The sequence below is a fragment of the Pseudomonas sp. FW305-3-2-15-C-LB1 genome (assembly GCF_058787615.1).
Window position 1 is genome coordinate 111,280 of sequence record NZ_JBYSZX010000010.1, and the last position, 55,020, is coordinate 166,299.

The 55,020-nt window shown below is 59.9% G+C and carries 52 protein-coding genes and 2 pseudogenes (1 of these 54 only partly in view); 25 read left to right on the forward strand and 29 right to left on the reverse strand.

The window, feature by feature from the left end; genetic code table 11:
- From topA to AC3WP7_RS19875, 3 genes are all read left to right on the forward strand, one after another.
- Window positions 1-2,399, forward strand: partial view of a type I DNA topoisomerase gene (gene topA, locus AC3WP7_RS19865; RefSeq protein ID WP_092247375.1) — the 3' portion only. 223 nt of this gene lie to the left of the window's left edge; only the last 2,399 of its 2,622 coding nucleotides appear in the window; the start codon falls outside the window, past its left edge; it ends in the stop codon at window positions 2,397-2,399.
- Window positions 2,400-2,586: 187 nt separating this feature from the next.
- Entirely contained in the window at window positions 2,587-3,108 is a 522-nt protein-coding gene (locus AC3WP7_RS19870) for a DUF6586 family protein (protein WP_092247378.1), read from the forward strand.
- Window positions 3,109-3,228: 120 nt separating this feature from the next.
- Window positions 3,229-3,462, forward strand: coding sequence for a hypothetical protein (locus tag AC3WP7_RS19875; RefSeq protein ID WP_010212068.1), 234 nt, complete (start codon window positions 3,229-3,231; stop codon window positions 3,460-3,462).
- Between the two features lie 277 nt (window positions 3,463-3,739).
- Here AC3WP7_RS19875 and sulA read toward each other — a convergent pair whose 3' ends face one another.
- Together sulA and lexA are read right to left on the reverse strand one after the other, a co-directional pair.
- The gene (gene sulA, locus AC3WP7_RS19880) at window positions 3,740-4,213 is read right to left on the reverse strand and encodes an SOS-induced cell division inhibitor SulA (RefSeq protein ID WP_102593049.1); all 474 of its coding nucleotides are present in this window, start codon (window positions 4,211-4,213) and stop codon (window positions 3,740-3,742) included.
- Window positions 4,214-4,223: 10 nt separating this feature from the next.
- A complete protein-coding gene (lexA, locus tag AC3WP7_RS19885) occupies window positions 4,224-4,832 on the reverse strand; it encodes a transcriptional repressor LexA (protein ID WP_003172575.1) in 609 nt (202 codons plus the stop codon).
- 263 nt (window positions 4,833-5,095) lie between these two features.
- Here lexA and AC3WP7_RS19890 point away from each other — a divergent pair, with 263 nt between their 5' ends.
- Window positions 5,096-5,803, forward strand: a complete 708-nt coding sequence (locus tag AC3WP7_RS19890; RefSeq protein ID WP_071489011.1) for a TetR/AcrR family transcriptional regulator — start codon at window positions 5,096-5,098, stop codon at window positions 5,801-5,803.
- A 136-nt stretch (window positions 5,804-5,939) separates the two neighbouring features.
- Window positions 5,940-6,950 (forward strand): beta-N-acetylhexosaminidase, encoded by a 1,011-nt coding sequence (gene nagZ / locus AC3WP7_RS19895; protein ID WP_093527524.1) that lies wholly within the window; start codon window positions 5,940-5,942, stop codon window positions 6,948-6,950.
- Between the two features lie 94 nt (window positions 6,951-7,044).
- On the opposite strand, the gene AC3WP7_RS19900 is transcribed toward nagZ, so the two are convergent.
- Genes AC3WP7_RS19900 through mfd form a run of 3 tightly spaced genes read right to left on the reverse strand, consistent with a single transcriptional unit; the run spans window position 7,045 to window position 13,772 of the window.
- Entirely contained in the window at window positions 7,045-9,735 is a 2,691-nt protein-coding gene (locus AC3WP7_RS19900; protein WP_102593048.1) for a DEAD/DEAH box helicase, read from the reverse strand.
- Window positions 9,736-9,744: 9 nt separating this feature from the next.
- Window positions 9,745-10,311 (reverse strand): CsiV family protein, encoded by a 567-nt coding sequence (locus AC3WP7_RS19905; protein WP_102593047.1) that lies wholly within the window; start codon window positions 10,309-10,311, stop codon window positions 9,745-9,747.
- Between the two features lie 11 nt (window positions 10,312-10,322).
- A complete protein-coding gene (gene mfd / locus AC3WP7_RS19910) occupies window positions 10,323-13,772 on the reverse strand; it encodes a transcription-repair coupling factor (protein WP_102593046.1) in 3,450 nt (1,149 codons plus the stop codon).
- 340 nt (window positions 13,773-14,112) lie between these two features.
- Between mfd and AC3WP7_RS19915 the strand changes: the two genes are divergently transcribed.
- A complete protein-coding gene (locus AC3WP7_RS19915; RefSeq protein ID WP_071489016.1) occupies window positions 14,113-15,576 on the forward strand; it encodes a glyceraldehyde-3-phosphate dehydrogenase in 1,464 nt (487 codons plus the stop codon).
- 171 nt (window positions 15,577-15,747) lie between these two features.
- Here AC3WP7_RS19915 and AC3WP7_RS19920 read toward each other — a convergent pair whose 3' ends face one another.
- Window positions 15,748-16,269, reverse strand: a complete 522-nt coding sequence (locus AC3WP7_RS19920) for a chalcone isomerase family protein (protein ID WP_093126203.1) — start codon at window positions 16,267-16,269, stop codon at window positions 15,748-15,750.
- Window positions 16,270-16,529: 260 nt separating this feature from the next.
- On the opposite strand from AC3WP7_RS19920, the gene sthA reads away from it, so the two are divergent.
- Window positions 16,530-17,924 carry a Si-specific NAD(P)(+) transhydrogenase gene (sthA, locus tag AC3WP7_RS19925; protein ID WP_016975273.1) on the forward strand — a complete coding sequence of 465 codons (1,395 nt, stop codon included), beginning with the start codon at window positions 16,530-16,532 and terminating at the stop codon, window positions 17,922-17,924.
- 42 nt (window positions 17,925-17,966) lie between these two features.
- Here the strand turns inward: sthA and AC3WP7_RS19930 are convergent, their stop codons facing one another.
- Complete coding sequence (locus AC3WP7_RS19930) at window positions 17,967-18,689, reverse strand: glycerophosphodiester phosphodiesterase (protein WP_016975274.1); 723 nt, start codon at window positions 18,687-18,689, stop codon at window positions 17,967-17,969.
- A 43-nt stretch (window positions 18,690-18,732) separates the two neighbouring features.
- A complete protein-coding gene (locus tag AC3WP7_RS19935) occupies window positions 18,733-19,317 on the reverse strand; it encodes a PilZ domain-containing protein (protein ID WP_071489018.1) in 585 nt (194 codons plus the stop codon).
- 94 nt (window positions 19,318-19,411) lie between these two features.
- Between AC3WP7_RS19935 and AC3WP7_RS19940 the strand changes: the two genes are divergently transcribed.
- The 3 genes from AC3WP7_RS19940 to AC3WP7_RS19950 all read left to right on the forward strand — a co-directional run bounded on the left by AC3WP7_RS19940 (window position 19,412) and on the right by AC3WP7_RS19950 (window position 22,660).
- On the forward strand, window positions 19,412-20,662 hold the full coding sequence (locus tag AC3WP7_RS19940; RefSeq protein WP_102593045.1) for a lipoprotein-releasing ABC transporter permease subunit: 1,251 nt from the start codon (window positions 19,412-19,414) through the stop codon (window positions 20,660-20,662).
- Between the two features lie 7 nt (window positions 20,663-20,669).
- On the forward strand, window positions 20,670-21,353 hold the full coding sequence (gene lolD, locus AC3WP7_RS19945) for a lipoprotein-releasing ABC transporter ATP-binding protein LolD (RefSeq protein WP_017477213.1): 684 nt from the start codon (window positions 20,670-20,672) through the stop codon (window positions 21,351-21,353).
- A gap of 62 nt (window positions 21,354-21,415) precedes the next feature.
- Complete coding sequence (locus tag AC3WP7_RS19950; protein ID WP_093511993.1) at window positions 21,416-22,660, forward strand: lipoprotein-releasing ABC transporter permease subunit; 1,245 nt, start codon at window positions 21,416-21,418, stop codon at window positions 22,658-22,660.
- 105 nt (window positions 22,661-22,765) lie between these two features.
- Here the strand turns inward: AC3WP7_RS19950 and AC3WP7_RS19955 are convergent, their stop codons facing one another.
- On the reverse strand, window positions 22,766-24,112 hold the full coding sequence (locus AC3WP7_RS19955) for a heavy metal sensor histidine kinase (RefSeq protein ID WP_102593044.1): 1,347 nt from the start codon (window positions 24,110-24,112) through the stop codon (window positions 22,766-22,768).
- Entirely contained in the window at window positions 24,109-24,789 is a 681-nt protein-coding gene (locus AC3WP7_RS19960) for a heavy metal response regulator transcription factor (RefSeq protein ID WP_058424549.1), read from the reverse strand. The genes AC3WP7_RS19955 and AC3WP7_RS19960 overlap by 4 nt, the downstream gene beginning before the upstream one ends.
- A 154-nt stretch (window positions 24,790-24,943) precedes the next feature.
- Between AC3WP7_RS19960 and copI the strand changes: the two genes are divergently transcribed.
- Both copI and queF read left to right on the forward strand, forming a co-directional pair.
- Window positions 24,944-25,456 carry a copper-resistant cuproprotein CopI gene (copI, locus tag AC3WP7_RS19965; protein WP_092247405.1) on the forward strand — a complete coding sequence of 171 codons (513 nt, stop codon included), beginning with the start codon at window positions 24,944-24,946 and terminating at the stop codon, window positions 25,454-25,456.
- Between the two features lie 69 nt (window positions 25,457-25,525).
- Window positions 25,526-26,356 (forward strand): NADPH-dependent 7-cyano-7-deazaguanine reductase QueF, encoded by an 831-nt coding sequence (gene queF / locus AC3WP7_RS19970; RefSeq protein WP_102593043.1) that lies wholly within the window; start codon window positions 25,526-25,528, stop codon window positions 26,354-26,356.
- Between the two features lie 117 nt (window positions 26,357-26,473).
- Here queF and AC3WP7_RS19975 read toward each other — a convergent pair whose 3' ends face one another.
- Both AC3WP7_RS19975 and pcrP read right to left on the reverse strand, forming a co-directional pair.
- The gene (locus tag AC3WP7_RS19975; RefSeq protein WP_071489024.1) at window positions 26,474-26,740 is read right to left on the reverse strand and encodes a DUF4404 family protein; all 267 of its coding nucleotides are present in this window, start codon (window positions 26,738-26,740) and stop codon (window positions 26,474-26,476) included.
- Window positions 26,741-26,850: 110 nt separating this feature from the next.
- On the reverse strand, window positions 26,851-27,459 hold the full coding sequence (gene pcrP, locus AC3WP7_RS19980; protein WP_093126226.1) for an HAD superfamily inactivated hydrolase PcrP: 609 nt from the start codon (window positions 27,457-27,459) through the stop codon (window positions 26,851-26,853).
- 195 nt (window positions 27,460-27,654) lie between these two features.
- On the opposite strand from pcrP, the gene AC3WP7_RS19985 reads away from it, so the two are divergent.
- Entirely contained in the window at window positions 27,655-28,344 is a 690-nt protein-coding gene (locus AC3WP7_RS19985) for an MlaA family lipoprotein (protein ID WP_092247414.1), read from the forward strand.
- Between the two features lie 60 nt (window positions 28,345-28,404).
- Here AC3WP7_RS19985 and AC3WP7_RS19990 read toward each other — a convergent pair whose 3' ends face one another.
- The gene (locus AC3WP7_RS19990; protein WP_092247417.1) at window positions 28,405-28,701 is read right to left on the reverse strand and encodes a PilZ domain-containing protein; all 297 of its coding nucleotides are present in this window, start codon (window positions 28,699-28,701) and stop codon (window positions 28,405-28,407) included.
- 276 nt (window positions 28,702-28,977) lie between these two features.
- Between AC3WP7_RS19990 and rssB the strand changes: the two genes are divergently transcribed.
- Window positions 28,978-30,159: a two-component system response regulator RssB gene (rssB, locus tag AC3WP7_RS19995; RefSeq protein ID WP_027604216.1), complete on the forward strand. Its 1,182-nt coding sequence runs from the start codon at window positions 28,978-28,980 to the stop codon at window positions 30,157-30,159.
- The gene (rssC, locus tag AC3WP7_RS20000; RefSeq protein WP_003218919.1) at window positions 30,159-30,641 is read left to right on the forward strand and encodes an anti-sigma factor antagonist RssC; all 483 of its coding nucleotides are present in this window, start codon (window positions 30,159-30,161) and stop codon (window positions 30,639-30,641) included. The genes rssB and rssC overlap by 1 nt, the downstream gene beginning before the upstream one ends.
- Before the next feature lie 137 nt (window positions 30,642-30,778).
- Here rssC and tal read toward each other — a convergent pair whose 3' ends face one another.
- The 5 genes and pseudogenes from tal to AC3WP7_RS20025 all read right to left on the reverse strand — a co-directional run bounded on the left by tal (window position 30,779) and on the right by AC3WP7_RS20025 (window position 35,256).
- Window positions 30,779-31,705: a transaldolase gene (tal, locus tag AC3WP7_RS20005; RefSeq protein ID WP_058424539.1), complete on the reverse strand. Its 927-nt coding sequence runs from the start codon at window positions 31,703-31,705 to the stop codon at window positions 30,779-30,781.
- A 250-nt stretch (window positions 31,706-31,955) separates the two neighbouring features.
- Entirely contained in the window at window positions 31,956-32,942 is a 987-nt protein-coding gene (gene dusA / locus AC3WP7_RS20010) for a tRNA dihydrouridine(20/20a) synthase DusA (RefSeq protein ID WP_102593042.1), read from the reverse strand.
- Window positions 32,943-33,027: 85 nt separating this feature from the next.
- Window positions 33,028-33,308, reverse strand: a pseudogene (locus AC3WP7_RS20015) (type II toxin-antitoxin system RelE/ParE family toxin).
- Complete coding sequence (locus AC3WP7_RS20020) at window positions 33,298-33,540, reverse strand: CopG family ribbon-helix-helix protein (RefSeq protein WP_092247423.1); 243 nt, start codon at window positions 33,538-33,540, stop codon at window positions 33,298-33,300. The pseudogene AC3WP7_RS20015 and the gene AC3WP7_RS20020 overlap by 11 nt, the downstream one beginning before the upstream one ends.
- A gap of 198 nt (window positions 33,541-33,738) precedes the next feature.
- A complete protein-coding gene (locus AC3WP7_RS20025) occupies window positions 33,739-35,256 on the reverse strand; it encodes a caspase family protein (RefSeq protein WP_092247426.1) in 1,518 nt (505 codons plus the stop codon).
- Window positions 35,257-35,878: 622 nt separating this feature from the next.
- On the opposite strand from AC3WP7_RS20025, the gene AC3WP7_RS20030 reads away from it, so the two are divergent.
- Window positions 35,879-36,244, forward strand: coding sequence for a DUF6124 family protein (locus AC3WP7_RS20030; RefSeq protein WP_092247429.1), 366 nt, complete (start codon window positions 35,879-35,881; stop codon window positions 36,242-36,244).
- 146 nt (window positions 36,245-36,390) lie between these two features.
- On the forward strand, window positions 36,391-36,612 hold the full coding sequence (locus tag AC3WP7_RS20035; RefSeq protein ID WP_093126421.1) for a hypothetical protein: 222 nt from the start codon (window positions 36,391-36,393) through the stop codon (window positions 36,610-36,612).
- 99 nt (window positions 36,613-36,711) lie between these two features.
- Here the strand turns inward: AC3WP7_RS20035 and AC3WP7_RS20040 are convergent, their stop codons facing one another.
- Window positions 36,712-37,899 (reverse strand): MFS transporter, encoded by a 1,188-nt coding sequence (locus AC3WP7_RS20040; RefSeq protein ID WP_071489035.1) that lies wholly within the window; start codon window positions 37,897-37,899, stop codon window positions 36,712-36,714.
- Between the two features lie 483 nt (window positions 37,900-38,382).
- Here AC3WP7_RS20040 and mqo point away from each other — a divergent pair, with 483 nt between their 5' ends.
- A complete protein-coding gene (gene mqo, locus AC3WP7_RS20045; protein ID WP_071496702.1) occupies window positions 38,383-40,029 on the forward strand; it encodes a malate dehydrogenase (quinone) in 1,647 nt (548 codons plus the stop codon).
- 65 nt (window positions 40,030-40,094) lie between these two features.
- Here mqo and AC3WP7_RS20050 read toward each other — a convergent pair whose 3' ends face one another.
- Window positions 40,095-40,766 (reverse strand): NADPH-dependent F420 reductase, encoded by a 672-nt coding sequence (locus AC3WP7_RS20050; RefSeq protein WP_102593041.1) that lies wholly within the window; start codon window positions 40,764-40,766, stop codon window positions 40,095-40,097.
- Between the two features lie 99 nt (window positions 40,767-40,865).
- Here AC3WP7_RS20050 and AC3WP7_RS20055 point away from each other — a divergent pair, with 99 nt between their 5' ends.
- Both AC3WP7_RS20055 and AC3WP7_RS20060 read left to right on the forward strand, forming a co-directional pair.
- Window positions 40,866-41,762, forward strand: coding sequence for a LysR family transcriptional regulator (locus AC3WP7_RS20055; protein WP_102593040.1), 897 nt, complete (start codon window positions 40,866-40,868; stop codon window positions 41,760-41,762).
- A 177-nt stretch (window positions 41,763-41,939) separates the two neighbouring features.
- Window positions 41,940-42,269, forward strand: a complete 330-nt coding sequence (locus tag AC3WP7_RS20060; RefSeq protein ID WP_071489038.1) for a YXWGXW repeat-containing protein — start codon at window positions 41,940-41,942, stop codon at window positions 42,267-42,269.
- A gap of 25 nt (window positions 42,270-42,294) precedes the next feature.
- On the opposite strand, the gene AC3WP7_RS20065 is transcribed toward AC3WP7_RS20060, so the two are convergent.
- The 3 genes from AC3WP7_RS20065 to AC3WP7_RS20075 all read right to left on the reverse strand — a co-directional run bounded on the left by AC3WP7_RS20065 (window position 42,295) and on the right by AC3WP7_RS20075 (window position 43,390).
- Window positions 42,295-42,639: a hypothetical protein gene (locus tag AC3WP7_RS20065; protein WP_071489039.1), complete on the reverse strand. Its 345-nt coding sequence runs from the start codon at window positions 42,637-42,639 to the stop codon at window positions 42,295-42,297.
- 101 nt (window positions 42,640-42,740) lie between these two features.
- A complete protein-coding gene (locus tag AC3WP7_RS20070; protein ID WP_092247496.1) occupies window positions 42,741-43,136 on the reverse strand; it encodes a type II toxin-antitoxin system VapC family toxin in 396 nt (131 codons plus the stop codon).
- Window positions 43,133-43,390: an AbrB/MazE/SpoVT family DNA-binding domain-containing protein gene (locus AC3WP7_RS20075; RefSeq protein ID WP_093126441.1), complete on the reverse strand. Its 258-nt coding sequence runs from the start codon at window positions 43,388-43,390 to the stop codon at window positions 43,133-43,135. Before AC3WP7_RS20075 ends, AC3WP7_RS20070 begins: the two co-directional genes overlap by 4 nt.
- A 145-nt stretch (window positions 43,391-43,535) precedes the next feature.
- Here AC3WP7_RS20075 and AC3WP7_RS20080 point away from each other — a divergent pair, with 145 nt between their 5' ends.
- Window positions 43,536-43,928, forward strand: a complete 393-nt coding sequence (locus AC3WP7_RS20080) for a RidA family protein (RefSeq protein WP_093126445.1) — start codon at window positions 43,536-43,538, stop codon at window positions 43,926-43,928.
- Window position 43,929: 1 nt separating this feature from the next.
- Here AC3WP7_RS20080 and ppnN read toward each other — a convergent pair whose 3' ends face one another.
- Both ppnN and AC3WP7_RS20090 read right to left on the reverse strand, forming a co-directional pair.
- Window positions 43,930-45,303, reverse strand: coding sequence for a nucleotide 5'-monophosphate nucleosidase PpnN (gene ppnN, locus AC3WP7_RS20085; RefSeq protein WP_025856956.1), 1,374 nt, complete (start codon window positions 45,301-45,303; stop codon window positions 43,930-43,932).
- Between the two features lie 150 nt (window positions 45,304-45,453).
- Complete coding sequence (locus AC3WP7_RS20090) at window positions 45,454-46,278, reverse strand: aspartyl/asparaginyl beta-hydroxylase domain-containing protein (protein WP_092247505.1); 825 nt, start codon at window positions 46,276-46,278, stop codon at window positions 45,454-45,456.
- A 311-nt stretch (window positions 46,279-46,589) separates the two neighbouring features.
- On the opposite strand from AC3WP7_RS20090, the gene fabV reads away from it, so the two are divergent.
- Window positions 46,590-47,783 (forward strand): enoyl-ACP reductase FabV, encoded by a 1,194-nt coding sequence (gene fabV, locus AC3WP7_RS20095; RefSeq protein WP_092247508.1) that lies wholly within the window; start codon window positions 46,590-46,592, stop codon window positions 47,781-47,783.
- A gap of 69 nt (window positions 47,784-47,852) precedes the next feature.
- Here the strand turns inward: fabV and AC3WP7_RS20100 are convergent, their stop codons facing one another.
- Window positions 47,853-49,076: an anthrax toxin-like adenylyl cyclase domain-containing protein gene (locus AC3WP7_RS20100; protein ID WP_102593039.1), complete on the reverse strand. Its 1,224-nt coding sequence runs from the start codon at window positions 49,074-49,076 to the stop codon at window positions 47,853-47,855.
- A 295-nt stretch (window positions 49,077-49,371) separates the two neighbouring features.
- Between AC3WP7_RS20100 and AC3WP7_RS20105 the strand changes: the two are divergent.
- Window positions 49,372-49,742: pseudogene (locus AC3WP7_RS20105) on the forward strand (HAD family hydrolase).
- Here the strand turns inward: AC3WP7_RS20105 and AC3WP7_RS20110 are convergent.
- On the reverse strand, window positions 49,739-50,644 hold the full coding sequence (locus tag AC3WP7_RS20110; RefSeq protein WP_071489046.1) for a LysR family transcriptional regulator: 906 nt from the start codon (window positions 50,642-50,644) through the stop codon (window positions 49,739-49,741). The pseudogene AC3WP7_RS20105 and the gene AC3WP7_RS20110 sit on opposite strands and share 4 nt — an antisense overlap.
- Before the next feature lie 101 nt (window positions 50,645-50,745).
- Between AC3WP7_RS20110 and AC3WP7_RS20115 the strand changes: the two genes are divergently transcribed.
- Window positions 50,746-51,924, forward strand: a complete 1,179-nt coding sequence (locus AC3WP7_RS20115) for an aspartate aminotransferase family protein (RefSeq protein WP_071489047.1) — start codon at window positions 50,746-50,748, stop codon at window positions 51,922-51,924.
- Here the strand turns inward: AC3WP7_RS20115 and punR are convergent.
- Window positions 51,896-52,819 (reverse strand): DNA-binding transcriptional activator PunR, encoded by a 924-nt coding sequence (gene punR / locus AC3WP7_RS20120; RefSeq protein ID WP_092247516.1) that lies wholly within the window; start codon window positions 52,817-52,819, stop codon window positions 51,896-51,898. The genes AC3WP7_RS20115 and punR overlap by 29 nt on opposite strands.
- 122 nt (window positions 52,820-52,941) lie before the next feature.
- Between punR and punC the strand changes: the two genes are divergently transcribed.
- Window positions 52,942-54,126, forward strand: coding sequence for a purine nucleoside transporter PunC (gene punC, locus AC3WP7_RS20125; RefSeq protein WP_093126461.1), 1,185 nt, complete (start codon window positions 52,942-52,944; stop codon window positions 54,124-54,126).
- On the opposite strand, the gene AC3WP7_RS20130 is transcribed toward punC, so the two are convergent.
- The gene (locus AC3WP7_RS20130) at window positions 54,123-54,956 is read right to left on the reverse strand and encodes a nucleoside-binding protein (protein ID WP_102593038.1); all 834 of its coding nucleotides are present in this window, start codon (window positions 54,954-54,956) and stop codon (window positions 54,123-54,125) included. The genes punC and AC3WP7_RS20130 overlap by 4 nt on opposite strands.
- Window positions 54,957-55,020 lie beyond the last annotated feature (64 nt).

Below are 55,020 nucleotides of genomic sequence, written 5' to 3' on the forward strand. Positions count from 1 at the left end.
TCTCGCGTATGGGGGTGGACCCGGAACATGGCTGGAAGGCCAAGTACGAAATCCTTCCCGGCAAGGAAAAGGTCATCGAAGAGCTGCGCCGGCTCGCCAAGGATGCTGACACCATCTATCTCGCGACGGACTTGGACCGCGAAGGGGAAGCCATTGCCTGGCACCTGCGGGAAGCCATCGGCGGTGATGACAGCCGCTACAAGCGCGTGGTGTTCAACGAAATCACCAAGAAAGCTATCCAGGAAGCCTTCTCCAAGCCGGGCGAGCTGGACATCGACCGGGTCAACGCCCAGCAGGCGCGTCGCTTCCTCGATCGCGTGGTGGGTTACATGGTCTCGCCGCTGCTGTGGGCGAAGATTGCTCGTGGCCTGTCTGCCGGCCGAGTGCAATCGGTTGCGGTGAAGCTGGTGGTGGAGCGTGAGCGCGAGATCCGTGCGTTCATCCCCGAAGAATATTGGGAAGTCCACGCAGACCTCGGCACCGCCAAGGGCGCCAACGTGCGCTTTGAAGTGGCCCGTGAGAAAGGCGAGGCTTTCAAGCCGCTGAACGAAGCCCAGGCCATGGCCGCGCTGGAAAAGCTCAAGGCGTCCAGCTACAGCATCGTCAAGCGTGAAGACAAACCGACCAGCAGCAAGCCGTCGGCGCCGTTTATCACCTCCACCCTGCAACAGGCCGCGAGCAACCGCCTGGGCTTCGGTGTGAAGAAGACCATGATGATGGCCCAGCGCTTGTACGAAGCCGGCTACATCACGTATATGCGTACCGACTCCACCAACCTGTCGGTGGACGCGGTCGCCATGGCGCGTACCTATATTGAAAGCGAATTCGGCAAGAAGTACCTGCCGGAGAAGCCGAACGTCTACAGCAGCAAGGAAGGCGCACAGGAGGCTCACGAAGCGATTCGTCCTTCCGACGCCAACACCACGCCCGCCAAGCTGAGCGGCATGGAGCGCGACGCCGAGCGCCTCTACGAGCTGATCTGGCGCCAGTTCCTGGCCTGCCAGATGCTGCCGGCGCAATACCTGTCCACCACCGTGAGTGTGGGCGCTGGCGACTTCGAGCTGCGTGCCAAGGGCCGTATCCTCAAGTTCGACGGCTATACCCGTGTGATGCCGCAGATCGCCAAGCCGGGCGATGATGACGTGCTGCCGGACATGGCCCAGGGCGATACGCTGAAGCTGATCAAGCTCGACCCGTCCCAGCACTTTACCAAGCCGCCGGCGCGCTACTCCGAGGCCAGCCTGGTCAAAGAGATGGAAAAACGCGGCATCGGTCGTCCTTCGACCTACGCGGCGATCATCTCCACCATCCAGGACCGCGGCTACGTGGCGCTGCACAACCGTCGTTTCTATTCGGAAAAGATGGGCGACATCGTCACCGAGCGTCTGTCCGAGAGCTTCTCCAACCTGATGGACTACGGCTTCACCGCCGGGATGGAAGAGAACCTCGATGACGTGGCCCAGGGCGAGCGTGACTGGAAAAACGTGCTGGACGAGTTCTACGGCGACTTCAAGAAGAAACTCGAAGTGGCCGAAAGCCCTGAGAGTGGCATGCGTGCCAACCAGCCGGTGATGACCGACATTCCGTGCCAGACTTGTGGTCGGCCGATGCAGATTCGTACTGCGTCCACTGGCGTGTTCCTCGGTTGCTCGGGCTACAGCCTGCCGCCGAAAGAGCGCTGCAAGGCCACCGTCAACCTGGTGCCGGGCGACGAAATTGCGGCCGATGACGAGGGCGAGTCCGAGTCGTTGGTACTGCGTGGCAAGCACCGTTGCCCGATCTGCAGTACGGCGATGGACGCCTACCTGCTTGACGAGAAACACAAGCTGCACATCTGCGGTAACAACCCGGATTGCAACGGCTACGAGATCGAAGAGGGCACCTATCGCATCAAGGGCTATGAAGGTCCGAGCCTGGAATGTGACAAGTGCGGCAGCGAGATGCAGCTCAAGACCGGCCGTTTCGGCAAGTTCTTCGGCTGTACCAATCCCACCTGCAAGAACACCCGCAAGCTGCTGAAAAGCGGTGATGCGGCGCCGCCGAAGATGGACCCGGTGAAGATGCCGGAGCTCAAGTGCGAGAAGGTCAACGACACCTACATCCTGCGTGACGGTGCTTCGGGGTTGTTCCTGGCCGCCAGTCAGTTCCCTAAGAACCGCGAGACCCGTGCGCCGCTGGTGCTGGAAATTGTGCCGCACAAGGACGAGATCGATCCGAAGTACCACTTCCTGTGCGAAGCGCCGAAGAAGGACCCGGATGGTCGCCCAGCCGTGATCCGCTACAGCCGCAAGACCAAGGAGCAGTACGTGCAGTCCGAAGTGGACGGCAAGCCGACTGGCTGGAAAGCGTTCTATGACGGCGGCAAGTGGAAGGTCGAGGATAAGCGCCAGGGCGCTTGATCCGGCGGATGCGCTGAAGACCCAAATGAGGGTGGGGGCTTGCCCCCTTCTTCATTTGGGTCTGTTTGGTTCTGAAAGTCGACTTTTGACCCGCATAAGCGGCGGTTTATTGCACTTGCAGTAGGCTCGGCTGATCCGTGACACTGTTCAGCCAGCATCACGTTTATTCGTTGTGGAGATTGCCGTCATGGCCTACGAACTCTATACCCGTACCAATCAGAAAATTTACTTCGCGGGTTTGTCCCTGGAAGCCCTTGGCCGTGCCGAGGAAGGGAAAGAGATGAATGCCATTGCGCTGGTCCAGGCGGGGCGTGAAGCGGCGTTGTTCCACCTGTATGGCGCCTTGCTGGGCCTGTGTCATGAAATCGCCGGGTTTTACCGCCTGCCCCAGGCCGGTTCGCCCCGTGCGGAAATGATCATGAATCGCGAAGTGCTGGACACCATGGCGATTCCTGAGCTGGCTGAGCTGGTGGAAATGGCGCAAAGCCCCGACAGTTGGATCGCACGCTTGCTCAAGGCGCATGCCGATATGTTCCAGCCGCCGCGCATTCCCCATGTGCCCAAGGGGGATGTGACCCAGCCGCTGATCGTGGCGGTTGCAGTGGAAGAGGAAGAGCCCAAGCCGTTGAGCCGGGAAGAGCTGGAAGGCTGGCGCCAGGAATTGAAAAAGATGGCGCTGCGCTTTCGTGAAGGCCTTAATGAATGTTGATCATCCTGTAGGAATTGGGCGGCGACCATTCATCAAGCTGTCAAGAAACCTGTTCAGATCCTCTGCGAGGCTGGGTGGATGACTGATATAATCCCGGCCTTTCGTGGAGAACAGACTTTTATGCCGACGTCCTTTCTGGAAATTGTTGAGTTGCCTGACGGCCGAATCGAGCTGCGCCGGGCAGAGGACGAAGGTTCTCTGGTCATTCTGGATTTTTCCGAGGATGCCAAGGTGTTCTTGCAGGGCCAGCACGTGGAAGTGGCTAAAGCCATGTTGAGCGTGGGTGTGCAGATGGCAGGTCGCCTGGCAGAAGGCGAACCGGAGAAAGAAGACGGGCCGCGGGTTCTTCATTGAGCCCAGATGACAGGTCGGTTTTTACAATGACCGGGTTTGTTGTGGTGAGTTGGCTTCTGCGTTGAACGGGCTTCTGTGGCGGGCGGGCTTGCTGTGGTGAGCGGGCTTGCCCCGCGTTGGACTGCGAAGCAGTCCTAGATGGATTTAATGCGGTATATCAGGTATTCCACGGTGCCTGGTTTTGGGGCCGCTTCGCAGCCCCGCGCGGGGCAAGCCCGCTCGCCACAGAAGCCCGCTCACAGCAGACGCTCGTATATCACAGGCAAGGCCTGTGATTTCAGCCCAATCGAATATTCAAACTCTGGGCATCGCCCGTACGTGCAGCGCTGATCAGTTGCTGCTTGGCGCTGGCATTCAGCGGGTTCAACCAGCTCACTACCGTATGGCTACGACCCAGGCGCAAGGCTTCGCAGGTCAACTGCTGGGCACTTTGCGTACCGCGTGGTTGAAGCAGCAGGATGCGCTCGCGGTTGAGGCCAGCGTCCCGTAGCCAGGCCTGGGTCAGGCTGGCGGGCGGGGCGATCAGCGTCAGCCAGCGGGCGTCCTGCTCTTCGCTCAATTCGCGAAGGATCGGCGCCAGCAGGCTCAGGCAGCTCCCCGCTGCACCGCGCAACGACAATTCACTGAACGCCTCAGGCTCCGCGCTCCAGGGCGCTTCGATCTTTTCCTTGAGGATGGGCGCAAGGGGTTGGGCCATGAAGGCCTCGAACAGCGACAGTTGTGTGTGTTGTGGGGTGTGGACGAGCTGCATGATGCCTCCTTTAGCGGCGAATGACGCCGACGCTCAAGCCTTCGATCACCAGGTCCTGATCTTTCAGGTTCACTTCAATCGGGGCGAACTCAGGGTTCTCGGCCAGGAGCCAGACCTTGCTGCCTTCGCGCTTGAAGCGTTTGACGGTGACTTCGTCGCCGATACGGGCAACGACGATCTGGCCATTACGGGCTTCGCGGGTGGTGTGGACGGCCAACAGGTCGCCGTCGAAGATGCCCACGTCCTTCATGCTCATGCCATGGACCCGCAACAGGTAGTCGGCGCGCGGATGGAAGAAGGTAGGGTTGATGTTGCAGGACTCCTCGACGTGCTGCTGCGCCAGGATCGGCGCACCGGCGGCGACGCGGCCGATGATCGGCAGGGTCGATTCGTCGGCCTTGGCCTCGAAGCCAGGGATGCGAATACCGCGTGAGGCACCGGGGGTCATCTCGATCGCGCCTTTGCGAGCGAGGGCCTTGAGGTGTTCCTCGGCGGCGTTGGGGGACTTGAAACCCAGTTCCAGCGCAATCTCTGCTCGTGTCGGCGGGTAGCCGTTGTCATCGAGGCAGCGCTTGATAAAAGCCAGAATCTCAGCTTGGCGTGGCGTCAGTTTTAGCATGTTGATCGCTCTGTCTTTTTATACAGTGACTGGGATTATATACAGTGAACTGCGCTTGGCAATCATCCTTTTCCAGCCCTCCGCTGGACGGTCATCCCTGATGCTTCCCACAGGCCCGAGATAGCGCTGCCTACAGATCAATAGAGATGTGATTAAATAGCGATGAAATACATGACTGCCCGGCCGGAAAGCGAACTCGCAGGCTTGACAAGACACACCCTGAAACGTATGTTTCAAACAAGTGTTTGTCAGGCGGAGTAGCCATGGCCCAGTCGGAAACCGTTGAACGCATTCTCGATGCTGCCGAGCAATTGTTCGCGGAAAAAGGATTTGCTGAAACTTCATTGCGGCTGATCACCAGCAAGGCTGGCGTCAACCTCGCAGCAGTGAACTATCATTTCGGCTCGAAAAAAGCCCTGATCCAGGCTGTGTTCTCGCGCTTCCTGGGGCCGTTCTGCGCCAGTCTCGACCGTGAACTCGAGCGTCGCCAGGGCAAGACCGACCACAAGCCGACACTCGAAGAGCTGTTGGAAATCCTCGTTGAACAAGCATTGGTGGTTCAACCGCGCAGCGGCAACGACCTGTCGATCTTCATGCGCCTGCTCGGCCTGGCGTTCAGTCAGAGCCAGGGTCACTTGCGGCGCTATCTGGAGGACATGTACGGCAAGGTATTTCGTCGCTATATGTTGCTGGTCAACGAGGCCGCTCCACGTATTCCACCGATTGAGCTGTTCTGGCGCGTGCACTTCATGCTCGGAGCTGCGGCGTTCAGCATGTCGGGGATCAAGGCGCTGCGGGCGATTGCCGAGACTGATTTCGGCGTCAATACCTCTATTGAACAGGTCATGCGCCTGATGGTGCCGTTCCTGGCCGCCGGTATGCGTGCTGAAACCGGTGTGACCGACCCGACGATGGCTGCCGCCCAATTACGTCCGCGCAGCAAATCCGCGCCAAGCCCCGCCAAGGTTTGAGCCACCCGGGTGTGCGCAGCCGCCTGCATCCGCTAAGCTAGCGGCCCATGCCGAATTCAGCTATTTACTCGCAACCTGTTGTGCTCACTGTGCCTGGTGGGGGCAACGGGTTGTGTGCGTTTTATAAGGAAGGTTTATGACTGCTGCCCTGCAAGGTTCTTTGATGGTCGACGTTGCCGGCACTTGGCTCACGGCCGAGGATCGCCACCTGCTGCGCCAGCCTGAGGTGGGTGGCCTGATCATTTTTGCGCGCAATATCGAGCACCCACGCCAGGTACGCGAGTTGAGTGCGGCGATTCGTGCCGTGCGCCCAGACCTGCTACTGGCGGTCGACCAGGAAGGCGGTCGCGTACAGCGCCTGCGTCAGGGCTTTGTGCGCCTGCCGGCCATGCGTGCCTTGGCGGATAACCCGAATGCAGAGTACCTGGCCGAGCAGTGCGGCTGGATCATGGCCACCGAAGTACTGGCCGTGGGCCTGGACCTGAGCTTCGCCCCGGTGCTGGACCTGGATTATCAGCGCAGCGCCGTGGTCGGCACCCGTTCCTTCGAGGGCGACCCCGAGCGGGCCGCCGTGCTGGCGGGTGCATTCATCCGTGGGATGAACAGCGCCGGCATGGCCGCCACCGGTAAGCACTTCCCCGGTCACGGCTGGGCCGAGGCCGATTCCCACGTCGCCATTCCCAATGATGAGCGTAGCCTGGAACAGATTCGCGCCAATGACCTGGTGCCTTTCGCACGCCTGAGTAAGCAACTGGCGGCTGTTATGCCTGCGCACGTCATCTACCCGCAAGTCGACACCCAGCCAGCCGGCTTCTCGCGCCGCTGGTTGCAGGACATCCTGCGCGGCGAGTTGCAGTTCGATGGGGTGATTTTCAGCGATGACCTGTCCATGGCGGGGGCGCATGTGGTCGGTGATGCTGCCAGCCGCATCGAGGCCGCGTTGACGGCCGGTTGCGACATGGGACTGGTGTGCAACGATCGCGCGGCGGCTGAGTTGGCACTGAGTGCGGCGCAGCGCATGAAGGTCACGCCATCGGTGCGCATTGCGCGCATGCGTGGGCAGGCGGTTGCTTCGACCGAGTACAAGCAGGATCCGCGTTGGTTGGCGGCGCTGACTGCGTTGCGGGATGCTCAGCTGATCGGCTGAACATTGCGTCGAGCCCATCGGGGGCAAGCCCCCTCCCACATGACGACTGCGATCGAATGTGGGAGGGGGCTTGCCCCCGATGGCGATCGAGCTGTCAGCGCTTTTCCTGTTTGTTGGGCAACGGCGCAAACAGCGCTTCTATATCCTCGTTGCCCAACTGCCAATCCCCGGTCGTACGGCCATCCAGCACACCTGCCGCCAGGTCGGACTTTTCCTTTTGCAGGTGCTGGATTTTTTCCTCCACCGTGCCCCGGGCAATCATCTTGTAGACGAACACCGGCTTCTCCTGGCCGATGCGATACGCACGGTCAGTCGCCTGGTTCTCCGTCGCCGGGTTCCACCAGGGGTCGTAGTGGATCACCGTGTCGGCTTCGGTCAGGTTCAAGCCCACACCGCCGGCCTTCAGGCTGATCAGGAAAATCTGCAGTTTGCCGCTCTGGAAATCCTTCACCGGCGTGCGCCGGTCCCGCGTCTGGCCGGTCAACAAGGCGTAGGCAACACCACGCTTTTTCAGCTCGACTTCGATCAGGCTCAACATTGAGGTGAACTGGGAAAACAGCAGGATCCGCCGACCTTCCTCAAACAACTCCTCAAGCATTTCCATCAAGCTATCGAGCTTGCCCGAGCTGCTGCCACGGGCGGGCAGGGTGGCGTCGTTGACCAGGCGCAGGTCGCAGCACACCTGGCGCAGCTTGAGCAGCGCCTCAAGAATGATGATCTGGCTGCGTGCCACGCCCTTGCGGGTGATCTCGTCGCGGACCTTCTTGTCCATGGCCAGGCGCATGGTTTCGTACACGTCACGCTGGGCCTCGTTGAGGTCGACCCAATGGATGATCTCGGTCTTGGGCGGCAGCTCAGTGGCCACCTGTTCCTTGGTGCGGCGCAACAGGAAGGGTTTGATCCGACCGTTGAGGTGCTGCAGTCGTACGTCGCTGGCGCGCTTTTCGATGGGCACGCGGTAATCGCGGTTGAAGCTTTTTACGTCACCCAGCCAGCCCGGCAGCAGGAAGTGGAACAACGACCACAGCTCACCCAGGTGGTTTTCCAGTGGCGTACCGCTCAGGCACAGGCGCTGCCGCGCATTCAGTTCGCGTGCCGCCTGGGCCGCCTTGCTGGACGGGTTCTTGATGTACTGGGCTTCATCGAGGATCAGTACATGCAGGGGCAGGGCCTTGAGCTGGTCGATGTCCTTGGGTAGCAGTGCATAGGTGGTCAGCAGCAGGTCATAGTCCTGCAGGTTCGCGAAATGTTTCTTGCGGGCTGCGCCATACAACGCCACCACTTTGAGTTGCGGCGTGAAGTGCGCCGCTTCGTCCAGCCAGTTGGGAATCAGGCTGGTGGGCATCACCACCATGCAGGGGCGATCCAGGCGCCCGGCGTTCTTTTCAGTGAGAATATGCGCCAGGGTCTGCAGGGTCTTGCCCAGGCCCATGTCATCCGCAAGTATCCCGCCCACATCAAGCTGGCGCAGCGACTGCATCCAGCTCAAGCCTTCCAGTTGATATGGACGCAGGGTCGCGTTCAGCCCTTCGGGCGCCACGCAGGTGAAATCCTTGATGTCCCGCAGGCGTTGGGCGAAGTTGCGGATCTTTTCGCCGCCTTCCCACTGCAGCGGCAGGTCTTCCAGCGGGTTAAGGCGGATTGCATCAGCCTTGGCCAGGCGCAGCGTGGTGGTGCCGGCTTCCTGTAGATAAAACTCACCGAGGGTGGCCAGCACCGGTTTCAGTCGGCCATAGGGCAACGCCACTTGTATGGGGCCGTGGCCATTGGGCAGGCCAGGGATATTCACCAGGATCAGCTCATCATCGCGACGCCGCGCCAGCTTCTCCGGGTTGAGGATCTCGGTGTGGGAGCGCATCAGGTTCAGCAGGATCGGCAACAGGCTCAGTCGCTCGCCGTTGACGATGATCCCCAGCTCCAGATCGAACCAATCACGCTCCGGACCTTCATCTACCGTGGCGTACCAGTCATCGACGGCGCTCAGGTCGAAGCCGAAATCATCATCGATCAGCAGCTCCCAGCCTTCGGCCCGCAAGGTCGGCGTGGCATTGAGGGTGAAGGTCAGCCAGGCACTGTCATTGACCATCTCGAACAGTTCCCCGGCGCTCTCAGGCAGGGCTTTGCTCTGGCGCGTAGCGATCTTGAAGCCCAGCAGGCGCAGTTGCTCGCGGTACGGCTGTTCCAGCTCGGGATGGCGCTTGATGCGCAGGCTCTGGGTGTCCTGGCGCACGATGATGTCAGTGTTTTTCTGCCCGCTGACATAGTTGCCCAAATAGTTGAACGACAGCGCCGCCCTGTGCTGGATATAGCGCTGCATCTTGCCGTTGCGTGGTTCGAACGCGCTGAACTCCACGCTGGCCATCCACAGGCGCGGCACCGGCACCACATCCTCCATGACCACCTGCGGCAACACCGCGCGGTTTTCCAGGACTGCCTGGAGTTTTTCCAGCAGTTCTGCGTCCTGGGCGGCAGCGGGGAAGGCCAGGGTTTCCTGGACCTTGAGCAATACCGCCGCGATGTGTTTGCAGTTGGTGCGCACCGGGCAAGTGCAGCGGCTGTCCACCAGGATCAACGTGCCTTTGGCCGATTCGCGCAGCGAAATGGTCTGCCGGTAGACGTTGCCGCCTGAGCCTTCGCAACTGGCGATGATGGTGCTGTCGCCGGATTCGACGATGCGCACCCGGTTCTCCAGGGCATAACGCCGCCCGCGCTCAAGGCTCTGCTCTTTAAAGCGATTGGCCCACGAAGGGGCCAGGGGTTTGGTCAGCGACGACGTCAGGGGCATGGCGATGGATCAGTCCTGCAGGTCGGGCGGTGGTGCGCTGGGGGGCTTGGCGGTCAGCGAGGTGATCTTGATCAGCAACGCCAGGTGGCCGCCGTCCAGGTAGTTGAGCTGGTTGTTCTTGGTGCGCACGTCGGTCTGGCTCAGGTGTTCGCTGGCGATCACGCTGCCGTTGGCGTCGAACTGGTTGATCCAGAAGTTCGCATCGATATCGGTAAAACGCCCCAGTTGCAGGCTCAGCACGCCCTCGATGGGGAACTGGCCGAACTGCTCCTGGCCGTCCGTGATGGCGACCTTGACCGGCTGCTCGCCCAGGTTCTGTTCCCAGGCCTTATGCAGCAGCACCGTGTAGGTGGAGTCGGCGCGCAGCTTATCGACAATGTTGGACAGGCGCGGCGGGCTCAGCCGGTCGCCCAGGCGCGCGGCGCCAGCATCCCAGTTTTCCGGGGCGGCGCGGCTGTTGATCACCGGTTCGGCGTTCTGGCGCACCAGGATCATTTCCACCTGGTACGGGCTGTCGGCGAACGCCGCAGGTGCCGCGACCACCAACAACAGGCTCAACATGCGGAACAGGGGCATTCGGGCGTCCTTCAAGCAGATTTCGGGATGAGGCGCTCGAACAGCGCCTCCAAGGTGTTAAAGCGTTCTTCGGCGCGTTCCATCGGCACCATGAACTTGAACAGCGTAGCCCCTTCGAACTTGTAGCGGTTGGGCTGGCCCTGGATCAGCTTGATCAGCACCAATGGGTCCACGGGGGTCTGCGCCTCGAATTCGATGCGCCCGCCCTGCGGCCCGGCGTCGACCTTCTTGATCCCCAGTTGCTCGGCCTGCAATTTGAGCAGGGTCAGTCGCACCAGGTTCTTGGTCGGCTCGGGCAACAGGCCGAAGCGGTCGATCATCTCCACCTGCAGGTCCTTGAGGCCTTCTTCGTCGGTGGCCGAGGCGATGCGTTTGTACAGGATCAGCCGTGCGTGCACATCCGGCAGGTAGTCCTCGGGAATCAACGCAGGCAAGCGCAGGTTGATCTCCGGACCGCCGCCCAATGGTTGATCGAGGTTCGGTTGCTCACCCTTGCGGATGGCTTTCACCGCACGCTCAAGCATTTCCATATACAGGGTGAAACCCACCGCCTGGATCTGCCCGCTCTGGCCATCGCCCAGCAGTTCGCCGGCGCCACGGATTTCCAGGTCGTTGGTGGCCAGCACAAAACCGGCGCCCAGGTCCTGGGTGTTGGCGATCGCTTCCAGGCGTTTTTCCGCATCGCCGGTGATTTGCTGGCGCGGTGGCGTCAGCAGATAGGCATAGGCCTGGTGGTGGCTGCGTCCGACGCGGCCGCGTAACTGGTGAAGCTGTGCCAGGCCGAACTTGTCGGCGCGCTCGATGATGATGGTGTTGGCGCTCGGCACGTCGATCCCGGTCTCGATGATGGTCGAGGCGATCAGCACGTTGAAGCGCTTGTGGTAGAAGTCGCTCATCACTTGCTCGAGTTCGCGCTCGCGCATCTGCCCATGGCCGATGGCGATACGCGCCTCCGGCACCAGCTCGGCCAGGTCGGCGGCGCATTTCTCGATGGTTTTCACATCGTTGTGCAGGTAATAAACCTGCCCGCCGCGCAGCAGTTCGCGCAGCAGCGCTTCCTTGACCGTGCTTTTGTTCTGCTCCATCACGAAGGTGCGCACCGACAGGCGACGTGCCGGCGGCGTGGCGATGATCGACAGGTCGCGCATGCCGGACACCGCCATGTTCAGCGTACGCGGAATCGGCGTGGCGGTGAGGGTGAGGATGTCGACTTCGCTGCGCAGGGCCTTGAGCTGTTCTTTCTGGCGCACACCAAAGCGGTGTTCTTCGTCGATGATCACCAGCCCCAGGTTCTTGATCTTCACGTCATCCGACAGCAGCTTGTGCGTGCCGATCACGATGTCGATCTTGCCTTCGGCCAGGTCGGCGACGGCAGCATTCACTTCCTTGGCTGATTTGAAGCGGCTCATCACTTCGACGGTCACCGGCCAATCGGCAAAGCGGTCGCGGAAGCTGTTGTAGTGCTGTTGGGCGAGCAGGGTGGTGGGCACCAGGATCGCCACCTGTTTGCCGCCATGCACTGCGATGAAGGCGGCGCGCATCGCCACTTCGGTCTTGCCGAAGCCCACGTCGCCGCAGACCAGGCGGTCCATCGGCTTGGGCGCGAGCATGTCGGCGCGCACCGCTTCGATGGTGGTTTGCTGGTCTGGGGTTTCTTCAAAGGCGAAGCCGGCGCTGAAGGTGGCGTAGTCAGCTTTCGGGTCGGCGAACGCATAACCCTCGCGGGCAGCGCGGCGGGCGTAGATGTCGAGCAGCTCGGCGGCGACGTCGCGCACCTGTTCGGCGGCCTTGCGCTTGGCTTTCTGCCAGGTCTCGGAGCCCAGGCGGTGCAACGGCGCCAGGGCGTCGTCGCTGCCGGTATAGCGGGCGATCAGGTGCAGGTTGGCCACCGGCACGTAGAGCTTGGCGCCCTCGGCGTATTCCATGGTGAGGAATTCGGCGGCCTGGTTGTCGATCTCCAGGGTCTGCAGGCCCAGGTAACGGCCGACACCATGGTCGATATGCACCACCGGCGCGCCTTCGCGCAGCTCGGTCAGGTTCTTGATCACCGCGTCGTTGTTGGCGTCGGCGCGTTTTTCACGGCGGCGGCGCTGCATCACGCGTTGGCCGAACAGCGGGCTTTCGGCAATCAATGCCAAGGCTGGATCGTCCAGCAGCAGGCCTTCGTCCAGTGGCGCGATGGTAATCGCCAGGCGGTCTTTGCTCGCCACAAAATCCGGCCAGCTGTCGACGGTTTTCGGGCGCAGCTTCAGGCGTTCCAGCAGCTCCAGCAGCACCTCTCGGCGACCAGCGGATTCGGCGGTGAACAGCACACGGCCCGGGAAGTCACCGAGGAAGTTGGACAGCGCTTCCAACGGTTGCGTGGCTTTGGCCTGGATTGCCAGGTCCGGCAGCATTGCTGCCGGGAAGCGCTCGCGGCCGGCGCCTTTTTCCACATCCTGCTGGCTGGCGACCACGCGTGGCCAGTTTTTCAGGCGGGCGAAGCAGTCTTCTACCGGCAGGAACAACTCGGCGGGCGGCAATAAAGGACGCGATGGATCGACGCGGCGCTCTTCGTAGCGGTTGCGCACATCGTTCCAGAAGTTTTCCGCCGCTTGTTCGATACCGGGCAGCGAGAACACCTGGGTGTCTTGTGGCAGGTAGTCGAACAGGGTGGAGGTTTCGTCGAAGAACAGCGGCAGGTAGTACTCGATACCGGCCGGGGTAATCCCGCTGCTCAGGTCCTGGAAGATCGGGCAGCGGCGGAAGTCCACGTCGAAGCGTTCACGAAAGCGCGCCTTGAAGCGGGTGACCGCGTCTTTTTGCAGCGGGAATTCCCGTGCCGGCAGCAGCTTGATCGAGTCTACTTTGTCGATGGAGCGCTGGTTCTCCGGGTCGAAGGTGCGCAGGGTTTCGATTTCGTCATCGAACAGGTCGATGCGATAGGGCAGTTTGCTGCCCATCGGGAACAGGTCGATCAACGCACCGCGCACCGCGAACTCACCGTGCTCGTATACCGTATCGACGCAACGATAGCCGCTGGCTTCCAGGCGCGTGCGCATCTGCTCCACATCGAGCTTCTGGCCGACATCCAGCACCAGGCTGCTGCCCAGCAGGAACTTGGTCGGCGCCAGGCGATGCAGTGCCGTGGTGATCGGCACCACCAGCACGCCGTGGGCCAGTTCCGGCAGGCGGTACAGGCTGGCGATGCGCTGGGAGATGATGTCCTGGTGCGGCGAGAACAGGTCGTAGGGCAAGGTTTCCCAGTCGGGGAAATGCAGCACCGGCAAATCGGGGGCGAAGAAGCTCAGCTCCTGCTCCAACCGTTCGGCGCTTTGGCTGTCGGCGGTGAGCAGCAGGGTAAAGCGCTTGGCTGCGCTGGCAGCCTCGGCGATGGCCAGGCTCAGGGCGGCACCGGGCAGGTTGCCCCAATGCTGTTTACCTGCCTCGGCAGGGAGTAGCGGTAGACGCAGAACGGGCACGGAAGGTTGAGCTCCAAGCGTTGCGACAAAGTCGGTAATTGTAACGGCCCAAGGTGCCGCCTGTCAGTTTCTGACTGAGCCTATTACGGTTTGCGGGAAATGTAGTGGCTAAGACAAACAATGGCGCGTTTTGACTCAATATGTAGTGCCGAAATACGCGATTGTTTAGGAGGGTTACGGACAAGTTGGCCTGCTCTCCCAACTGGTGGCCTTCTGGAACCCGCGTATTTACTGGGCTGTAGCGGGGCGGTATTTTTTGGCAAGGGGTTTTTGTTGTGGCGCGCGCATTGCTCCGAGGGCGGTCGGGCGGCATAATGTAGCCCCTTTTTTCAGCCCCTACATGTGGAAGGTTCCCGTGACTCAGAAGCCCGACCAGTGTCTTGGTGAATGGATCGACCGTGAAGCACTCGCAGAAGCGATGATCCCGCTTATCGGTCAGCTGTACCGCAATAACAATGTGGTGAGCTCGATCTATGGCCGCAGCCTGATCAACCAGTCCGTCATCGCGATTCTCAAAGCGCACCGCTTTGCACGCCATCGCTCTGCGGACGACAGCGAACTCTCCGTCCACGAAACATTCCCACTGCTTAAAGCCATGAGCGAGCTCAAGCTCGGCGCGGCCTCGGTAGACCTGGGCAAGCTGGCCTACAAATTCCGCAAGGAAGGCGCCGGCCGTACCGCCGAGCAGTTCGTGCGTGAAGAAATGGCCGATGTGGTTGGCCAGCAAAATGCCGCGGCCCGCAAAGGCACCGACGTGGTGCTGTACGGCTTCGGTCGTATCGGCCGCCTGCTGGCACGCATCCTGATCGAAAAAACCGGTGGCGGCGACGGCCTGCGCCTGCGTGCCATCGTGGTGCGCAAGGGCGCCGAGAACGACCTGACCAAGCGTGCAAGCCTGCTGCGTCGCGATTCGGTACACGGTCCGTTCAACGGCACCATCGTCATCGATGAAGAAAACAACACCATCACCGCCAACGGTAACCTGATCCAGGTGATCTACGCGAAGAACCCGTCCGAGGTGGATTACACCCAGTACGGCATCAAGGACGCCCTGCTGGTGGACAACACCGGTGTATGGCGTGACGCCGAGGGCCTGGGCCAGCACCTGGCCTGCCCGGGTATCGACCGCGTTGTGCTGACCGCGCCTGGCAAGGGCAAGCTGAAGAACATCGTTCACGGCATCAACCACGCTGACATCACCGCTGACGACAAGATCGTGTCCGCCGCGTCCTGCACCACCAACGCCATCGTGCCGGTGCTGAAGGCGGTGAATGACAAGTTCGGCATCGTCAACGGCCACGTCGAGACGGTTCACTCGTACACCAACGACCAGAACCTGATCGACAACTTCCACAAGGGCGATCGCCGTGGCCGTAGCGCCGCGTTGAACATGGTGATCACCGAGACAGGTGCTGCCACCGCTGCAGCCAAGGCCCTGCCTGAGCTGGCCGGCAAGCTGACCGGTAACGCGATCCGCGTGCCGACGCCGAACGTGTCCATGGCCATCCTCAACCTGAACCTTGAGAAAGCCGCCACCCGTGAAGAGATGAACGAGTACCTGCGCTACATGGCGCTGCACTCGGACCTGCACAAGCAGATCGACTTCGTCAACTCGCAGGAAGTGGTCTCCACCGACTTCGTAGGCTCGCGCCACGCCGGTGTGGTGGACGCCGAGGCGACCATTACCCAGGACAACCGCGTTGTCCTGTACGTGTGGTACGACAACGAGTTCGGCTACAGCTGCCAGGTGGTTCGCGTGATGGAAGACATGGCTGGGGTCAACCCGCCTGCGTTCCCGCGTTAAGCATTTGCGTTGAATGAAAAGCCCCGACTGGTTCGGGGCTTTTTTGTGGCTGGAAGGGCCTCATCGGGGGCAAGCCCCCTCCCACATTTAAACCGCATTCCTGCAGGGTGAATGCGGTCCAGTGTGGGAGGGGGCTTGCCCCGATGACGTCAGTCCAGACAATACACGCCTTCATTCCAGCAACCTCTCCGACAAGCCCTTGGGCGCTAACCAGATCCCCAGGTAAGCCTTCGCCAGCTCATTGTCGCTGCTGCTGAATAACACTTCGCCATTGATTTCCAGGTCCAAGCCGCGTCCGGGTCGAAAATCCAGTGCGTAGCGATCACCGCTATGGATGTTGCGAAAGACGGCATGCAGTTTGTCCACTTCGGATTTCAAGCGGTCGCTGATGTGCTGGCGCGCCAGTGTGGTGTTGGCGGCCTTGATCACGTCGTTGCGGTCGATGTCGCGAAAGTAATACAGCGTCAGGCGCAGTGCTGCCTGTTGGTCCCAGGCCTGCTTGGCGTTCAAATCCGGCGGGGCGTACAGCGCGGCCGCATACACATCCGCCCAGAGGTACGTGAGCACCGTCTGGTTTTTCAGCACCAATGCCTGGGAGTGTGTCGGAAAGTCGGCTTGCCTGAGTCGATTCGGCTCATTGGCCTGTGCGGCGATCGACAACATCAGCATTAAACCGAAAACCAGATGCCGCATAATGGCGCGTCCCGAAAAGATCCGTGGCTACAGGTTAATTCATTTTCCGGCAGCGACAGGGTTCAGGGATAATCTGCGCTGTGTAGTAAAGGCATTGCTGGCCTACGACGCGACCAAGGGTTAATGTTCGCGGCGTTGAGCCTTATATAGACTGTGCCCCGGTTCACACACTTGAGCCAAATTGTCCTTCATGACCGCTGGCCGCGGCATGATTTAGCCAGGCGTCCAACCGTACGCCTGGCCTGTTCTGAGGAGTACGCATGGCTGTCTACAACTACGACGTGGTGGTACTGGGTTCCGGCCCGGCTGGAGAAGGTGCGGCGATGAACGCTGCCAAAGCTGGGCGCAAGGTGGCGATGGTCGATAGCCGTCGCCAGGTCGGCGGTAACTGCACCCACCTGGGTACCATCCCGTCCAAGGCGTTGCGTCACTCCGTGCGCCAGATCATGCAATTCAACACCAACCCGATGTTCCGGGCCATTGGTGAACCACGCTGGTTCTCGTTCCCGGACGTGCTGAAAAGCGCCGAGAAAGTCATCTCCAAGCAAGTCGCGTCGCGTACCGGCTACTACGCCCGTAACCGCGTCGACCTGTTCTTCGGCACCGGCAGCTTTGCCGACGAGCAAACCATCGAAGTGGTCTGCCCCAACGGCGTGGTCGAAAAGCTGGTGGCCAAGCACATCATCATCGCCACCGGTTCGCGCCCGTATCGCCCGGCGGACATCGATTTCCACCACCCGCGTATCTACGATAGCGACACCATCCTGAGCCTGGGCCACACCCCGCGCAAACTGATCATCTACGGCGCCGGCGTGATCGGCTGTGAATACGCGTCGATCTTCAGCGGCCTGGGCGTACTGGTGGAGCTGGTGGACAACCGCGACCAGTTGCTGAGCTTCCTCGACTCGGAAATCTCCCAGGCGTTGAGCTACCACTTCAGCAACAACAACATCACTGTGCGCCACAACGAAGAGTACGAGCGCGTCGAAGGCCTGGACAACGGCGTGATCCTGCACCTCAAGTCCGGCAAGAAGATCAAGGCCGACGCCTTGCTGTGGTGCAACGGCCGTACCGGCAACACCGACAAGCTGGGCATGGAAAACATCGGGGTCAAGGTCAACAGCCGTGGCCAGATCGAAGTGGACGAGAACTACCGCACCTGCGTGGCGAACATCTACGGTGCCGGTGACGTGATCGGCTGGCCGAGCCTGGCCAGTGCCGCCCATGACCAGGGCCGTTCGGCGGCAGGCAGCATTGTCGACAATGGCAGTTGGCGCTACGTGAACGACGTGCCGACCGGGATCTACACCATTCCCGAGATCAGCTCGATCGGCAAGAACGAACACGAACTGACCAAGGCCAAGGTGCCTTACGAAGTGGGCAAGGCGTTCTTCAAGAGCATGGCGCGTGCGCAGATCGCCGGCGAGCCGCAAGGCATGCTGAAGATTCTGTTTCACCGTGAAACCCTTGAGGTACTCGGCGTGCATTGCTTCGGCTACCAGGCGTCGGAGATCGTGCACATCGGCCAGGCGATCATGAACCAGCCGGGCGAGCTCAATACCCTCAAGTACTTCGTCAACACCACGTTCAACTACCCGACCATGGCCGAAGCCTATCGGGTAGCGGCCTACGACGGCCTCAACCGGCTTTTTTGAGCGGCTCCGGCCGGTGGCCTGAGCCGGCCGGGGAGACCGATTTCAGTAATTCCCGAGGGTGGCAGTGGCCAAACCGGGAAAGTCTGTAATCAGGCTATCTACGCCGAAGTCGGCGAGCCTGCGCATCAGCGCGGGTTCGTTGACCGTCCACACGGACACGTGCAAGCCCTGGCGCTGGGCTTTTTCCAGTCGCTCAGGGGTGCACAGCGTCCAGTTCAACGCCAGGATCTCACAGCCATAGTTCTGCGCGACCTTCAGCGGGTCGAGCCAGGCGTATTCGGCAACCAGGCCGCGTGACAGGTCCGGGGTGAGCTCAACCGCAGCTTTCAACACTTCCCGCGAACTTGAGGTGACGGTGACTTTGTCCATCAGGCCAAAGCGCACGGCCATTTCACGGATCGCCAGCACAGTCGTTGCGGCGCGGGTGCGCGAGGCGCTTTTGACTTCCAGTTGCCAGTGATCGAAGTCGCATTTCTCGAACAGCTCTTCCAGGCGTGGGATCGGGCAGGGCTTGACCCAGCCCGGGCCGCCTTTGCGCGCATCCATCTTCACCAGGTCGGCCGCCGAATACTCGACGACTTTGCCGCGCCGGTCGGCGGTGCGCTTGAGGGTCGGGTCGTGGATGACCATCAACTCGCCGTCCATGGACAGGTGCAAGTCCAGTTCGCAGCGGCGTACGCCGTGCTTGAGGCATTCCTGGAAGCTGGTCAGGGTGTTTTCCGGTGCTTCGCCTTTGGCACCGCGGTGGCCGTAAATCAGGGTCACAGTTGCTCCTATGCGCCAGGTCTGCTGGCGGGGTAATACGAATTCAGGTGTCCTGGGCGTCGCTCTGTTCCCGCGCCAGGCGCCGTTCCTGCGCCTGTTTCTGCAGGATATAGCGCGCCAGCAATTGGCGTTGGGCGTCGGTCATGGCTTCGAATTCCGTGCCCACGTCAAAACCTGTGCCCTTGGGATCGCAATGGGTGACGCGGGCGCGCAGCAGCAGGCCAAGCGCCTGGGGCATCAGCACCAGCTTGACCGCCAGGTGCGCACCGGGCGACAGGGGCGTGGGGTGTTGGAAGTCGATACCGCCTTCGGAAATGATCACCGGCTGCGGCGCGCCGACTTCATCCAGCAGGCCGCGCGCCATGATCTGGCTGAGCAGGTCCAGGCGTTTGTTCTGTACTTTGAGGAAGGCGGCCAGGCTGCGATCTTTCTCATTGATCTGGCGCAAAAGGTGCTGGGCCTCGAATTCGCTCAGGTGCAGTTCGCTGAGCAGATTGAACAGCGGCGAATCATCCAGCAACACTTCCTTGCTCGCCGCCTCGGGGGCAGACAGGCTTTTGATTTGGAGTGCGATCATGTCGGCGATACGGTAGTATTCGCGGCGCTCTTCTTCATCTAATGTCGACATGGCGAACCCCAAGTAGCGTTAATGGTCTGAGTGTAAAGCTGCTTACCAGACCCCGCCACCGGGACGTCTTCTTTTCCTCCGAACAAGCCCCGACATGTTCAGACCTCTCTTCGTATTTATCGGCACGCGTTATACCCGTGCAAAGCGTCGCAATCATTTTGTGTCGTTCATTTCCTTGACCTCGATGATCGGGCTCGCCTTGGGCGTGGTCGTGATGATCGTGGTGCTGTCGGTGATGAATGGCTTCGATCATGAGATGCGCACCCGCGTGCTGGGCATGGTGCCCCACGCCACCATCGAGGGCGATGCGCCCATCAGCGACTGGCAAAGCCTGGCCGCCAAGGTCAAGCAGAACCCCAAGGTACTGGCCGTTGCGCCGTTTACCCAGATGCAAGGGTTGCTGACCAACGACGGCAAGGTGCAGAAGATCCTGCTCAATGGCATCGACCCGGCCCAGGAACGTAATGTGTCGATCATCGACAAGTTCATGTTGTCGGGCAAACTCGATGACCTGGCGCCCGGCGAGTTCGGCATCGTGATCGGCGACAAGGCGGCGGCCAAGCTGGGCGTGGGCCTGGGCTACAAATTGACCTTCGTCGCGCCGGAAGTCACCGTGACCCCGGCCGGCATGTTCCCGCGCATGAAGCGCTTTACCGTGGTGGGCACCTTCCACGTCGGCGCCGGCGAGATCGACGGCTACCTCGGCCTGACCAACCTTACCGACCTGGCCCGCCTGCACCGCTGGCAGCCGGACCAGGTGCAGGGCCTGCGCCTGAAGTTCAACGACCTGTTCGACGCACCGCGCACCTCGTGGGAAATCGCCCAGCATTTGGGCGACAGCCAGTACTACGCCCGCGACTGGACGCGTACCCACGGCAACCTCTACCAGGCCATCCGCATGGAAAAAGCCATGATCGGCCTGCTGTTGCTGCTGATCGTCGCCGTGGCCGCCTTCAATATCATCTCCACGCTGGTGATGGTGGTGAACGACAAGAAGGGCGATATCGCCATCCTGCGCACACTCGGTGCCACGCCGGGGCAGATCATGGCGATCTTCATGGTGCAGGGCACCGTGATCGGCGTGGTCGGCACTTTGATCGGCACGGCGGTCGGCATTCTGGCCGCGCTGAACGTGAGTGCCGCCATCGCCGGCCTCGAAACCCTGATCGGTCACAAGTTTCTCAACGCCGACGTCTACTTCATCGACTACTTGCCGTCCCAGGTGCAGGCCCAGGACGTGTTGATGGTAGGCGGCGCGGCGTTGGTCCTGAGTTTCCTTGCCACCCTGTATCCAGCCTGGCGCGCGGCGCGTACCCAGCCAGCACAGGCCTTACGTTATGAGTGAATCGGGCATGAGTGAAAAAGCAATCCTGAGCTGCCGCAACCTGGGCAAATCCTATGAGGAAGGTCCGGAGTCGGTGGTGGTGTTGTCCAACCTGCAACTTGAGCTGCACCCGGGCGAGCGCGTGGCTATCGTCGGCAGTTCCGGTTCCGGCAAAAGTACCTTGCTGAACCTGCTGGGCGGCCTGGATACGCCGTCCCAGGGCAGCGTATGGCTGGCCGGTGAAGAACTCTCGGCCCTCGGCGAAAAGGCCCGTGGCCAACTGCGCAACCGTTCGCTCGGTTTTGTGTACCAGTTCCACCACCTGTTGCCGGAATTCACCGCCCTGGAAAACGTGTGCATGCCGCTGCTGATCGGCAAGACCGCGATCCCGGAAGCCCGCCAGCGCGCCAAGGCTCTGCTGGAGCGCGTCGGCCTCGGTCATCGCCTGGAGCACAAGCCGGCCGAACTGTCCGGCGGCGAGCGCCAGCGTGTGGCAATCGCCCGTGCCCTGGTGAACAACCCGGGCCTGGTGATGCTCGACGAGCCTACCGGCAACCTTGACTCCCACACGGCCCAGGGCATCAAGGACTTGATGCTGGAACTGAGCACCCAGATGCGCACTGCGTTCCTGGTGGTGACCCATGACATGAGCATGGCCCGCCAGATGGACCGCGTGCTGCACCTGCAGGAAGGTCACCTGGTCGCCATCTGACCCGTTTCAAGCCCGGTGCTTCATGCGCCGGGCTTTTTCATTTTTTCAGGCGGTGCAAGCGAATGTTCAGACCGTTATCGATTTTCATCGGCACGCGCTATACCCGCGCCAAGCGCCGCAACCGTTTTGTCTCGTTTATCTCGATGACCTCGATGATCGGCCTCGCCCTGGGCGTGTTGGCGATGATCGTGGTGCTGTCGGTGATGAACGGCTTCCAACGCGAAATGAGCTCACGCATCCTCGGCATGGTGCCCCATGCCACCATCGTCGGTGTGAACCCGATCGATAATTGGCAACCCGTGGCCGCCGCCGCGATGAAGAACCCGGAAGTCACCGCAGCGGTACCATTCACACAGATGGACGGCATGTTCTCCTACAAAGGCGCGATGCAGCCGATCGAGATCAGCGGCATCGACCCGGCGCAGGAAGGCAAGGTGTCGATCGTGGCCCAGCATATCGTGCAGGGCAAACTGGATGACCTCAAACCCGGCGAATTCGGCGTCGTGGTCGGCGAAATCACTGCCCGGCGTTTCCGCCTGAATGTGGGCGACAAGCTGACCCTGATCGTGCCGGAAATCAGCACTGCGCCGGGTGGCATCACCCCACGCATGCAGCGCTTGAACGTGGTGGGGATCTTCAAGGTCGGTGCCGAACTGGATGGCTCCATGGCCATGATCCACATGGCCGACGCTGCCGAGATCCAGCACTGGCAGCCAAACCAGGTGCAAAGCGTGCGCCTGGCGGTGAAAGACCTGTACGCGGCACCCAAGGTCTCGGCGGATATCGCCGCCAGCCTGGGCAGCGGCTACAAGCCCGATGACTGGACTCACACCCAGGGCAGTCTGTTCAGCGCGATGAAGATGGAAAAGACCATGATCGGTCTGCTGTTGCTGATGATCGTCGCCGTGGCGGCATTCAACATCATCGCCACCTTGATCATGGTGGTGAACGACAAGGGCGCGGACATTGCGATCCTGCGCACCATTGGCGCCACGCCACGGCAGATCATGGCGATCTTCATGGTGCAGGGCACGGTGATCGGCATCGTCGGCACCTTGATCGGTGGCGTATTGGGCGTGATTGCGGCGTTGAATGTGAGTGAACTGGTGGGCTGGATGGAGCGGGTCACCGGGCAGCATATCTTCAGTTCGGACGTGTATTTCGTCAGCAACCTGCCTTCGGAACTGCAGGGTGGGGATGTGGTGCTGATTTGCACGGCGGGGTTTGTGTTGAGCTTTTTGGCGACGCTGTACCCGGCGTATCGGGCGGCGAAGATTGAGCCGGCGCATGCGCTGAGATATTCGTAATATTCAAGACCGCCATCGGGGGCAAGCCCCCTCCCACACTTTGATCTGTGAATACATTCAAATATGGGAGGGGGCTTGCCCCCGATAGGGCCGGTACAGCTTGCATCAATCTCCAGCAGGCAACTCGATCACAAACCGTGTCCATCCCGCCCCGGATTCACAATAAATCCTCCCCCCATGCGCCCGCACAATCGATTGGGTAATCGCCAACCCCAGCCCCGCATGCTCGCTACTGCCTTCATGCCGCGCCGGGTCGGCCCGATAGAATCGGTCAAACAATCTTGGCAGCAACTCGGTTGGAATACCGTCCCCGGTGTTTTCGACTGAAAGCCTCACCCCATCTTCCATACGCACACGCACTTGGCCACCTTGCGGGGTGAACCGCAGCGCATTATCCAGCAGATTCGACAGTGCCCGCCGCAACATCCCACGGTCCCCCGTCGTATGGGCCGTGCCCTCGCGAACCAGGCTGATTTGCCTGTCCTCCGCCAGCAGCGTGAAAAACTCCAGTAACCCGTCCACTTCATCAGCCAGCGCCAACGGCTCGCGCTTGGGCATCAGCAAGCCATGATCCGCCTTGGCCAGGTACAACATGTCGTTGACCAGTTGCGCCATCCATTGCAGTTCTTCCAGGTTGCTGTGCAGCGCCTCGCGGTAATCCTCCAGCGGGCGTGGCTGGGTGAGGATGACCTGGGTCTGGGTCAGCAGGTTCGACAGCGGCGTGCGCAGTTCGTGGGCGATGTCGGCGGAGAACGCCGAGAGGCGCTGGAACGCATCGTCCAGGCGGCCGAGCATGGCATTGAAGGCCTGTGACAGTTCGGCCAGTTCCACCGGCATATGTTGCTGGGGCAGGCGCTGGGTCAGGGAGTGGGCCGACACACTGGCGGCCACTTCGCCCATGCGTCGCAATGGCCGCAACCCGCTGCGAGCGGCCCATGCGCCGAGCAGGGCAGTGGCCAGGGCTGACAGGCCGACGGTGAGCCAGATCAGATGCTGCATGCGTTGCAGGAAATGTTGATGGTGGGTGATATCGAGCATCAGCGTCAGCTGCGGCGAATCCGGCTGGTCAGCCCTCAGCGGTGCGTTGTAGACACGGTAGTCGGTGTCGGCGTTTTGCAGGCTGTGCAGGCCGGGCGCTGCGGGCAAGTCGATGCTGGGTGCATCGTCCAGCCAGCGTTGGCCGGCCGCGGCGATACGCAGGGTCAGGTCGGGCTGGCGATTGAGTTCGGCGCGCAATTGCGTTTCACGCTGGGCCAGCGCTTCCCGTGAGTCGACCCCCTGCAACGTACTGCGCAGCGCGACCAGCTTGCTGTCGAGCTGTTGCTGGTCCAGCTCAATGAAGTGCGCTTCGCTGGCACGGTTGAACAGCACGCCGGCAATCAACGACACCACCGCTGTGCAGGCGGCAAACAGCAACGCCAGGCGGCTGGCCAGGGACAGGCGCTTGATCAATTGACCCGCTCCTCCAGCACATAACCCATGCCGCGTACGGTGTGGATCAGTTTGTTGGGGAAGTTATCGTCGACTTTCAGGCGCAGGCGGCGGATGGCGACTTCGATGATGTTGGTGTCGCTGTCGAAGTTCATGTCCCACACTTGGGAGGCGATCAGCGATTTGGGCAGCACTTCGCCCTGGCGCCGCAGCAGCAGTTCCAGCAGTGAGAATTCCTTGGCGGTCAAGTCGATGCGCTGGCCGTCCCGCTCGACGCGGCGGCGGATCAGGTCCAGGCGCAGGTCGGCCAGTTGCAGCGCAGTTTCCTGCGGTGTGCTGCCGCCCCGGCGCAACAGGCTGCGCACGCGGGCCAGCAGCTCGGAAAAGGCGAACGGCTTGACCAGATAGTCGTCGGCGCCCAGTTCCAGGCCGTGCACGCGGTCTTCCACGGCATCGCGGGCGGTGAGGAACAGCACCGGGATATCCAGGCCGGCGCTGCGCACGGCTTGGAGGATCTGCCAGCCATCCCGGCCCGGCAGCATCACATCGAGGATCAGCAGGTCGTAGTCACCGGTCAATGCCAGGTGCTGGCCGCTGGTGCCGTCGGCCACCAATTCGGTGGTAAACCCTGCCTCGGCCAGGCCCTGGCGCAGGTAGTGGCCGGTTTTGGGTTGGTCTTCGACGATCAGCAGTTTCATGGGCGGCTCTTGGCAACGATGGACGACGGCTTTATACCTTGGGTGCCAGGGCAGGAGGGCAACCTGACAAAGTTGTAATCTAGCAGTCAGCTGGCTGGCAGCGGCGCATTCTTAGAGTGTTCCCCTGCCTGGTCACACATTTTGGAGAAAACAGATGGCGTTGCGTACACCCTTGTTGTTGGCGGGTTGCCTGTTGGCGTTGAGTGTTGAGGCGATGGCCGATGGCGCCCATACCTATGCGTTCGGTGAAGCTGCACCGGCGAGTAAGGCCACGCGTACCGTGGAAGTGACCCTGCAGGACATTTCCTTTTCGCCCAAGTCCCTGGATGTAAAAGCCGGTGAGACGGTGCGCTTTGTACTGGTCAACAAAGGGCAGTTGCTCCACGAATTCAACCTGGGTGACGCGGCGATGCATGCCGAGCACCAGAAGGAAATGTTACAGATGCAGGCCAGCGGTATGCTCACGTCCACCGGCATGGGCAACATGGACCACGGCGCCATGGGCCATGGTGCGATGAAGCATGACGATCCCAATAGCGTATTGGTCGAGCCCGGTAAAACCGCCGAGCTGACCTGGACGTTCACCAAGGCCACGGGCCTTGAGTTTGCCTGCAACCTGCCGGGGCATTACCAGGCGGGCATGGTCGGCAAACTCAACATCGATTGATCCGCTGGCGCTTAGGCACGGGGGCAAAGGCTGGTAGACTGGCGCGGTTTATTTAGCCAGGTTTCCGCCATGCATCCCGCAGCCGAACATTCGCCGCTGGGCAAGTCCAGTGAATACATCTCCACCTACACCCCGTCGTTGCTGTTCCCGATTCCACGCGCCGCCAAATGGGCCGAACTGGGCCTGAGCGCCGAGACCCTGCCGTACAAGGGCGTGGATTTCTGGAACTGCTTCGAACTGTCCTGGTTGCTGCCGTCGGGCAAGCCGGTGGTGGCCATCGGCGAATTCAGCATCCCGGCCGACTCGCCGAACATCATCGAGTCCAAGTCGTTCAAGCTGTACCTCAACTCGCTGAACCAGACCGCGTTTGCCGATACGGCAAGCCTGGAAGCCACCCTGCGCACAGACCTCAGTGCCGCAGCCGGTAAACCGGTGAGCGTGCGCATCCGCAGCCTGGCCGAGATCGAGGCCGAAGGCGTGATGGCGCTGCCGGGTGTTTGCATCGATGATTTGGATATCAGCGTCAGCAACTACGAGCACCCGCGCCCGGAGCTGCTGCGTTGCGATGACTCGCGCATCGTCGAAGAAAGCGTGCACAGTCACCTGCTCAAATCCAACTGCCCGGTCACCAGTCAACCCGACTGGGGCAGCGTGGTGGTGGAGTACCGTGGTCACGCGTTGGAACACGCCAGCCTGCTGGAATACATCGTGAGCTTTCGCCAGCACTCGGACTTCCATGAACAGTGCGTGGAGCGCATCTTCCTGGACCTGCAGCGCTTGCTGAAGCCGGAAAGATTGATGGTGTATGCGCGCTATGTGCGGCGGGGTGGGTTGGATATCAACCCGTATCGCAGTACTGAGGATGTGGCGTTCCACAACGTGCGCCTGGCCCGTCAGTAGGCTTATTGCAAGATAAATGTGGGAGGGGGCTTGCCCCCGATGGCGGAGTGTCAGTCACAGAACCTGTGTCTGAACCTCTGCTATCGGGGGCAAGCCCCCTCCCACATGTCGGGCAGATTAGATTCCCATGCTGCCCAGCGTGTTCATGATATTGCGCAGTGCCCCTGAAATGGCCGGGTGTTCAGCATCGAACTCTATGGCCGCTTTATTCACATCGTCGGAAATACTGGGTGTCTGGGTGGCCGGTTCCAGCTCAAGTTGCAATTCGAACTTGGCAATCAAGGCCTCCAGTGCTTCACGTTTTTCTTCCGACAGCGGCGGTTGCTGTTCCAACTGCCCGCGCAGGATTTCGACCTGGTCTTCCAGTTTTTTGCGATCAGGCATGATGTGTTTCCTTTTATCGATAGGCACTGGCATAGACCGCGGCACGCCGAGAAAGGTCTACGGGCTAGCCTGTAGATTAATCCACTGGCGTCGACTGTGCATGATCCGTGTCAGGGCTTCTCGCCTTTGAGCTGGCGCAGGCTGATGTCCGCCAGGCAGGTGCCGAGCTCGCCCAGGTGATCGATCACCGAGTGTACGCCCAGCCCGTACAGCGCAAGGGTGGCCTTGCCGCGCTTGAGCTCGCGTTCCGGCTCGCTCAGGGCCTGCCATTGCTCGGGTGCCATGCCGCACAGCGAGCCGCAGGAGGCCAGGCCGATGGTCCACAACCCGGCGTTAAGGCCCGATTGCAGCAGGCGCGGCTCGCCGCTGACCAGTACGCAGCCTTCCAGGCGTTCGATGTTCAGCTCCATCAAGGCTTGCCAGCAGGCATGGGGTGCCGGCCAGCGAATGGAGGAGGGCGATGTCGCCTTGACCCAGCTGGGCAGCGTGGCGGCCAACGGCGTGGTGACGGCGGGGGGGAGTTCATCCAGCCAGGCGCAGGGCACGCCTTGTTCCTTGAGGCTGCGCAAGATTTTCAGCGCACCCGGTGTGGCTTGGGAGTCGGGGGCCTGGGAGTCGGTACGGGCCTGGGAACCGAAGTCCACCAGACAGCCACTCAGGCCAAACAGAACGGCGGTCAAGGCGGGGGCGCTGGCGATGGCTATCTCGGCGTGGGGCATGTCGACATCCCTGAAATAGCGCTAACGCTATCCAGGCACCATGACAGGCCGATGACAGTCGGGTTGATTGTAGGAATTTTGTGCATTTTGAATCAGACGTTTCCTAGCAGCTGCCTAATTGGCGACTTCCGGCATATACTGACCGCCTTATTCAGGGCATAGCGCCCATGACAGACCATTCAAGGAGCAAAAGCTATGCGCTGGAGCCACTATTTCGCTCAGCTGTCGGTGTGTGCCACTATCTTTCTGGCGCCGTTCGCCGCACAGGCAGCTTCGGAAGACGATCCATGGGAAAGCGTCAACCGCCCGATCTTCACCTTCAACGACACCGTTGATACCTACGCACTGAAGCCATTGGCCCAGGGTTACCAGTTCGTGACCCCGCAATTCGTCCAGGATGGCGTTCACAACTTTTTCCGCAACATCGGCGATGTCGGCAACCTGGCCAATAACGTGCTGCAGCTCAAGCCCCATAAGGCTGGTGTAGATACGGCCCGTTTGCTGGTAAACACCACCTTCGGCGTGTTGGGCTTCATCGATGTAGGCACCAAAATGGGGCTGCAACGCAGTGATGAAGACTTCGGCCAGACCCTCGGCTACTGGGGTGTCGGCAGCGGCCCTTACGTAATGCTGCCGCTGCTGGGCCCAAGCACCTTGCGTGACGCGCCGTCCAAGTACGTGGACAGCTACACCCAGCCGTATCGCTACATGAACGATATCGGCTGGCGCAACAGCACCTTCGGCCTGAACATCGTCGATACCCGTGCCAGCCTGCTTGACAGCGAGAAGCTGATCACCGGTGACAAATACACCTTTATCCGTAACGCGTACCTGCAGAACCGCGAGTTCAAGGTCAAGGACGGCAAGGTCGTCGACGACTTCTAAGCCGTTATGTTTTGACATGAAAAAGGCGACCCCGGCGGTCGCCTTTTTTGTGCGCGGTTTTCAGCGCATTTTCAGGATCCTGAGGCCCAGGTGCTGGTCTTCGCCGGTGGTTTTGGTCCACACCACCTCGGTGTCCGCCTCCAGGCCCTTCAGCGCGGCGTGCTCCGAGTCGATGCGCACGGTCAACAGGTCGCCGGTGTTGAACTGGCGCGGCGCCTGCACCTGCATGCCGGAGCTGGAAAGGTCCACGCAAACCCCGGCAATCTCTTGCCCTGCGTGAATCAGAGACACATCGGCATCCACACGCATGCGGATGAAATCGCGTTTTTCGGCGTAGTCGCGCTCGTGTTCGCTCATGGGTTCCATCCTTTCTTTGTGTTGTGGTCGTGCCTGTTCTTATAACTCCCGGTGATTTGCGGTGTAAAGACGCTCGGCGACCATCGGCATGAGCTTGAAACCCCTGACGGATGGGAGTACCGTCTGCGCCTTAGAAGGGCACCTCTGCTTTACCATTGTGCATGGGAAAAATCCCAATGCTTTGTAGGACAGAGAGGCTAGAAAGCGAATCCAGTACGTGAGCCCGGCCATTGTCGCGCCACCTACGCCAACCTAATTCTGGCGCCGTTTGCCCACATGCAAAAAACCAGTGCCACGCTGCTGATAATCGATGACGACGAAGTAGTGCGCGCGAGCCTCGCGGCCTATTTGGAAGACAGTGGCTTCAGCGTCCTGCAGGCCAGCAATGGCCAACAGGGTCTCCAGGTGTTCGAGCGCGACCAGCCCGACCTCGTGATCTGCGACTTGCGTATGCCCCAGATGGGCGGCCTCGAGCTGATTCGCCAGGTGACCGAGCTCGCCCCGCAGACGCCAGTGATTGTCGTGTCCGGTGCCGGCGTGATGAACGATGCCGTCGAAGCGTTACGCCTGGGCGCTGCCGATTACCTGATCAAGCCCCTGGAAGACCTGGCAGTGCTGGAGCACTCAGTGCGCCGTGCGCTGGACCGGGCGCGCCTGCTGGTGGAAAACCAGCGCTACCGCGAAAAGCTCGAAACCGCCAACCGCGAACTCGAAGCCAGCCTCAACCTGCTCCAGGAAGACCAGAATGCCGGGCGCCAGGTGCAGATGAACATGCTGCCGGTCAGCCCGTGGACCATCGACGAATTCCAGTTCGCCCACCAGATCATCCCGTCGCTGTACCTGTCGGGTGATTTTGTCGACTACTTTCGCGTCGACGAGCGGCGTGTCGCGTTCTACCTGGCCGATGTGTCCGGCCACGGTGCTTCCTCGGCTTTTGTCACCGTGTTGCTGAAGTTCATGACCACACGGTTGCTGTTCGAATCCAAGCGCAACGGCACCTTGCCGGAGTTCACCCCCTCCGAGGTGCTGGGTCACATCAACCGAGGCCTGATCAGTTGCAAGCTGGGCAAGCACGTGACGATGGTCGGCGGCGTGATCGATGAAGAAACCGGTCTTTTGACCTACAGCATCGGCGGTCACCTGCCGATGCCTGTTTTATACACTCCTGACAGTGTGCGTTACCTGGAAGGGCGTGGCCTGCCCGTAGGCTTGTTCAATGAAGCGACCTACGAAGACCACATCCTGGAGCTGCCGCCGACGTTCAGCCTGACGCTGATGTCTGATGGCATCCTGGACCTGCTTCCAGAGCCTACACTCAAAGAGAAAGAAGCCGCCTTGCCCCAAAAGGTCAAGTCGGCGGGCGGCAGCCTGGATGGCCTGCGGCAGGTTTTTGGATTGGCCACGCTGGGGGAGATGCCGGATGATATCGCCCTATTGGTGTTGAGCAGGAATCTTTGATGAGTACCGGAAGAATCCAATTCGCCGAGCAAGACGGGACCTTCGTCCTGAAGTTTGTCGGTGAAGTGCGCCTGACCTTGTGTTCGGCGCTGGATGCGACGATTGAGCGGATCTTCACAGCGCTGAACTTCTCGGCGATCGTGATCGATCTGACCGAAACCCGCAGCATCGATAGCACCACCTTGGGCCTGTTGGCCAAGTTGTCCATTCTGTCTCGGCAGAAGGTCGGCCTGTTGCCGACCGTCGTCACCACCCACGAAGACATCACCCGCCTGTTGCAGTCCATGGGCTTCGACCAGGTGTTCAACATCGTTGACCGCCCGATCCCATGCCCGGAATGCCTCACCGACCTGCCGTCCCAGGACCAGTCCGAGGAAGTGGTGCGGGTCAAGGTGCTGGAAGCGCACAAGATCCTGATGGGCTTGAATGATTCCAACCGCGAAGCCTTCCACGACCTCGTCAACGCCCTTGAGCGCCACTGACCTCCTGGGTTGAATGCATTCCAAATGTGGGAGGCGGCAAGCCCCCTCCCACATTGAAGTAAGACAGGCTTCAGATCGGCTGAGCACAAAAAAGGGCGGTACCCGCGAGGGAACCGCCCTTTTTGCCACTGCCTGCCTTACAACTTGGCAGTCAGCAACGCCTCCAGCTTCTCCTGGTCCCGAGCAAACTGACGAATCCCTTCCGCCAGCTTCTCAGTCGCCATCGCATCCTCGTTGGACTCCCAACGGAACTGCGCTTCAGTCAGATGCACGCGCGCTTCACCGGCATGCCCCGGCGACAGCTTACGCTCCAGCTTGCCCTCATCCGCCGCCAGTTTCTCCAGCAGGTCCGGGCTGATGGTCAGGCGATCACAACCGGCCAACTCCTCGATCTGGCTCAGATTACGGAAGCTCGCGCCCATCACCACGGTTTTGTAGCCATTGGCCTTGTAGTAGTTGTAAATGCGCGTCACCGACTGCACGCCCGGGTCTTCGGCACCGGTGTAGTCGTTGCCGTTGGCCTTCTTGTACCAATCATAGATACGGCCCACGAACGGCGAGATCAGGAACACACCGGCTTCGGCACAGGCCACGGCCTGGGCGAAGGAGAACAGCAGCGTCAGGTTGGTCTGGATGCCTTCTTTTTCCAGCTTCTCCGCCGCGCGGATGCCTTCCCAGGTGGAGGCGATCTTGATCAGCACGCGGTCACGGCCAACGCCGGCTTTGTCATACAGGTCGATCAGGCGATGCGCACGCTTGAGAATCGCATCTTCGTCGAACGACAGTCGGGCGTCCACCTCAGTGGAAATACGGCCTGGCACCACTTTGAGAATCTCTTGACCCACCGCCACCGCAAACCGGTCGCTGGCCAGGCCCACATCGCCGTTGCAGTCCTGCACGCACTCATCCAGCAACTTGGCGTAGCCCGGGATCGAAGCGGCCTTGAGCAGCAGGGAAGGGTTGGTGGTGGCGTCTTGCGGCTTGAGCTTGGCGAGGGTGGAGAAATCGCCGGTATCGGCTACGACAGTGGTGAATTGCTTGAGTTGTTCCAGCTTGGAAGTCATGGGCGTGCTCTGTCCTGTGGGTCTGATGACATTACCCGAGCACCGGCAGGCGCTCAAGGGCGCAAATGCGTTCGATCGTTTGCGAGGGCAACAACCTGAAAACGGCCGTTTGAATGCCTTGTCTTGGTGCTAAATAGGAGGCCAAAACTGCCGACAGGTTCAACCCAATTCCCGCATGATCACCACAATTCAAAGGTGGAAGGGGCTTGCCCCCGATAGCGGCAGACCAGTCCCCCAGACTTGAACGGACTTACCGCCCTTCCAGCAAAGCCCCAGCCTGATCCAGCAACGCCAGCGGATCACTCGCCTTGTGAATATCCACCGACAACAACTGCCTGAACTTGCGCGCCCCCGGAAAACCGGTACCCAACCCCAGAATATGCCGAGTGATATGGTGCATCGAACCACCGCTCGCCAAATGCTGCGCAATATACGGCCGCAACTGAACCAGCGCCTCAGCCCGACTGATCACCGGCGCCTCACTGCCAAACAACTGCAGATCCACCTCCGCCAGCAAATACGGATTGTGATAAGCCTCCCGCCCCAACATCACCCCATCAAACACCTGCAAATGCGTGTGGCACTGCTCCAGCGTCTTGATCCCGCCGTTGAGAATAAACTCCAGCTCAGGGAAATCCCGCTTCAACTGCGCCGCCACGTCATAACGCAACGGCGGAATGTCACGGTTCTCCTTCGGCGACAGCCCTTCCAGAATCGCAATCCGCGCATGCACGGTAAAACTGGTGCAGCCCGCGTCCTTCACCGTCCCGACGAAATCACACAGCTCGGCGTAGCTGTCCCGGCCATTGATGCCGATGCGGTGCTTCACCGTCACCGGAATCGACACCGCGTCACGCATCGCCTTCACACAATCGGCAACCAGGGCAGGATGAGCCATCAGGATCGCGCCGATCATGTTGTTTTGCACCCGGTCGCTGGGGCAACCGACGTTCAGGTTCACCTCGTCGTAGCCAGCGGCCTCGGCCATACGCGCGCAAGCCGCCAGATCAGCCGGAACACTACCGCCCAACTGAAGGGCCAGCGGGTGCTCGGCTTCGTTGTGACGCAGGAAACGGTCGTGGTCGCCGTGGAGGATCGCACCAGTGGTGACCATCTCGGTGTAGAGCAGCGCGTGCTTGGAGAGCAGGCGCAGGAAGAACCGGCAGTGGCGGTCGGTCCAGTCCATCATCGGGGCGACGGAGAAGCGGTGGGAGAGGGGAGCGGTTTGTAGGGGCATTGGGGGGATCTGAGTTAGCGAGGCGAATGGGGCGCAGTTTATCAGGGATGGGTGTTGGGTGTCGGGGAGCCGAGATTTGCGTCCACTACCATTTCGAACGTGGACGCTGCCGTGTATGGAATACACCGAGGATTTGCAGGCGATCACTGCGTATCCGATACGGAATCAGATATGACCAATTGGGGACTGCCCATTCACGGGTGTTTTTGACCCGGCCTTCACGACCCATGGAGGGAAATTGAGCCAGTTTGTCGATGCTGGCGAAAATGGCATCGGAGAAGTCGTCAGCAGCCGTTGGATTTTCGAGAGCGATATAGTTTCGTCTTCTAGATTTTTTAGCGCTTTTTCAAGCCACTCAACCCGCATTCCGACTCCAGCGCCTAGCGCGCATGGCCGCCACTTGATCGTCGGTGGCGAATTTGCCTTGGTCGGCTTCTTTCACTGCCAACTCGATCTGAGCGGTCAGCGTTTTTTCATGCTCGATGTAGTTGCGAAGAACGTCCATCGCCAGGTAGGCCGCAGTCTGGCCGTTGGTTTTGGCTAGGTTGGCGAGTGAGTTGGACAGGTCTTCCGGCAGGGTTAGTGAGACTCCAGTCATAACGGCCTCGATGGTGAACGCGTAGTGGGCATCTTACACCGTGGAGCGCTGGGTTGAATCAGCGGGCCGTCGCGAGGGATGTCTGGAAGTGAATCGTTTCTTCTCCTCAGGATCAATATTTAAGTATGCGTCTGTTTGAGGAAATGGCACCCCGCAGTGAGAGTTGCCATTTCTCAACCAGCGATGAGTAAAAGAAGCTTATTCAGCTCTCTTTTTTAATTCGGTTTCTAGCCACTGGATAATTTCCTTCTTTATGTGGGTTGCTGCTGCCTCGGCAGGTTTTTTTCCATTTACGTTAACCTTTATGGTTCGCCATCTTTCGCACGTGGGGTGTGAATATTCATCCCAGTTTTTTCTCTGTAGTATCTCGTAGGAGAAGTGAATGGAAAGTGATCTGTTGGAGTAAATTGAGATTGTATAGATGGATATTGGTGGAGCGATTTCTAGGTTTGGGTTGAAGTTGAGTCTCAATATTCTATTTTGTGTTGAGTGTGTATAGTTGAAGCCATTTACGTATTGCTTGGTCTTGGTTATGGATTCTAATTTGTATTCGGTTTCTTCTTGTGCATGCAGTCGAGATAACGTGTTTAGTGTTGCGCCCATTAGTGAGAAAGGATCTTTTTTAGTAGGCGGTTTCTTTGGTAGTGCCTTGTACTCTTCGACTTTATAGTTCTTGGTTCCGTGTGTAACTGTTGCAAAATAGTTATCTTCGGTTTTTTGGCTGAGCCATTCGCCAATTTTGGATATGTTTGGAATTTCGTTAGGGAGTAGGTCGGAGTCTAGAGAGACTTTATATATTTTCTTGACGTCGTTAGGCCAGTTTTCAACTTCCTTTTTGAAGTCATTAATGAACGAAATCAGAGTTTGCTCGCTGTAGCACGTAGACGTGGAGATTTTCTGAATCTGCGTATAAATGGACTCTTCTTTTGGTGCTGGTGATGGAGTTTTCGCCGCCGCTTCTGTATTGCCCTGCTCGTCTGGAAAGCCAAATAGCTTGTTTATTATGTTATGGGTTTGCTTGGTGATCGTTCCAAATTTTTCTATGTTGTCAGACTGAGTTGCAAATATCGGTTTTGGGCCACCTTTGTCTGCAAAATCATCCGCAACAGCAGCCATAATCTCTCTATAACGTACGTCGCCTTCCAGATCAGATATTGCAGTCAAAATACTTTCTGTGAAGTAACTAAACTCAGTGCCGGCGTAGGATGATTCGCTGTCTCTTGAAGAAAACCAAAAATACACATCGTTCAGTCCGTATTTCTTTGCTGACTTTGTAAGTTCCTCTTCTGCGTTAAATTCACTTTTTATGTACTGTGTGCCACTGAAGCAGGCGTCAATTATCTTTATGCAGAGTTTTGGGGATAGTGTTTTAATCCAGTCATCCAGTTCTGAGTTTCTAAGTCCAGTGGTCTCTTTGCGTCTAGGGTCGAAGTCGGATAAAACATAAAAAAAGTCATCCTCAAACCGTTCTCCATGTCCTGAAAAATAAAAGAATAGCTCCTGTAAGGTCTCTCCTTTGTATTTCTCAACGAGGTCGGAAATTTTTCTCTTTATCTCAGAGGCTGATTCATTTTCGCCTAGAAAAAGTATCTCCTCAAGGTTCTTAACATTTTCGATGACAGCCTTAATGGCTGCTGCGTCTTTTTTGCAGGCGGATAAGTTGTCAAAGCTCTTTGATTCATATTTTTCAACGCCGATAATAATGGCTATTTTCATTTTGATATTACTTGTTTGATTTTAATTGGTTGCCTGGCTGCATCGTTTGCAAGTGGTTTTTTTGCCTATCTTGCAAGAGCGGTCGAGGAGTGGCTGTGGGTGAGCAGGGTGTCGACTCCATTCGAAGGAAGTCGTGAGCATATCAATTTGTGCGGCGAATAGGGGAGGCGGCAGTCGCCAAACAGATTGTCGTAGTGCGTAACGTGGGCTTAACAGAGATAACCGTTACTGGGTGCCATCTCTCAAATGGAGGTTGGTGTTGAGCTTTTCTATTCGATCATAGTGCAACTGATGAGTCATGAAACTAGCTCAAGGTCCTATATTTTTCGAGAAATTTCCCACGCTTTTCTCAGCTTGCCCCTCAGACCTCCCCTAGCTAACCTCCCCCAGCCGCTGCCAATCCAGCGGCCGGATGTGGAAGTCCGACCAAGCTGAAGGCGCTCAATTGCCCATAAACACCTACCGGCGTTTTTTTACGTCTGTATGATTGCTTATGGCGGCTGTGCGCGGGGCACTTCGGTGCGCCGGGTCCTTTAGCCCTGGTCTTCCACACCTGCGTACAGCTGCCACCCTCATGTGGAAGTGAGATAGGCAGTTCCTGAAACGCTAAAGGAGCTTCGCCATGTACAAGGTCACACCTAATCCGCCTGACGCTTCAAACGCTGCACCTGCCGATGCCCGGTTTCAAGCTGCCGCCCAACGCGCTATCCATCACTACTTGCCTCAACCTGAGGCTGCTACCACCAACGAAAAGCTAAGCAGTAACCTATTCTCCGTCAGCCCCAACATCGACACCGAAACCCTCCTAGCCAACGCCGCCGAAAACCTCGCGTCCGCCAACCAAATGGCCGCCACCCTGGCCTTCGACCTCGAAGACCCGCACCGCGCTATCGTCCTCGGCATTCAACAACTCATCGACCTAAGCGCGCTACTCGTCGCCCGCGCCCAAGAGCAAGTCGCGCCTGCCGCCAGCCCAGCCACCGCCTGAAACCCAACCCCGCCGCCTTACCCCAGGGCGGCAACCTGAACCCATCCTGTCACCCAGCAAAGTTTCATCATTCCCTGCGCCTTTGCGGTCTACGATCCTCTCCAAGAGAGGACCCCCACGCCTCCCGTCCACAGGGAACTGAAACCATGATTTCGAACCTCGTTAAAGTCGTGATGGTTGCTGGCACATTGCTGTTGAGTGCCTGTTCGTCGGGTTCTTCCGGCGTGAGCAGCGACCCTTGTTTTTCAAGCGGGTGCCAGGCGTTTGGGGACCATACGCCCAGCAAAGCCGCCAAGATGAATTTTGGCGGCGGTGAGTTGGGGAGTAGTTATGGGGAGTATGGGGCGGGGTTGTTGCATGATGATTGATGGGGTGGTGGGTAGTCGTGAGTGTGTTGACTGACCCACTGCCATCGGGGGCAAGCCCCCTCCTACAGTTGGATCTTCATTGGATCGGGAAGTGTGGCGTCAGTGGCCGCCCTTCATGCGGCGGGCGATGAGGTAGATGCCCAGGCCGATCAACGCTGTAGCGGCGCCGATGTAGCCGGTGCTGGTCCAGCCATACCCGGCTGTAATCGCCATCCCGCCCAACCACGGTCCCAGCGCATTCGCCAGGTTGAACGCCGCGTGGTTCGACGCCGCCGCCAGGCTCGGGGCTTCGTGGGCGATGTCCATCAAGCGGATTTGCAGGGGAGCTGCCATGGCGATCATGGTGCCGACCAGGCCAATGCCCAGCAGCACGCTCCATAGCGAACTGGCGGCGAAGGTGAAGAAGATCAGCACGGCCATCGACCACACCATGATCCAACCCACGGCGCGAAATTGCAGGCGGTCGAACAGCTTGCCGCCGGCGATGTTGCCGATGATGCCGCCGACGCCAAACGCGGCGAGGCCGAAGGGAATCCACTGCGGCGAGACTTTGGTCACTTCCAACATGGTCGGCGCCAAATAGCTGAACACGCAGAACATCCCGGCAAACCCGATCGCGCCAATCGACAACGCCATCCACACCTGCGGCTTGGTGAAGGCGCGCAGTTCCTTGCGCGGGTCGCTGCGTTGTTCGTCGTGACGATGGGGCACGAATTGCCAGACCAGTAAGAGGGTGCACAGGGCAATCACGCTGACCAGTGCAAACGCCGAGCGCCAGCCCAGGTGTTGGCCGAGGAAGGTGGCGATGGGGTTGCCGAGCAGCATGGCCAGGGTCAGTCCCATCATCACGCGGGCCACGGCGCCGGCGCGTTTGTCGTTGGGCACCATGCTCGAGGCGACCACGGCGGCGATGCCGAAGTAGGCGCCGTGGGGCAGGCCGCTGATAAAACGGAAGGCCACCAGCGAGCCGAAGGTCGGGGTGAAGGCGGTGGCCAGGTTGCCCAGCGCATACAGGCCCATCAGTAACAGCAGCATATGTTTGCGCAGCAACTTGGCGCCGAGGATGGCCAGCAGTGGGGCGCCGACCATCACGCCCAGGGCGTAGGCGCTGATGGCGTGGCCGACTTGCGGTTCACTCAAATTCAGATTGTGGGCGATGTCGGGCATCAAGCCCATGATGGCGAATTCGCCGGTGCCGATCGCGAAGGCGCCCACGGCCATGGCCGCTTCCATTTTGGCGGCGCTGCGCGCGGGCAGCACATGCCCGGGTGTTTGCTGGATAGTCATGGGTAACTCTGGTTGGATGGAGCGCACGAAGGAGAGCCGCTGATGCTACGCAAGCGGCGGCAAAGGTGTCTAGAACAGCCGTTTGCGTCAGAGTTCCAGGCCTGTGACCCCTGGTCGCGCCTGCCGCGCTTGACATCGACGGGTTAAAAGCCGCGATTTAGAGCTGTCAATTGGCCAAACGGCGCATAAACGCCGTTTGCCGTGATATTCTGCGCGCCGTCCTGGTCTAGTCTCTCCTGGGTACGTACATCCGTATACGTCCCGGCGGTTGGCTGTCGCCCAGGTAGCTGAAGCCAATAATGATAAAAAGTCAGCGCAGAAGGGACATAAACAGTGAGGTCGATACGTCGGCCTTGTGTGCCCACCCTGCGGCCCTCTCGTGAATGTGCAAACCCCGCGGTGCGTTGCCTGGCGCATCGTGATGGAGGGTTGCCCATGATCAGGGGCGGTAGGGCGGATGGCGTTTTATCATAGGTGCTACTGATGTTTAAAAAAGTAAACACTGCCCTGCTGGGGCTGGCTTTGTCGCTGGGGATCAGCTCCGCTCAGGCGGAAGAGGCAAAGAAAGTCGATGTGCTGCTGATTGGCGGCGGCATCATGAGTGCGACCCTGGGCGTCTGGCTCAACGAGCTGGAGCCGGGCTGGTCGATGGAGATGGTCGAGCGCCTCGATGGCGTGGCCGAAGAAAGCTCCAACGGCTGGAACAATGCCGGTACTGGTCACTCGGCCCTGGCCGAGCTGAACTACACCCCGGAAGACAAGAACGGCAACGTTGAGATCCCGAAAGCGGTCGAGATCAACGAAGCGTTCCAGATTTCCCGTCAGTTCTGGTCCTGGCAGGTCCGCCAAGGCGTGCTGAAGGACCCGCGTTCGTTCATCAACACCACACCGCACATGAGCTTTGTGTGGGGCGATGACAACATCAAGTTCCTGAAAAAACGCTACGAAGCCCTGAAGGCCAGCCCGCTGTTCGCTGGCATGCAGTACTCCGAAGACCCGGCGCAGATCGCCAAGTGGGTTCCGCTGATGATGGAAGGGCGTGACCCGAACCAGAAAATCGCGGCCACCTGGAGCCCGCTGGGGACCGACATGAACTTCGGCGAGATCACCCGCCAGTTCGTCGCTCACCTGCAGACCACGCCTAAGTTCGACCTGAAACTGTCGAGCGAAGTGCAGGACATCACCAAGAACGCCGACGGTTCGTGGCGTGTGAGCTACAAAAACCTGAAAGACGGCACCAAGACCGAAACCGACGCCAAGTTCGTGTTCATCGGCGCCGGTGGCGGTGCACTGCACCTGCTGCAGAAGTCGGGCATTCCTGAAGCCAAGGAATACGCTGGCTTCCCGGTAGGTGGTTCGTTCCTGGTGACCGATAACCCAACCGTTGCCGAGCAACACCTGGCCAAGGCCTACGGCAAGGCTTCGGTTGGCGCGCCACCGATGTCGGTTCCGCACCTGGACACCCGCGTGCTGGATGGCAAGCGCGTGATCCTGTTTGGCCCATTCGCGACCTTCTCGACCAAGTTCCTGAAAGAAGGCTCGTACCTGGACCTGCTGACCAGCACCACCACCCACAACATCTGGCCAATGACCAAAGTCGGTATTCGTGAATACCCACTGGTCGAGTACCTCGCCGGCCAACTGATGCTGTCGGACGACGACCGCTTCAAGGCGCTGCAAGAGTACTTCCCGAACGCCAAGCAATCCGACTGGCGCCTGTGGCAAGCCGGTCAGCGCGTGCAGATCATCAAGCGTGACGAGGAGCAAGGCGGCGTCCTGAAACTCGGCACTGAAGTGGTCAGCTCCGCCGACAACACCATCGCGGGCCTGTTGGGTGCATCGCCAGGCGCGTCCACTGCGGCCCCGATCATGCTGACCGTGCTGCAGAAAGTGTTCAAGGACAAGGTCGCGACCCCTGAGTGGCAGGCCAAGCTGCACCAGATCGTACCGAGCTACGGCACCAAGCTGAACGACAGTCCGGAAGCGGTTGCCAAGGAATGGGCCTACACCGCCGAAGTCCTGCAACTGCCTACGCCGCCTGTGATTCCGCAAATGGCTGCACCCAAGGCCACCGAGGCTGCCAAGCCCGCGGCTGAGCCGAGCAAGCCGGCATCTGATCTGGCGCTGTAAGCCAGGCTGATGCACAAAGCCCGCTGAACCGGTAACGGTCAGCGGGCTTTTTTGTGGGGCGGTGTTTAAGCGCGGGTGTGCTCGCGGTCGACCGGCGGCAGTTCGACCGTACGCTCGGCCGCGGCCAGGGCCGCCTTCAGCCCGGGCTGGTCCAGCGGCACGCAGTACGCGGGCTTGGCCCGCTCGAACCGCCAGCTTTCATCCAGGTCGCCGGCATCGACGGCGTCAAAGCCCAGCTCGTCGAGCAGGGTGATCACCTGCGCTTTGGCGACAGCATCGTCGCCGGCCACCGGCAATGCGCGACGGTCAGGTGCGCCGTGGGGGCGAGCATGATCGGTAATGTCCGCGGCGAAAATCGCGTTGAACACTTTGATCACCTTTGAGTGGGTGAAGTGTTCGGCGAGCAGTCGGCTGGTGGTGGTTTCAAATCGATCCAGCGCGGGGAAATGACCGTCGCGCTCCGGGTAGTAGTTGTTGGCGTCGAGCAAGGTCTTGCCTGCCAGCCACTGCGCCGGGACTTTTCGGTAGTGTTCAAACGGAATCGCCACCAGCACCACGTCACCAAACTGTGCGGCATCTTCTGCGCTGCCCACTTTGACGCCGCGTATGCCACTTACCACGCTGCTCATGGTCTGCGGGCCGCGAGAGTTGCTCAACATCACTTCATGCCCGGCCGCCAGTGCCCGCTGTGCCACGGCGCGCCCGATAAAACCGGCTCCAATCACGCCAATCTTCATGGTCTTGCTCCTGATAAAGGGGGAAGCCGCTATGATGATTGGCAACCAAATGTCGATAAATAAGCACTATGGCGTGGGTGTTGTTACTGGGAGTAGGGAATGATGGACCGTCTATCGAGCATGAATGCCTTTGTGATCGCCGCCGAATTGGGCTCCTACGCCCGCGCCGCCGAGCGTTTGCACATGTCGGCGCAAATGGTGGCCAAACACGTTGCCGCGCTGGAGCAGCGCCTGGGTGCGCGGTTACTTAATCGCACCACGCGCAGGCAAAGCCTCACGGAGTTGGGGAGCGCGTACTACGAACGTTGCAAACATATCCTTACGGAGGCCGAAGCTGCGGACTCGCTGGCGCAAATCATGAATGACACGCCGCGTGGCAAGCTGAAGATCACCGCGCCTGTGACCTTCGGTTCCTACAGCCTGATGCCACTGATTACTGCATTCCTGCGCGATAACCCGGACGTGGAAATCGACCTGCACCTGACGGATCGCTTCGTCGACCTGGTGGAAGAGGGCTATGAAGCAGCCTTCCGCATCGGTCCATTGGCGACCACCGGCCTGACAGCCCGGCCACTGGCGCCTTATCGCCTGGTGGTCGGTGCTTCGCCTGCGTACCTGGCTGCGCGGGGTACGCCGCAGGTGCCGGCAGACCTGGAACGTCACGAATGCCTGGGCTATGCCTTCTGGTCACGCCCGGCGGACCGCGCGTGGATATTTCATCAAGGCTCGACGCTGTACAGCGTACAGGTGACCAGTCGCCTGCAGATCAACGAAAGCCGGGCATTGATGTCGGCGGCGTTGGACGGTTTCGGCATGGTTCTCGGCCCTCAGGATTTTTTGCATACGGCAATGACCCGCGGTGAGTTGGTACAGGTGCTGCCGGACTTCGAGGCACCGAGCCGGCCGATGCATCTGGTCTACACCGCAAATCGGCAGCGCACCGCCAAGTTGCGGCGATTTGTCGAGGCAGTGCTGGCGCGTTTCGGTCCGGTTTGAGCATTCATGTACCCGACGGGCCTTTCGTCTACCTCATGAACGCAACGCCCTCAGGTTCAGCAACCTGACAGACGCCACCTGTTAAAAATACTCCAGAGCCAAGCAGGAGCGAGGCTGCAACAAGGGGGCATTTTCTAGCGGTGCAGGTACTGGGCGTCAGCGTCCGAGGGTTTTTCTATGTGGCTACGTTATGGGGCATTGGCGGCCATGGTCGTCGCGGCATCCGGGTGTGTTCAAGAGCGCGTCGTGCATGAGCGCAGGCCGGTGCAACATGAGTATGTGGAAGTCATCGCGCCGCAACCGCCGCCGGTGCAGGTGATCGAAGTCGAGCCACCCGTACGCTACGGCTATATATGGTCGCGTGGTTATTGGCGCTGGGACGGCGGGCGATATGTGGCTGTACATGGTCACTGGGAGCCGGTACGCGAAGGCTATCGCTACGTGCATCCGCATTGGGTGCAGCGTAATGACGGGTATCACTGGCAGGGTGGTGGCTGGGTTCGCTGAGCCCAGGTTTCATTGGCCAGTAGCGTTAGATCGGCTTGTGGGTACCCAGCAGCCGAACCTCTCGCAACAATGCGGCACCGAGTTGGTCGGTGCCCAGTTCCCGATAGCCCACGGCCTTGACCTCGCCGTTTTCCTCCGCCTGGATGAGGATCACCGGGGTTTCCTTGCCGGTGGTTTCGTCGATATGCATCGCGTATTGGGGAATATCCAGCTTGATCGGCGTCCCCGCCGCCTGGCCTTTCACATTGATCAGGAAGGCGGCGCAACCGCTGTCGACATCCGCACTGGTGGCGGAGCGGCCGCTGACGAAGCAGGTTTTTGGCAGATCGGGCCAGGTGATGGCATCGGCCAGGGCGAGAGTGGGAGCCATAGCCAGGGCTGCGAGTAGAAACGTGCGCACGTCGGTCTTTCTCTCGATCAAGGTAAAAAACGGTTTGTATCAAAGCCCGCCCGCTGCCGCAATGCTGCGGTTCAGGCCAGTCGCTTCATGCCTGTGGTCTTGATCGCATTGAGGTCGAAGGTTGCCGTGTACTCGCAACCAGCGGCATGGGCGCAGCGCTCGATCAGGCAGTCTGCAAAGTCAGCCTTGTTCGCCACAAACTTGCGCAGCGCCTGCCAGATGATCTCGGCATGTTCTACGGTCAATTCGCGGGTGCGCAGCAGGGTCTCCAGTACCATCACCACATCACTTTTGGCCGACTGGTAGCAGCTTTGCAATACCCACACCAACTCCACAATGGAAACCAGGCTGATAAAGCCCGGCGAGGCCGTGGTCAATGATTCGATCAGATCGGATGCCTTGGCGGATTGAACGGGATCATCCTGGGTGATGTAGCGCACCAGCACATTGGTATCCAGCCCGATCATCCGGCTTTTGCCCCCTGCGCTGCGATGGCCTGGTTCATCTCTTCGATGGAGACGGCCCTGGCGGAGCTGCGGATCAACCCTTTGAGGTCATGCACCGTTTTGCTCGCGGCAATGATGGAAAACTGCCCATCTTCCATTTCTACGAATTCAACCCGATCCCCTGTTTCCAGGCCGAGGGCAGTCCTGACCTGGACAGGAATGGTGATTTGACCTTTTGAGGTGAGTGTAGCGATAGCCATGTTGAAGATCTCCATCGTGATATTCCTTACCTTAGGGTAAGGAATGACAGAGGACAATATCCGTTGGTCCATAGGGTGCTCATCTGGTGTGGGTTAGTCGGAACAGGTAAAACACTAGTCCCAACTGTGCCCGCCTGCCGGGCTTAAAGAGATACAAGCCATGACCGACCGCCAGCTCATCATCCCTCCCTCCATGCACTCAATCGTCGAGCGCGCCGGCTACGTGCCCGCGGTCAAGGTGGGCAAGACGTTGTACTGCGCCGGTCAGGTCGGGCGTACGGCTGCATTGGCGGTGATCGAGGACCCCGAGGCGCAATTCGTCGCGGCCTGGGAGAATCTGCGGCAGGTGCTGGAAGAGGCCGGTTGCACCTTCGACGATGTGGTGGACATGACCACTTATCACGTCGATATGAGCCAGCACATGGCGGTTTTCCGTGAAGTGAAAAACCGCCTGTTTCCACGTGGGCATTGCGCCTGGACCACAATCGGGGTGTCCGAACTGGCGCACCCCGGCCTGCTGGTGGAAATCAAATGTGTGGCGGTACAGCGCTAGCTTATTGCACCACGCGGTAGCAGGGCACATACGCCGCGCCGCCCGGCAACTTCATGCGGTGCTGGGCGACGAAGGCCTGTAGCAACTCATCCAGCGGTTTCATGATGGCCGGGTCGCCGTGGATCTCATACGGGCCGTTCTGCTCGATCAGGCGGATGCCCTTGTCCTTCACGTTACCCGCCACGATCCCCGAGAACGCGCGGCGCAGGTTGGCGGCGAGTTCGTGGGGCGGCAGGGCGTGGCTCAATTGCAGGCTGGCCATGTTTTCGTGGGTGGGGTCGAAAGGGCGCTGGAAGCCTTCGTCGATCTTCAGCAGCCAGTTGAAGTGGAAGGCGTCGTTGCGCTCGCGACGGAACTGCTTCACCGCCTTGAGGCCAGCGGTCATCTGGCGCGCCACTTCGGCGGGGTCGTCGATGATGATCTGGTAGTGTGCCTGCGCCGCTTCGCCCAGGGTGGCGCCGACGAATGCGTGCAACTGCTGCAGGTACGGCGCGGCGTGTTTCGGCCCGGTGAGGATGACCGGGAACGGCAGGTCGCGGTTGTCCGGGTGCATCAGGATGCCCAGCAGGTACAGGAACTCTTCGGCCGTGCCGGCGCCGCCAGGGAAGATGATGATGCCATGGCCTACACGCACGAAGGCTTCCAGGCGTTTTTCGATGTCCGGCAGGATCACCAGCTCATTGACGATCGGGTTCGGCGCTTCGGCAGCGATGATGCCCGGTTCGGTCAGGCCCAAGTAGCGCCCGCCGGTAATCCGCTGCTTGGCGTGGGAAATGGTCGCGCCTTTCATCGGACCTTTCATCACGCCAGGGCCGCAACCGGTGCACACGTCAAGGCTGCGCAGCCCCAGTTCATGGCCGACTTTCTTGGTGTATTTGTATTCTTCGGTATTGATCGAGTGCCCGCCCCAGCACACCACGATCTTCGGTTCGACACCCGGGCGCAGCGTACGGGCGTTGCGCAGCAGGTGGAACACGTAGTCGGTGATGCCCTGGGAGTTGCTCAGGTCGATGCGCTGGCTGTCCAACTCGTTCTCGGTGTAGACGATATCGCGCAGGGCGCTGAACAGCATCTCACGGGTGCTGGCGATCATTTCGCCATCGACGAAGGCGTCTGCCGGAGCGTTCAGCAGTTCAAGGCGCACGCCGCGGTCCTGTTGGTGGATGCGCACTTCAAAATCTTTGTAGGCGTCGAGGATGGTCTTGGCATTGTCGATGTGCGCGCCGGTGTTGAGGATCGCCAGGGCGCATTGGCGGAACAGGGTGTAGATGCTGCCGGTACCGGCTTCGCTCAGTTGCTGGACTTCACGTTGAGACAGGGTTTCGAGGCTGCCCTTGGGGCTGACGGAGGCATTGATGACTTGACGTTGGGGCATTCTGATTCCTTGAAAGCGCAGCCACCGCACCGGCAAGGGGCCGCGATGGCTTGAGAATGATGGGCGCCGAATTCGGTCGCACGAGACGGTTATTTACCTCAGGCGCAAGGCCCAGCGCAAATACCGTCCAGCACCATCATGCCGCAGAACTCACTGAATCAGCTTCCAGTTTTTGTAGAAAACCCGACGCAGGGTAAAGGCCATCCCGGCAAACCCAGCGATCACGGCGTTGAGCACCCGGGGCACCGGGGTCGGCCGCACGATATCGATAAACAGGCAGTAACGCTTGGCATCGTTTTTGTTGAAAGACGCGTGCATCAGCGTGTCATCGAAAATAAACAGCGGGTCGTCATGCCAGTAGTGTTTGTGCTGGCCCACCTGGATGTAGACGCCCTCGTGATGCGGTGCCGGGGCCATGTTGTACAGCACGCGGAACATCATGCGCAGCGGGCCGAAGTGGAAGGAGGTCGAGCGGTTTTCGTTGAACACTGACACGCCGATGGTCTTCACGAACGGCAGTTTTTCGCGCAGTCTCGGAATGTCCAGGGCGGTCTCGATGGGCTGGCCATACCACTGGAAGAACAGCATGCCGCGTTTCTTTTCGGCCATGCGCTCATCCAGGTAGCCGATGATTTCGTCCTTGTGGGCCATGGCATCGTTGATCACCTGTTGCAGGTCTTCACGCCAGGCGGGTGGCAGGTCGGCCATCTTGTAGACGTGGCGGTTAGGCGAACTCAACAGGTCGAACAGGGTGTTGAACGGGGCCAGCAGCCAGGTGTTGCGGCCACTGCCGATAAAGTACTTCTTGATCGTCGTGCGGTCGTACAGCCCATTGCGCAAAAAGTCGTAGACACCACACACCAGCACCAGGCCCAGGAACACCAGGGTGGTGACCGGGAAGCAATAAATAACCAGCAGCACGCCGAAGATCCAGGCGGTCGAGACTATTTTCTTGCGGTTGACACTCGCACTCATGAAGCTCAACTCCAGCGGGGAAGGTGCACGAGTTCCAGTCCTCTGGGCATCGCGAGATGCGGAGGCATGAAACATTATGAAACAATGTCCTTATGATAGGGCTTTCTCCGGCCGCCAGGCGTTTTAAATATTGCGAAATTGTGAAGGCTTTACACAGTTTTTAACCCCGGCAGCGCTGTGTGGAGTGGATTTTGTAAACAGAAGATTTGCGACTATCGTGACGCTTCGGTTTTTTGGACGTCATAGACCGGTACGATTGAAGTTGAATGGCCACCACTGGCCTTCGGCACCTTGGAAGAGGCAGAAATTTTATGATCATCAAACCGCGGGTTCGTGGCTTCATCTGTGTGACCGCTCACCCTGTTGGCTGTGAAGCGAACGTCAAGGAACAGATCGACTACGTGACCCAACACGGCGTCATCGAAGGCGGCCCGAAAAAGGTGCTGGTCCTCGGTGCTTCCACCGGCTACGGCCTGGCCGCGCGCATCAGTGCCGCGTTTGGTTGTGGCGCCGACACCCTGGGCGTGTTTTTTGAGAAAGAAGGCGAAGAAGGCAAGCTGAGCTCCGCCGGCTGGTACAACAGCGCCGCGTTCGAGAAGTTTGCCGTCGAAAAAGGCCTGTACGCCAAGAGCATCAACGGCGACGCGTTTTCCGACGAGATCAAGCGCCTGACCATCGAAACCATCAAGAAAGACCTCGGCAAAATCGACCTGGTCGTCTACAGCCTGGCCGCGCCTCGCCGTACCGACCCGCAAGGCGTGGTGCACAACTCCACCCTCAAGCCGATCGGCAAGGCCGTGACCCTGCGTGGCATCAACACCGACAAAGGCGTTGTGGTCGACACCACCCTGGAGCCAGCGACCCGGGAAGAAATCGACGGCACCGTCAAAGTCATGGGTGGCGAAGACTGGCAGCTGTGGATCGACGCCCTGCGTGACGCCGACGTCCTGGCCGAAGGCGCCAAGACCACTGCGTTCACCTACCTTGGCGAGAAGCTGACCCAGGACATCTACTGGAACGGCTCCATCGGCGAAGCCAAGAAAGACCTCGACAAGAAAGTCCTGACCCTGCGCGACAACCTCGCCGCGCTCAAGGGCGACGCCCGCGTGTCGGTGCTTAAGGCCGTGGTCACCCAGGCCAGCTCCGCTATCCCGATCATGCCGCTGTACCTGTCGCTGCTGTTCAAAGTGATGAAAGAACAGGGCACCCACGAAGGTTGCATCGAGCAGGTTTATGGCCTGTTCAAGGACAGCCTGTACGGCAAGGAGCCGAAGCTCGACGCCGACGGCCGCCTGCGTGCCGACCTGGCCGAACTGGAACCGAAAGTCCAGGACGCCGTGGCGGCCCTGTGGAACCAGGTCACCGACGAAAACGTCAACGAGATCAGCGATTTCGCCGGCTATAAGGCTGAGTTTCTGCGTTTGTTCGGCTTTGAAATCGACGGCGTGGACTACGAGGCTGACGTGAATCCTACCGTGAAGATTAACGGTCTGATCTCGGCGTAACGATCTGGGCCGACAGCAGTCTCCATAACCCTATTATGAGGCTGCTGTTTTGTTGGCGCCCCGGCGTGTTCAGCCTTGGTTGAACCGCCTTTGGGCTTTGACGAAGTCAGAACGCCTGATGCTCACTATTTCTTTTTCCCAAAGCGGATTCACCGGAGCGTGATAGCCGCTGTCCTTGGCTGTTTTGACCAGCTCCGCCATGTCTCGGCTGTCGTTGATCATGCAGATTTCATCGAACCGTCCCAGTCTGACTGGCAGAAAGAAAGTTGCCGGGTAGTTGGCCTCGACGTCCGTCGCCGGGCTGCCGGAGTCCGCATTGTGGTGTACCACCCGCTCTCCGTTACCGACCAATTGATGATTGATCAACGCTATCATCTGCTTTATCCGTGGCGTGGCGTTACCCAAGTCGGGGTCTTCCTTTTGATAGAAACGGGCGGCGCTTTCATAGTCTGCACGCAGCGCTTCGGGCAACTGAAAACAGCCATCGACTGGGTGTCGATGCCTGTAGCTGTCGATCCGTTGTGTGAAAACACTGTGCGCTACATCGGGCACCGGGATTGTATCCTGGGGGCCAAAATCGCTGATGTGAGGCGCCACCATGTGCAGGTCATAATCGGCGGTCAACGCCTTGCCACCGACGTGTTTCGCCAGAACTTCAACCGGTACTCCCTTATGGGTGATGAGGTAGCTGTCTTCTGACGCAGATGTGCGTCTACCTTCAAATGCATACTGCTGTTGACTGGGCCCTTGGGCACTGAAACGCAGTGCTTCTTCGTGGGGCCTTGTTGCCAACTGGGTAATGTGCCCGAGTTTTATCAGTTCGCCGATACGCTCGCCCGAGATTTCCAAGGGGACCGCAACGGCGTGCCCGTCGCGAATGCATGCCTGGATTTGCTCATTGGCGCTGGTCACTTTTGCTGGGGCGTCCTCCTTGAATTTTTCAAGCTTGCTGAACGCCTGGTTTGTACAGATCAGGCCAGCTTGCGGTCCCCAGTTGGCACTTTTTCCTTTGATATGAAAGTCCTTGGTGGGATGACCGGCCGCTATCAACCCGGTAGCCACGGTTTCTACAGGGCGTACGCCAATGATGGAATTGGTGGCCGCTGCGATGTTCTGCAGGGGAACAAGGTGGCTCGGTACTATTCCCGTCTGCTCCTTGACGCGTTCAAATGCGTCGATGACCGAGCTGTTCGCCGCTTGGACGGTGCCGCTCGACTGAGTGGCTTGAGCGCCCAGCAGTGTGTGCAGGCTTAGCGCGGAAGGTGAAATGACAGGGGAGATGATGTCGCTCATTGAGTTGCTCCAAGTCATGTTATATCGGCATGTTGGATGATTCCTTTCGGAACAGCGCATTCCCTCGATTACACAGAGCGACACTAGAGACATTTTGTGCGCGGGGGGGGAAAGAAGTACTACAGGCTGTATGAAGCCGATCTGCAACGGAAGGTTCAGGCCTGAATGCATGGGAGTTGCAGCGATATCTGTTGTGCGTGAGCCGGAAAATTATCGGAGCGGTCCTACGCCTGCTTACTTGCCGACGCAGGTCACCGGTGTGAGACAGATGCAGCACATTAATTGGGAGGTGCGTATGACAATTCGTGCAGTGGTCTTTGATTCGGCGGTGTCCTGTTTGATTGGAGCCCGCAGCACCTGTACCGCAAGCGGATTGCCGATGATCACGAGCGACAATGGTTTCTCGACCACATCTGCACCCAGGCCTGGAACACCGAGCAGGACGCCGGTCGCTCCCTGGCCGAAGGCACCCGCAGCCTGATCTACCACGCCCGCCTCAGCCAGGTACGGGCCCAGTTGCCGGATATCCAGCCCTCTGAAGTGGTGTTTATCGATGACGTTGCCGGCAATATCGAAGCGGCCATCGCTCTGGGCTGGCAGCGGACTCACCATGTGTCTGCCGCGCGCACGGCGGCGCAGTTGCGTGAGTTGGGCGTGGGCTTCTAGCGCGCCCACTTTTCCATGGCGAAATCCACGAAGGCGCGCAGCTTGGGCAGGCGATAACGGTCCTGGCCGTAGAGCAGATGCATGGGGCGACTGGGCAGTCGATAGGTGGTCAACAAGGCCACCAGTTTGCCGCTCTCCAGGTCCGGTTGTACCAGGGCATCGGCCAGCATGATGATGCCCATGCCGTTGACGGCTGCCTGGCGCAACCCTTGCGAGCTGTTGATGGTCAATGAGCCGGACACCGGCACTTCCACCTCGCCGCTATCGTCGGTCATGCGCCAGAGTTTTTCGGTGTCGCGCCAATTGTCATTTGCCGGGTAGGCGAACGCCAGGCAGTCATGCTGCCTGAGGTCCTCGGGTGTCGAAGGCGTGCCGCGTCGCGCCAGGTAAGCAGGTGACGCGCAGAGGGTGAGGGTGTAGTCCTGCATGGGCCGTGCGATGAGGCTCGATGTTTCCAGTTCACCAAGACGTATCGCCACGTCGAAGCCGCTGTCGACCAAGTCCATCCGCTCATTGCTCAACACCACGTACAGGTTGATCAGCGGGTAGCGCCGGGAAAATTCGCTCAAGGCCGGTGTAAGGCGTTCGGTGCCGAATACGGGGGGCGCGGTGATGCGCAGGGTGCCCTTGGGGACATCGCTATGGGCTTGTTCGGCCAGTTGCTCGGAGTCGGCCACCAAGCCCAGCACTTCCAGGCAGCGCTGGTAATACTGCCCGCCGAATTCCGTGAGGCTCTGTTTGCGCGTGGTGCGCTTGAGCAGGCTGACGCCAAGGCGTTGTTCCAGCGCGCGCAAGTGGTTGCCGACCATGGTGGTCGACATCCCGCAGGCTTGGGCTGCGGCGGTCATGCTGCCAGTCTCGACCACCTTCACGTACACCGACATTGCCTGGAACAGATCCATTATCAAGCCCTTGTTTAAAGTCATTGCAGGAATGTGCAGTTTATCCAGCTCAGGTGGCTAACGATACTGAAGCCATCACAACGATGCACTGGAGCCGCACCATGACCGCTGCCTGCTTGATGACCACTTACCAACCCCTGGCGCTGAGCTTTACCCGCGGCCTGGGCACGCGCCTGTGGGACCAGCAGGGCCGTGAATACCTGGATGCGGTGGCCGGTGTGGCGGTGACCAATGTCGGCCATTCGCACCCCAGGTTGGTGACGGCCATCAGCGAGCAGGCTGGCTTGTTGTTGCATACCTCCAACCTCTACAGCATCGACTGGCAACAACGGCTGGCCCAACGCCTGACTCAACTGTCTGGCCTCGACCGGGCCTTCTTCAACAACTCCGGTGCCGAGGCCAACGAAACAGCGCTGAAACTGGCGCGGCTGCATGGCTGGAAAAAAGGCATTGAAGAACCGTTGGTGGTGGTGATGGAAAATGCTTTTCACGGCCGTACGCTCGGCACCATGGCTGCCAGTGACGGGCCGTCGGTACGCCTGGGTTTCCAGCGCTTGCCGGGGGACTTTCTCAAGGTGGGCTTTGGCGATCTGGCTGCGCTTGAGGCAATCACCCAGACGTTTGGCGCGCGGATCGCCGCGGTCCTGCTGGAACCGATCCAGGGTGAAAGCGGCGTACTGCCGGCACCACCGGGCTACCTGAAAGCCCTGCGTGATCACTGCACCCGCCATGGCTGGTTGATGATGCTCGATGAAATCCAGACCGGCATTGGGCGCACCGGCGCCTGGTTTGCCTTCCAGCATGAAGGCATCGTCCCGGACGTGATGACCCTGGCCAAGGGCCTCGGCAACGGCGTACCCATCGGCGCCTGCCTGGCGCGGGCCGGTGTGGCCCAGTTGTTTACGCCGGGCAGCCATGGCAGCACCTTCGGCGGCAACCCGTTGGCGTGTCGCGTGGGGTGCACCGTGCTGGACATTATCGAAGAACAAGGTTTGCTGCAGAACGCGGCGCTACAGGGCGAGCGCTTGCTGGCGCGGTTGCGGGTGGAACTGGGTGAGCACCCGCACGTCCTGGCGATTCGTGGGCAGGGGTTGATGATCGGGATCGAACTGGCGAGCCCTTATCGTGACCTGGCCCAGCGCGCGGCCCAGGAACACGGCCTGCTGATCAACGTGACGCGGGGCAAGGTCATTCGGCTGCTGCCGCCGCTGACCCTGGCTGCCAAGGAGGTCGAGATGATCGTGCGGGCCATTACCCGGCTACTGGATCAGGCCCGTTGAGCCATTCCTGGTTCAGGGTTTCGGTATCGCCCAGATACTCCAGCAGCCAGGCCATGGCCGGGGACAGCTTGTCCTGTGCCCAGGCCACACACGACGGGCTGGCAGGAAACGGCCGGCTCAATTGCAGCGCCACTAATTCCCCGCGCTCGATCCACGGTAGCACCTGATGCGCCGGCGCCATGCCGACGCACAGGCCGTCACGCAAGCAATCGAGGGCCGATGACCAGTTCGGCACCACCAGCCGACGCTGGTTATCCAGGGTCCAGGTGTCGCGTTTGGGCAGGTTGCGCGATGTATCGGTCATGCACAACGAAGCGAAGGGCCTCAGTTGATCGTCACTCAGCAAGCCTTCGACGCGGGCCAACGGGTGACGCGCACTGACCACACACAGCCAATTCAACAACCCCATGTCGCGAAAGGTGAAGCGGCTGGCCACCGGCACCGCGCTGGTGGCGCCGATCACAATGTCGGTGCGCTCATCCGCCAGGGCATCCCACACGCCGTTGTACACCTCGTATTCCAGCAACAGCTCGACCTCGGGAAACTGCCGGTAGAAATCAATGACCAACTGCCGGCAGCGCTGGGGTTTGACGATGGAATCCACCGCCACCTTCAACTGGCCACTCCAGCCGTTGGCCACTTGCTGGCAAAGGCGTCGGGTGCCGAGCATTTTTTTCATCACGCCACGGGCTTCGTCGATAAACAGCCGGCCGGCCGGCGTCAGCTCGACGTCCCGGTGGCGCCGCACAAACAACGGCACTGCCAGCCATTCCTCGATCTGACGCACCGTATAGCTGATGGCCGACGGCACCCGGTGCAGTTCCTGGGCAGCTGCGCTGAAGCTGCCATGACGCGCGACTGCATCGACAACGTCCAGCGAATATTCGGACCACATGGCGTTTGCCTTCAAATTTATTGATAAGAGTATCCAATTATTATCGCTTCACAGCAAAACTGTCAGCTTCATAATGGGCGGCAGTCAGCAAATAGTTTGATGGCAGGATCAACAAGGCTTCAATGAAAAATTCTTTTGGTTTCACTGGGTATCTGGCGGGGCTGAGCATGCTCGGTTACCTCGCCATGGACATGTATTTACCGGCGTTCGGCGCCATGGGCGAGCACTTGCAGATTGGCGCCGGTGCAGTAGGCGCCAGCTTGAGCATCTTCCTCGCCGGCTTTGCGGTCGGGCAGTTGTTATGGGGGCCGTTGTCCGACCGCCTGGGGCGCAAGCCGATCCTGCTCGCCGGGCTGAGCCTGTTTGTGCTCGGTTGTGCGGGCATGTTCTGGGTCGAAACGGCGCCTCAGTTGCTGGCATTGCGTTTTATCCAAGCCATTGGCGTATGCGCCGCCGCCGTCAGTTGGCAGGCCCTGGTGATCGACCGCTACCCGGCCGACAAGGCCCATCGCGTGTTCGCCAGCATCATGCCGCTGATGTCGTTGTCACCGGCTTTAGCGCCGCTGTTGGGCGCGATGGTGCTGAGTCACTTCGGCTGGCAGGCGATCTTCGGCGTATTGCTGGGTGTGTCGTTGTTGCTGTTGTTGCCGACGTTGTTCCTGCGTACTGCGCAGAAACGTCAGGCCGCGAAGGGCGAACCTTCGCGCCTGGGTTATGGACAGTTACTGACGTCTCGCGTGTTTACCGGCAATGTCATGATTTTTGCCGCGTGCTCGGCCAGTTTCTTCGCCTGGCTGACGGCGTCGCCCTTCATCCTGGGCGGCATGGGCTACAGTCCGAATGACATCGGCCTGAGCTACGTGCTGCCGACCTTGGCGTTTCTGGTCGGCGGCTACAGCTGCCGCAGCGCCTTGCAACACTTCCAGGGCAAGACGCTGTTGCCGTGGCTGCTGCTGGCGTATTGCATCAGCATGGTGGCGTTGTACCTGGTCGCGACCTTGACCGTGCCGAGCCTTACCACCTTGCTGATTCCGTTCTGCCTGATGGCGCTGTGCAACGGTGCCAGTTACCCCATCGTCGTGGCGAACGCGCTGATGCCGTTTGCGCAAAACTCCGGCAAGGCGGCGGCGCTGCAAAATACGCTGCAATTGGGCCTGTGCTTTCTCAGCAGCCTGCTGGTGTCGTCAATGATTGACCAGCCACTGCTGATTACCGTGATTGTGATGCTGGCGACCGCGCCGCTGGCCGTGCTGGGGTACTGGCTGGCGCGGCCCAAGGCCGAGGATTCGGAACTGGCAGCCGCCTAGAACGTCACTTCCAGGTTCACTGTCGGCGTCGATGTGCGGCTACCCCGGCCGCCATCCACGCCGAATTTGTTATGCCAATACTCGTAACCCACCCCCAGGTACAGGTTCGGCTTGACGCTTTTGCCCGGTCGCACCGCCACCATCAGCGCGGTGCGCATCAGGGCTTCCGGCGCGGTGTCGCGACCGTGATAGTCCTCGCCTTTTTCCCCGACATAATTCATGAAACCCTGGAATTTCGCCGCATGATTGGCAATCTCGAACGGGCGCATCCACGTCAGGTTGAGCATGTAGGTATCGTCGAACGTGTGGTTCGACTCCTGCGCGCCGGGGATGCCGGTGTGGTTCTTTTCCTTGTAGTACAGCAGGCTCAGGTCCAGCACGCCGACGGTGTTGAACTTCAAGGTCGGGCCGATCACCAGGGCGCGCTTCCTGGCTGAGGCGAAGTTGTTGTTGCGGTTGGCATCGAACCCCAACGTCAGCGCGTAATCCTTGACCAGGCCAGTGCCCAGCGGCACATCGAACACCCGTGATGCATACAACTGGTGACGGTACACCGCATACACCTCGCTCCCGCCATGATCCGTACCCTTGCGCGGGTCGCGGCTGTCGGACAGGAATACATCGAGGTTGAGGAAATTGCTGCCGTACCGGTAGCCGCTGGCGTGGGTAAAACTGTAGATGCGCTTGCTGAATTCGTCGGGGTTGTTCGGGTTGGTGAACTGCTGGCCGTAGCGAAACCCTACGCTGTTGTTCATCCATTCCACCGCGACGGCCTCCCCGCCGCCGAGGAGGGTGAGTGCGACGGTTGCGCCCTGTAGTGCCTTTTTCATTGTTATGGGTCCTTTGGCGTTCTGGCTCATCACGGCCGGATTGTTTTTGTAACGCCGACGGAGG

What these genes read in the sequence shown, in the direction of transcription:
- AC3WP7_RS19870 (WP_092247378.1), top strand. Translation starts at nt 2,587, where the DNA reads ATGGCCTACGAACTCTATACCCGTACCAATCAGAAAATTTACTTCGCG.
- AC3WP7_RS19875 (WP_010212068.1), top strand. Translation starts at nt 3,229, where the DNA reads ATGCCGACGTCCTTTCTGGAAATTGTTGAGTTGCCTGACGGCCGAATC.
- sulA (WP_102593049.1), bottom strand. Translation starts at nt 4,213, where the DNA reads ATGCAGCTCGTCCACACCCCACAACACACACAACTGTCGCTGTTCGAG.
- lexA (WP_003172575.1), bottom strand. Translation starts at nt 4,832, where the DNA reads ATGCTAAAACTGACGCCACGCCAAGCTGAGATTCTGGCTTTTATCAAG.
- AC3WP7_RS19890 (WP_071489011.1), top strand. Translation starts at nt 5,096, where the DNA reads ATGGCCCAGTCGGAAACCGTTGAACGCATTCTCGATGCTGCCGAGCAA.
- nagZ (WP_093527524.1), top strand. Translation starts at nt 5,940, where the DNA reads ATGACTGCTGCCCTGCAAGGTTCTTTGATGGTCGACGTTGCCGGCACT.
- AC3WP7_RS19900 (WP_102593048.1), bottom strand. Translation starts at nt 9,735, where the DNA reads ATGCCCCTGACGTCGTCGCTGACCAAACCCCTGGCCCCTTCGTGGGCC.
- AC3WP7_RS19905 (WP_102593047.1), bottom strand. Translation starts at nt 10,311, where the DNA reads ATGCCCCTGTTCCGCATGTTGAGCCTGTTGTTGGTGGTCGCGGCACCT.
- AC3WP7_RS19915 (WP_071489016.1), top strand. Translation starts at nt 14,113, where the DNA reads ATGTGGAAGGTTCCCGTGACTCAGAAGCCCGACCAGTGTCTTGGTGAA.
- AC3WP7_RS19920 (WP_093126203.1), bottom strand. Translation starts at nt 16,269, where the DNA reads ATGCGGCATCTGGTTTTCGGTTTAATGCTGATGTTGTCGATCGCCGCA.
- sthA (WP_016975273.1), top strand. Translation starts at nt 16,530, where the DNA reads ATGGCTGTCTACAACTACGACGTGGTGGTACTGGGTTCCGGCCCGGCT.
- AC3WP7_RS19935 (WP_071489018.1), bottom strand. Translation starts at nt 19,317, where the DNA reads ATGTCGACATTAGATGAAGAAGAGCGCCGCGAATACTACCGTATCGCC.
- AC3WP7_RS19940 (WP_102593045.1), top strand. Translation starts at nt 19,412, where the DNA reads ATGTTCAGACCTCTCTTCGTATTTATCGGCACGCGTTATACCCGTGCA.
- lolD (WP_017477213.1), top strand. Translation starts at nt 20,670, where the DNA reads ATGAGTGAAAAAGCAATCCTGAGCTGCCGCAACCTGGGCAAATCCTAT.
- AC3WP7_RS19950 (WP_093511993.1), top strand. Translation starts at nt 21,416, where the DNA reads ATGTTCAGACCGTTATCGATTTTCATCGGCACGCGCTATACCCGCGCC.
- AC3WP7_RS19960 (WP_058424549.1), bottom strand. Translation starts at nt 24,789, where the DNA reads ATGAAACTGCTGATCGTCGAAGACCAACCCAAAACCGGCCACTACCTG.
- copI (WP_092247405.1), top strand. Translation starts at nt 24,944, where the DNA reads ATGGCGTTGCGTACACCCTTGTTGTTGGCGGGTTGCCTGTTGGCGTTG.
- queF (WP_102593043.1), top strand. Translation starts at nt 25,526, where the DNA reads ATGCATCCCGCAGCCGAACATTCGCCGCTGGGCAAGTCCAGTGAATAC.
- AC3WP7_RS19975 (WP_071489024.1), bottom strand. Translation starts at nt 26,740, where the DNA reads ATGCCTGATCGCAAAAAACTGGAAGACCAGGTCGAAATCCTGCGCGGG.
- pcrP (WP_093126226.1), bottom strand. Translation starts at nt 27,459, where the DNA reads ATGCCCCACGCCGAGATAGCCATCGCCAGCGCCCCCGCCTTGACCGCC.
- AC3WP7_RS19985 (WP_092247414.1), top strand. Translation starts at nt 27,655, where the DNA reads ATGCGCTGGAGCCACTATTTCGCTCAGCTGTCGGTGTGTGCCACTATC.
- AC3WP7_RS19990 (WP_092247417.1), bottom strand. Translation starts at nt 28,701, where the DNA reads ATGAGCGAACACGAGCGCGACTACGCCGAAAAACGCGATTTCATCCGC.
- rssB (WP_027604216.1), top strand. Translation starts at nt 28,978, where the DNA reads ATGCAAAAAACCAGTGCCACGCTGCTGATAATCGATGACGACGAAGTA.
- rssC (WP_003218919.1), top strand. Translation starts at nt 30,159, where the DNA reads ATGAGTACCGGAAGAATCCAATTCGCCGAGCAAGACGGGACCTTCGTC.
- tal (WP_058424539.1), bottom strand. Translation starts at nt 31,705, where the DNA reads ATGACTTCCAAGCTGGAACAACTCAAGCAATTCACCACTGTCGTAGCC.
- dusA (WP_102593042.1), bottom strand. Translation starts at nt 32,942, where the DNA reads ATGCCCCTACAAACCGCTCCCCTCTCCCACCGCTTCTCCGTCGCCCCG.
- AC3WP7_RS20020 (WP_092247423.1), bottom strand. Translation starts at nt 33,540, where the DNA reads ATGACTGGAGTCTCACTAACCCTGCCGGAAGACCTGTCCAACTCACTC.
- AC3WP7_RS20025 (WP_092247426.1), bottom strand. Translation starts at nt 35,256, where the DNA reads ATGAAAATAGCCATTATTATCGGCGTTGAAAAATATGAATCAAAGAGC.
- AC3WP7_RS20030 (WP_092247429.1), top strand. Translation starts at nt 35,879, where the DNA reads ATGTACAAGGTCACACCTAATCCGCCTGACGCTTCAAACGCTGCACCT.
- AC3WP7_RS20035 (WP_093126421.1), top strand. Translation starts at nt 36,391, where the DNA reads ATGATTTCGAACCTCGTTAAAGTCGTGATGGTTGCTGGCACATTGCTG.
- AC3WP7_RS20040 (WP_071489035.1), bottom strand. Translation starts at nt 37,899, where the DNA reads ATGACTATCCAGCAAACACCCGGGCATGTGCTGCCCGCGCGCAGCGCC.
- mqo (WP_071496702.1), top strand. Translation starts at nt 38,383, where the DNA reads ATGTTTAAAAAAGTAAACACTGCCCTGCTGGGGCTGGCTTTGTCGCTG.
- AC3WP7_RS20050 (WP_102593041.1), bottom strand. Translation starts at nt 40,766, where the DNA reads ATGAAGATTGGCGTGATTGGAGCCGGTTTTATCGGGCGCGCCGTGGCA.
- AC3WP7_RS20055 (WP_102593040.1), top strand. Translation starts at nt 40,866, where the DNA reads ATGATGGACCGTCTATCGAGCATGAATGCCTTTGTGATCGCCGCCGAA.
- AC3WP7_RS20060 (WP_071489038.1), top strand. Translation starts at nt 41,940, where the DNA reads ATGTGGCTACGTTATGGGGCATTGGCGGCCATGGTCGTCGCGGCATCC.
- AC3WP7_RS20065 (WP_071489039.1), bottom strand. Translation starts at nt 42,639, where the DNA reads ATGGCTCCCACTCTCGCCCTGGCCGATGCCATCACCTGGCCCGATCTG.
- AC3WP7_RS20070 (WP_092247496.1), bottom strand. Translation starts at nt 43,136, where the DNA reads ATGATCGGGCTGGATACCAATGTGCTGGTGCGCTACATCACCCAGGAT.
- AC3WP7_RS20075 (WP_093126441.1), bottom strand. Translation starts at nt 43,390, where the DNA reads ATGGAGATCTTCAACATGGCTATCGCTACACTCACCTCAAAAGGTCAA.
- AC3WP7_RS20080 (WP_093126445.1), top strand. Translation starts at nt 43,536, where the DNA reads ATGACCGACCGCCAGCTCATCATCCCTCCCTCCATGCACTCAATCGTC.
- ppnN (WP_025856956.1), bottom strand. Translation starts at nt 45,303, where the DNA reads ATGCCCCAACGTCAAGTCATCAATGCCTCCGTCAGCCCCAAGGGCAGC.
- AC3WP7_RS20090 (WP_092247505.1), bottom strand. Translation starts at nt 46,278, where the DNA reads ATGAGTGCGAGTGTCAACCGCAAGAAAATAGTCTCGACCGCCTGGATC.
- fabV (WP_092247508.1), top strand. Translation starts at nt 46,590, where the DNA reads ATGATCATCAAACCGCGGGTTCGTGGCTTCATCTGTGTGACCGCTCAC.
- AC3WP7_RS20100 (WP_102593039.1), bottom strand. Translation starts at nt 49,076, where the DNA reads ATGAGCGACATCATCTCCCCTGTCATTTCACCTTCCGCGCTAAGCCTG.
- AC3WP7_RS20110 (WP_071489046.1), bottom strand. Translation starts at nt 50,644, where the DNA reads ATGGATCTGTTCCAGGCAATGTCGGTGTACGTGAAGGTGGTCGAGACT.
- AC3WP7_RS20115 (WP_071489047.1), top strand. Translation starts at nt 50,746, where the DNA reads ATGACCGCTGCCTGCTTGATGACCACTTACCAACCCCTGGCGCTGAGC.
- punR (WP_092247516.1), bottom strand. Translation starts at nt 52,819, where the DNA reads ATGTGGTCCGAATATTCGCTGGACGTTGTCGATGCAGTCGCGCGTCAT.
- punC (WP_093126461.1), top strand. Translation starts at nt 52,942, where the DNA reads ATGAAAAATTCTTTTGGTTTCACTGGGTATCTGGCGGGGCTGAGCATG.
- AC3WP7_RS20130 (WP_102593038.1), bottom strand. Translation starts at nt 54,956, where the DNA reads ATGAAAAAGGCACTACAGGGCGCAACCGTCGCACTCACCCTCCTCGGC.